General features: G+C 46.2%; 56 protein-coding genes and 1 tRNA gene (2 of these 57 only partly in view). 34 read left to right on the top strand and 23 right to left on the bottom strand.

Features of this window, described 5'->3' with window-relative positions; all coding sequences use genetic code 11:
- The 5 genes from rbsB to L4D79_RS06440 form a co-directional block, all read right to left on the bottom strand.
- Positions 1–446 carry the 5' portion of a ribose ABC transporter substrate-binding protein RbsB gene (gene rbsB, locus L4D79_RS06460; RefSeq protein ID WP_428648936.1) on the bottom strand. It extends 433 nt beyond the left edge of the window, so the window shows 446 of its 879 coding nt (coding positions 1–446); the start codon lies at positions 444–446; its stop codon lies off the left edge, out of view.
- A gap of 66 nt (positions 447–512) precedes the next feature.
- Positions 513–1,496, bottom strand: coding sequence for a ribose ABC transporter permease (gene rbsC / locus L4D79_RS06455; protein ID WP_255041864.1), 984 nt, complete (start codon positions 1,494–1,496; stop codon positions 513–515).
- Positions 1,493–2,998, bottom strand: a complete 1,506-nt coding sequence (rbsA, locus tag L4D79_RS06450) for a ribose ABC transporter ATP-binding protein RbsA (RefSeq protein WP_428648933.1) — start codon at positions 2,996–2,998, stop codon at positions 1,493–1,495. Before rbsA ends, rbsC begins: the two co-directional genes overlap by 4 nt.
- 40 nt (positions 2,999–3,038) lie before the next feature.
- Entirely contained in the window at positions 3,039–3,458 is a 420-nt protein-coding gene (rbsD, locus tag L4D79_RS06445) for a D-ribose pyranase (protein WP_428648930.1), read from the bottom strand.
- A gap of 637 nt (positions 3,459–4,095) precedes the next feature.
- On the bottom strand, positions 4,096–4,890 hold the full coding sequence (locus L4D79_RS06440) for a TOBE domain-containing protein (protein WP_428648927.1): 795 nt from the start codon (positions 4,888–4,890) through the stop codon (positions 4,096–4,098).
- A gap of 137 nt (positions 4,891–5,027) precedes the next feature.
- On the opposite strand from L4D79_RS06440, the gene L4D79_RS06435 reads away from it, so the two are divergent.
- Positions 5,028–5,393 (top strand): DsrE/DsrF/TusD sulfur relay family protein, encoded by a 366-nt coding sequence (locus L4D79_RS06435; protein WP_428648924.1) that lies wholly within the window; start codon positions 5,028–5,030, stop codon positions 5,391–5,393.
- 36 nt (positions 5,394–5,429) lie between these two features.
- On the opposite strand, the gene L4D79_RS06430 is transcribed toward L4D79_RS06435, so the two are convergent.
- Positions 5,430–6,467 carry a LacI family DNA-binding transcriptional regulator gene (locus L4D79_RS06430; RefSeq protein WP_428648921.1) on the bottom strand — a complete coding sequence of 346 codons (1,038 nt, stop codon included), beginning with the start codon at positions 6,465–6,467 and terminating at the stop codon, positions 5,430–5,432.
- A gap of 314 nt (positions 6,468–6,781) precedes the next feature.
- Here L4D79_RS06430 and L4D79_RS06425 point away from each other — a divergent pair, with 314 nt between their 5' ends.
- From L4D79_RS06425 to ulaA, 3 genes are all read left to right on the top strand, one after another.
- Positions 6,782–7,225, top strand: coding sequence for a PTS sugar transporter subunit IIA (locus L4D79_RS06425; protein ID WP_428648918.1), 444 nt, complete (start codon positions 6,782–6,784; stop codon positions 7,223–7,225).
- Positions 7,226–7,305: 80 nt separating this feature from the next.
- Positions 7,306–7,593, top strand: a complete 288-nt coding sequence (locus L4D79_RS06420; RefSeq protein ID WP_428648915.1) for a PTS sugar transporter subunit IIB — start codon at positions 7,306–7,308, stop codon at positions 7,591–7,593.
- Positions 7,594–7,602: 9 nt separating this feature from the next.
- Positions 7,603–8,859 carry a PTS ascorbate transporter subunit IIC gene (gene ulaA / locus L4D79_RS06415; protein ID WP_428648913.1) on the top strand — a complete coding sequence of 419 codons (1,257 nt, stop codon included), beginning with the start codon at positions 7,603–7,605 and terminating at the stop codon, positions 8,857–8,859.
- Positions 8,860–8,949: 90 nt separating this feature from the next.
- On the opposite strand, the gene L4D79_RS06410 is transcribed toward ulaA, so the two are convergent.
- A complete protein-coding gene (locus L4D79_RS06410; protein ID WP_428648911.1) occupies positions 8,950–9,849 on the bottom strand; it encodes a LysR family transcriptional regulator in 900 nt (299 codons plus the stop codon).
- A 137-nt stretch (positions 9,850–9,986) separates the two neighbouring features.
- Here L4D79_RS06410 and L4D79_RS06405 point away from each other — a divergent pair, with 137 nt between their 5' ends.
- Together L4D79_RS06405 and L4D79_RS06400 are read left to right on the top strand one after the other, a co-directional pair.
- A complete protein-coding gene (locus L4D79_RS06405; protein WP_428648908.1) occupies positions 9,987–10,352 on the top strand; it encodes a YybH family protein in 366 nt (121 codons plus the stop codon).
- 281 nt (positions 10,353–10,633) lie between these two features.
- Entirely contained in the window at positions 10,634–11,587 is a 954-nt protein-coding gene (locus L4D79_RS06400) for a DMT family transporter (RefSeq protein WP_428648905.1), read from the top strand.
- A gap of 90 nt (positions 11,588–11,677) precedes the next feature.
- Here the strand turns inward: L4D79_RS06400 and L4D79_RS06395 are convergent, their stop codons facing one another.
- On the bottom strand, positions 11,678–12,451 hold the full coding sequence (locus tag L4D79_RS06395; RefSeq protein WP_428648903.1) for a DeoR/GlpR family DNA-binding transcription regulator: 774 nt from the start codon (positions 12,449–12,451) through the stop codon (positions 11,678–11,680).
- A gap of 32 nt (positions 12,452–12,483) precedes the next feature.
- Positions 12,484–13,374, bottom strand: a complete 891-nt coding sequence (locus tag L4D79_RS06390; protein WP_428648900.1) for a PfkB family carbohydrate kinase — start codon at positions 13,372–13,374, stop codon at positions 12,484–12,486.
- Positions 13,375–13,597: 223 nt separating this feature from the next.
- Here L4D79_RS06390 and yihU point away from each other — a divergent pair, with 223 nt between their 5' ends.
- The 10 genes from yihU to L4D79_RS06340 all read left to right on the top strand — a co-directional run bounded on the left by yihU (position 13,598) and on the right by L4D79_RS06340 (position 22,639).
- The gene (gene yihU / locus L4D79_RS06385) at positions 13,598–14,491 is read left to right on the top strand and encodes a sulfolactaldehyde 3-reductase (RefSeq protein ID WP_428648898.1); all 894 of its coding nucleotides are present in this window, start codon (positions 13,598–13,600) and stop codon (positions 14,489–14,491) included.
- 17 nt (positions 14,492–14,508) lie between these two features.
- Positions 14,509–15,570: an aldose epimerase family protein gene (locus L4D79_RS06380; RefSeq protein WP_428648895.1), complete on the top strand. Its 1,062-nt coding sequence runs from the start codon at positions 14,509–14,511 to the stop codon at positions 15,568–15,570.
- 73 nt (positions 15,571–15,643) lie between these two features.
- Positions 15,644–16,384, top strand: coding sequence for a sulfite exporter TauE/SafE family protein (locus tag L4D79_RS06375; RefSeq protein ID WP_428648892.1), 741 nt, complete (start codon positions 15,644–15,646; stop codon positions 16,382–16,384).
- Positions 16,385–16,477: 93 nt separating this feature from the next.
- Complete coding sequence (locus L4D79_RS06370) at positions 16,478–17,728, top strand: AGE family epimerase/isomerase (protein ID WP_428648890.1); 1,251 nt, start codon at positions 16,478–16,480, stop codon at positions 17,726–17,728.
- A gap of 278 nt (positions 17,729–18,006) precedes the next feature.
- Positions 18,007–18,867: a class II fructose-bisphosphate aldolase gene (locus tag L4D79_RS06365; protein ID WP_428648887.1), complete on the top strand. Its 861-nt coding sequence runs from the start codon at positions 18,007–18,009 to the stop codon at positions 18,865–18,867.
- Between the two features lie 174 nt (positions 18,868–19,041).
- A complete protein-coding gene (locus L4D79_RS06360; protein ID WP_428648884.1) occupies positions 19,042–19,197 on the top strand; it encodes a hypothetical protein in 156 nt (51 codons plus the stop codon).
- A 72-nt stretch (positions 19,198–19,269) separates the two neighbouring features.
- Positions 19,270–19,878: a TRAP transporter small permease gene (locus L4D79_RS06355; protein ID WP_428648882.1), complete on the top strand. Its 609-nt coding sequence runs from the start codon at positions 19,270–19,272 to the stop codon at positions 19,876–19,878.
- Between the two features lie 10 nt (positions 19,879–19,888).
- Positions 19,889–21,178 carry a TRAP transporter large permease gene (locus tag L4D79_RS06350; protein WP_428648879.1) on the top strand — a complete coding sequence of 430 codons (1,290 nt, stop codon included), beginning with the start codon at positions 19,889–19,891 and terminating at the stop codon, positions 21,176–21,178.
- 61 nt (positions 21,179–21,239) lie between these two features.
- The gene (locus L4D79_RS06345) at positions 21,240–22,286 is read left to right on the top strand and encodes a TRAP transporter substrate-binding protein (RefSeq protein ID WP_428648876.1); all 1,047 of its coding nucleotides are present in this window, start codon (positions 21,240–21,242) and stop codon (positions 22,284–22,286) included.
- Positions 22,287–22,363: 77 nt separating this feature from the next.
- Complete coding sequence (locus L4D79_RS06340; RefSeq protein ID WP_428648873.1) at positions 22,364–22,639, top strand: PTS sugar transporter subunit IIB; 276 nt, start codon at positions 22,364–22,366, stop codon at positions 22,637–22,639.
- Between the two features lie 85 nt (positions 22,640–22,724).
- Here L4D79_RS06340 and L4D79_RS06335 read toward each other — a convergent pair whose 3' ends face one another.
- Positions 22,725–24,203, bottom strand: coding sequence for an oligopeptide:H+ symporter (locus L4D79_RS06335; protein ID WP_428648870.1), 1,479 nt, complete (start codon positions 24,201–24,203; stop codon positions 22,725–22,727).
- A 15-nt stretch (positions 24,204–24,218) separates the two neighbouring features.
- Complete coding sequence (locus tag L4D79_RS06330; protein WP_428648868.1) at positions 24,219–25,628, bottom strand: aminopeptidase; 1,410 nt, start codon at positions 25,626–25,628, stop codon at positions 24,219–24,221.
- Between the two features lie 902 nt (positions 25,629–26,530).
- Between L4D79_RS06330 and trxB the strand changes: the two genes are divergently transcribed.
- The 12 genes from trxB (at position 26,531) to L4D79_RS06270 (ending at position 38,891) form a co-directional block, all read left to right on the top strand.
- On the top strand, positions 26,531–27,742 hold the full coding sequence (trxB, locus tag L4D79_RS06325) for a thioredoxin-disulfide reductase (protein ID WP_428648865.1): 1,212 nt from the start codon (positions 26,531–26,533) through the stop codon (positions 27,740–27,742).
- A 10-nt stretch (positions 27,743–27,752) separates the two neighbouring features.
- Entirely contained in the window at positions 27,753–28,079 is a 327-nt protein-coding gene (trxA, locus tag L4D79_RS06320) for a thioredoxin TrxA (RefSeq protein WP_428648863.1), read from the top strand.
- A 124-nt stretch (positions 28,080–28,203) separates the two neighbouring features.
- Positions 28,204–28,671 carry a glycine/sarcosine/betaine reductase complex selenoprotein A gene (grdA, locus tag L4D79_RS06315; protein WP_428648860.1) on the top strand — a complete coding sequence of 156 codons (468 nt, stop codon included), beginning with the start codon at positions 28,204–28,206 and terminating at the stop codon, positions 28,669–28,671.
- A 14-nt stretch (positions 28,672–28,685) separates the two neighbouring features.
- Positions 28,686–29,150: a glycine/sarcosine/betaine reductase complex selenoprotein A gene (grdA, locus tag L4D79_RS06310; protein WP_428648858.1), complete on the top strand. Its 465-nt coding sequence runs from the start codon at positions 28,686–28,688 to the stop codon at positions 29,148–29,150.
- A gap of 80 nt (positions 29,151–29,230) precedes the next feature.
- Entirely contained in the window at positions 29,231–30,772 is a 1,542-nt protein-coding gene (gene grdC, locus L4D79_RS06305; protein ID WP_428648856.1) for a glycine/sarcosine/betaine reductase complex component C subunit beta, read from the top strand.
- A gap of 12 nt (positions 30,773–30,784) precedes the next feature.
- Positions 30,785–31,948, top strand: a complete 1,164-nt coding sequence (grdD, locus tag L4D79_RS06300) for a glycine/sarcosine/betaine reductase complex component C subunit alpha (protein WP_428648853.1) — start codon at positions 30,785–30,787, stop codon at positions 31,946–31,948.
- A gap of 132 nt (positions 31,949–32,080) precedes the next feature.
- A complete protein-coding gene (gene selD, locus L4D79_RS06295; protein ID WP_428648850.1) occupies positions 32,081–33,124 on the top strand; it encodes a selenide, water dikinase SelD in 1,044 nt (347 codons plus the stop codon).
- Positions 33,125–33,229: 105 nt separating this feature from the next.
- The gene (locus tag L4D79_RS06290) at positions 33,230–34,522 is read left to right on the top strand and encodes a glycine/sarcosine/betaine reductase component B subunit (protein ID WP_428648848.1); all 1,293 of its coding nucleotides are present in this window, start codon (positions 33,230–33,232) and stop codon (positions 34,520–34,522) included.
- A 14-nt stretch (positions 34,523–34,536) separates the two neighbouring features.
- Positions 34,537–35,835 carry a glycine reductase complex selenoprotein B gene (gene grdB / locus L4D79_RS06285; protein ID WP_428648846.1) on the top strand — a complete coding sequence of 433 codons (1,299 nt, stop codon included), beginning with the start codon at positions 34,537–34,539 and terminating at the stop codon, positions 35,833–35,835.
- 413 nt (positions 35,836–36,248) lie between these two features.
- Positions 36,249–36,656: a FixH family protein gene (locus L4D79_RS06280; RefSeq protein ID WP_428648843.1), complete on the top strand. Its 408-nt coding sequence runs from the start codon at positions 36,249–36,251 to the stop codon at positions 36,654–36,656.
- Entirely contained in the window at positions 36,628–37,917 is a 1,290-nt protein-coding gene (locus L4D79_RS06275; protein WP_428648840.1) for a cytochrome-c peroxidase, read from the top strand. The genes L4D79_RS06280 and L4D79_RS06275 overlap by 29 nt, the downstream gene beginning before the upstream one ends.
- Complete coding sequence (locus tag L4D79_RS06270) at positions 37,914–38,891, top strand: hypothetical protein (RefSeq protein ID WP_428648839.1); 978 nt, start codon at positions 37,914–37,916, stop codon at positions 38,889–38,891. Before L4D79_RS06275 ends, L4D79_RS06270 begins: the two co-directional genes overlap by 4 nt.
- A gap of 46 nt (positions 38,892–38,937) precedes the next feature.
- Here L4D79_RS06270 and L4D79_RS06265 read toward each other — a convergent pair whose 3' ends face one another.
- From L4D79_RS06265 to L4D79_RS06235, 7 genes are all read right to left on the bottom strand, one after another.
- Positions 38,938–39,423 carry a VOC family protein gene (locus L4D79_RS06265; RefSeq protein ID WP_428648837.1) on the bottom strand — a complete coding sequence of 162 codons (486 nt, stop codon included), beginning with the start codon at positions 39,421–39,423 and terminating at the stop codon, positions 38,938–38,940.
- A gap of 292 nt (positions 39,424–39,715) precedes the next feature.
- Positions 39,716–40,012 carry a hypothetical protein gene (locus L4D79_RS06260; RefSeq protein ID WP_428648835.1) on the bottom strand — a complete coding sequence of 99 codons (297 nt, stop codon included), beginning with the start codon at positions 40,010–40,012 and terminating at the stop codon, positions 39,716–39,718.
- A gap of 146 nt (positions 40,013–40,158) precedes the next feature.
- A complete protein-coding gene (locus L4D79_RS06255) occupies positions 40,159–41,079 on the bottom strand; it encodes a LysR family transcriptional regulator (protein WP_428648832.1) in 921 nt (306 codons plus the stop codon).
- A gap of 177 nt (positions 41,080–41,256) precedes the next feature.
- Positions 41,257–42,528 carry a guanitoxin biosynthesis MBL fold metallo-hydrolase GntH gene (gene gntH / locus L4D79_RS06250; protein ID WP_428648830.1) on the bottom strand — a complete coding sequence of 424 codons (1,272 nt, stop codon included), beginning with the start codon at positions 42,526–42,528 and terminating at the stop codon, positions 41,257–41,259.
- Positions 42,529–42,697: 169 nt separating this feature from the next.
- Positions 42,698–44,221: a hypothetical protein gene (locus L4D79_RS06245; protein WP_428648827.1), complete on the bottom strand. Its 1,524-nt coding sequence runs from the start codon at positions 44,219–44,221 to the stop codon at positions 42,698–42,700.
- A gap of 103 nt (positions 44,222–44,324) precedes the next feature.
- Positions 44,325–45,848 carry a bifunctional metallophosphatase/5'-nucleotidase gene (locus L4D79_RS06240; RefSeq protein WP_428651718.1) on the bottom strand — a complete coding sequence of 508 codons (1,524 nt, stop codon included), beginning with the start codon at positions 45,846–45,848 and terminating at the stop codon, positions 44,325–44,327.
- 300 nt (positions 45,849–46,148) lie between these two features.
- Complete coding sequence (locus L4D79_RS06235) at positions 46,149–46,592, bottom strand: GrdX family protein (protein WP_428648825.1); 444 nt, start codon at positions 46,590–46,592, stop codon at positions 46,149–46,151.
- Positions 46,593–46,937: 345 nt separating this feature from the next.
- On the opposite strand from L4D79_RS06235, the gene L4D79_RS06230 reads away from it, so the two are divergent.
- The 3 genes from L4D79_RS06230 (at position 46,938) to selB (ending at position 50,402) form a co-directional block, all read left to right on the top strand.
- Positions 46,938–47,029 (top strand) — tRNA-Sec (locus tag L4D79_RS06230).
- A 209-nt stretch (positions 47,030–47,238) separates the two neighbouring features.
- Positions 47,239–48,606 carry an L-seryl-tRNA(Sec) selenium transferase gene (gene selA / locus L4D79_RS06225; RefSeq protein ID WP_428648822.1) on the top strand — a complete coding sequence of 456 codons (1,368 nt, stop codon included), beginning with the start codon at positions 47,239–47,241 and terminating at the stop codon, positions 48,604–48,606.
- The gene (gene selB / locus L4D79_RS06220; protein ID WP_428648820.1) at positions 48,603–50,402 is read left to right on the top strand and encodes a selenocysteine-specific translation elongation factor; all 1,800 of its coding nucleotides are present in this window, start codon (positions 48,603–48,605) and stop codon (positions 50,400–50,402) included. The genes selA and selB overlap by 4 nt, the downstream gene beginning before the upstream one ends.
- A 114-nt stretch (positions 50,403–50,516) precedes the next feature.
- Here the strand turns inward: selB and L4D79_RS06215 are convergent, their stop codons facing one another.
- Genes L4D79_RS06215 through L4D79_RS06200 form a run of 4 tightly spaced genes read right to left on the bottom strand, consistent with a single transcriptional unit; the run spans position 50,517 to position 54,644 of the window.
- Positions 50,517–51,923, bottom strand: a complete 1,407-nt coding sequence (locus L4D79_RS06215) for a sodium:solute symporter family protein (protein ID WP_428648817.1) — start codon at positions 51,921–51,923, stop codon at positions 50,517–50,519.
- A 15-nt stretch (positions 51,924–51,938) separates the two neighbouring features.
- A complete protein-coding gene (locus L4D79_RS06210) occupies positions 51,939–53,285 on the bottom strand; it encodes an FAD-dependent oxidoreductase (protein ID WP_428648815.1) in 1,347 nt (448 codons plus the stop codon).
- The gene (locus L4D79_RS06205) at positions 53,272–53,562 is read right to left on the bottom strand and encodes a (2Fe-2S)-binding protein (protein WP_428648813.1); all 291 of its coding nucleotides are present in this window, start codon (positions 53,560–53,562) and stop codon (positions 53,272–53,274) included. Before L4D79_RS06205 ends, L4D79_RS06210 begins: the two co-directional genes overlap by 14 nt.
- Complete coding sequence (locus tag L4D79_RS06200) at positions 53,559–54,644, bottom strand: NAD(P)/FAD-dependent oxidoreductase (protein ID WP_428648810.1); 1,086 nt, start codon at positions 54,642–54,644, stop codon at positions 53,559–53,561. Before L4D79_RS06200 ends, L4D79_RS06205 begins: the two co-directional genes overlap by 4 nt.
- Before the next feature lie 103 nt (positions 54,645–54,747).
- Here L4D79_RS06200 and L4D79_RS06195 point away from each other — a divergent pair, with 103 nt between their 5' ends.
- Positions 54,748–55,626 carry a LysR family transcriptional regulator gene (locus tag L4D79_RS06195; protein WP_428648807.1) on the top strand — a complete coding sequence of 293 codons (879 nt, stop codon included), beginning with the start codon at positions 54,748–54,750 and terminating at the stop codon, positions 55,624–55,626.
- A 131-nt stretch (positions 55,627–55,757) separates the two neighbouring features.
- Here L4D79_RS06195 and L4D79_RS06190 read toward each other — a convergent pair whose 3' ends face one another.
- Entirely contained in the window at positions 55,758–56,303 is a 546-nt protein-coding gene (locus tag L4D79_RS06190; protein WP_428648804.1) for a TetR/AcrR family transcriptional regulator, read from the bottom strand.
- A gap of 139 nt (positions 56,304–56,442) precedes the next feature.
- On the opposite strand from L4D79_RS06190, the gene L4D79_RS06185 reads away from it, so the two are divergent.
- Positions 56,443–57,036 carry a hypothetical protein gene (locus tag L4D79_RS06185; protein ID WP_428648801.1) on the top strand — a complete coding sequence of 198 codons (594 nt, stop codon included), beginning with the start codon at positions 56,443–56,445 and terminating at the stop codon, positions 57,034–57,036.
- 43 nt (positions 57,037–57,079) lie between these two features.
- Positions 57,080–57,671 carry the 5' portion of an SDR family oxidoreductase gene (locus L4D79_RS06180; RefSeq protein ID WP_428648799.1) on the top strand. 275 nt of this gene lie beyond the right edge of the window, so 592 of the gene's 867 nt are visible here — the first part of the coding sequence; it begins with the start codon at positions 57,080–57,082; the stop codon falls past the right edge of the window.

The raw sequence follows: 57,671 nt of genomic DNA, 5'->3' as shown, positions 1-57,671 counted from the left end.
ACACGTGCTTTTTCACCGACTTTTTCCATAATGTATTTACCGGCCATCTCACCACCAGCAACGTTGTCAGAGGCGATGTGGCTGACGACTTCACCACGGCTTGCACCACGGTCTAGCGTCAGGACAGGGATCTTAGAGCGGTTTGCCATGCGGATAGCATTGGAAACGGCATCAGAATCGGTTGGGTTGATAAGAATTGCCTTCACACCACGAACCGTAAGATCTTCCACATTGGAGAGTTCTTTGCTTGGGTCGTTTTGTGAGTCAAGAACAATCAGGTTGTAGCCCAGTTCTTTTGCTTTGGCCTCAGCCCCTTCCTTCATGGTGACGAAGAATGGGTTGTTCAGCGTTGATACGACCATAGCCATAGTGTCCTGCGCGGCAGCCGTAGAGCTGAATGAAGCTGACAGTACAGCGGCAGAGATCAGGGTTGCTAACTTTTTCATTCTATTTTCCTTTCTACATATGTCGGGTAAAGGCGGGCAGGGGGCTACCCGCGCACAGAGGTTGTGTTACTTATTTTTGTTATCTACAAGGACTGCCAGCAAAATTACCACTGCTTTTGCAATCATTTGGTAGTAGGAGGAGACATCCAATAGGTTAAGGGCATTGTTCAAGAAGCCGATGATCAGTGCACCAATCAAGGTACCCATGATGCGGCCTTTACCACCGGCTAGGCTGGTACCGCCAAGAACAACAGCTGCGATAGCATCAAGCTCGTAGCCCATACCAGCTGTAGGTTGCGCTGAAGATAGGCGAGAAGTCACGATGATACCGGCAAGTGCGGCAAGCAGACCACAGATGGCGTAAACACCAATCTTGACGCGATCCACATTGATACCAGATAGGCGAGTTGCTGATTCGTTACCACCCAATGCATAGATGTAGCGACCGAAGCGGGTGTGATTAAGTAGGTACCAGATTGCAGCAAACACAATCACCATCAGCCAGATTGGCACAGGGATACCCATAGCATAACCCGTACCGAACCATGCAAAGCTGTCAGCAACATCAGTAAAGCCTGTTGAGATAGGTCGACCATCGGTGTACACCATGGTTACACCACGCAGCAGCGTCATGGTAACCAGCGTCGCGATGAAGGCTTGGACCTTACCTTTAGCGATAATCACGCCACTGATAGCACCCAGTGCGGCACCGGCTAGCAAGGCTGTCGGTACGGCGATCAGTACTGGCACTTCCATCCCAATTAGAGTAGCGGCGAAGGCACCACACAGGGCAAGAACGGAGCCAACACTCAGGTCAATACCTGCAGTCAGGATAACCAGAGTCATACCCACAGCAATAATGGCATTCACTGAGGTCTGGCGTAGAATATTTAGGATATTGTCGACAGTGAAAAAGTTCGGGTTCAGGAATGACACCACGACAATAAGGAACACGAGGGCAATCAGAGATTTCTGTTCGATTAGCCACTCTTTGCTAAATAGCTTGGTGCTACCGGTGTTTTGTTGTTTGGTCATAGCGTTGCTGCTCATGCTGCTACCTCGTTGATTTGTTTACCCACAGCGCAGGCGAGAAGTTTTTCTTGGTCGGCATCTTCAGCCATGAATTCGCCACTGATTTTACCTTCGTGCATGACCAAAATGCGGTCACTCATGCCGAGTACTTCCGGCATTTCAGAAGAAACCAGAATGATGCTCATTCCTTCTGACTTGAATTGGTTGATTAGCTGGTAGATTTCTTTCTTTGCGCCAACATCCACACCGCGAGTTGGTTCGTCCAGGATCAGAACTTTAGGTCTGGTCATCAAGCCCTTAGCGATAGCGACTTTCTGCTGGTTACCACCAGAAAGGTTACCGATGATCTGGTTGCGGGTCGGGGTCTTGATGTTGAACAGGCGAATGAAATCTTCTACTGCTGTCACTTCGTCGTAGTGTCGAAGCTGGACACCTTTCGACAATTGTTCCAGTGAACAAATCGACATATTTTCTTTGACAGATAAGCCGAGGATCAGGCCATCGCCCTTACGATCTTCAGAAATGTAAGCGATGCCATTTGCTAGGCCATCTTGCGGGCTTAACGGATTGATTGCTTTTCCATCAAGCACTACATCACCAGACTCACGCTTCAGTGCACCGTAAATGACTTTCATCAGTTCGGTACGGCCAGCACCCATCAGACCGGAGATCCCCAAGATCTCACCGCGATCCAAGGTAAAGCTGACATCTTTAACCCCAGCGCCATTTAGGTTTTTTACTTCAAGGCAGGTAGTGCCATGCTTTACATCGATACGCGGGTACTGTTCGTCGAGGCGGCGGCCAACCATCATCTCGATCATGGTGTCTTCATCGATATCAGCGACGGCGCGTTGACCAATGAATTTGCCGTCGCGAAGCACCGTGATGTCATCACAGATCTCAAAGATCTCTTTCAAACGGTGGGAGATATAGACAATGCCAGTGCCTTCTTCGCGCAGCTCATTGATTACCTTGAACAGGGATTCGGTTTCGGTGTCGGTGAGGGCGTCTGTCGGCTCATCCATAATGATAACTTGAGATTTGAAAGACAGGGCTTTGGCAATCTCTACCATTTGCTGTTCACCAAGGCTCAGCTCGCCAAGCAAGCTACGCGAGCTGTGCTTAACATTAAGGCGTGCCAGTAGGGCATCAGCTTCCTTGTACATCTGTGACCACTTGATACCACCAAACGAGTTGGTTTTTTCGCGGCCAAGATAGATATTCTCGGCAATGGTTAATTCAGGGATCAGGTTCAACTCTTGGTGAATGATGCTGATGCCCGCTTCTTGCGAATGGCGTGGGCCATTGAAGTTGACGGCTTCACCTTGATAGCGAATTTCACCAGCATCCATGTGATAGATGCCGGTCAACGCTTTCATTAGTGTTGACTTACCTGCGCCGTTTTCACCCATTAAGGCCATTACCTTACCTGGGTAGACATTCAGGCTGGCTTTATCCAACGCTTTGACGCCGGGAAATGCCTTTTCGATGTCTTTGAGTTCTAGAATTGGCTGAGTCATAGGGAGTCCTTGCACTAGGCCTTGCTATTACGGCTTGCGCTTAAAACACGACGCCGGCTTGGAAAATGACATTGGCATACGGGGTACATTCGCCCGTGCGGATCACCGCTTTACTGTTTTGGGTATGTACTTTAAATGCTTCGTGAGGCACATAAGCGATGTTGATGGTTTTTCCGCACATGGCTTCTTCTTCACGGAGTAGGGCTATAAGCGCATCGTGGTGCTCAGGGCTTACTTGCTTGAATTCTTCTGCCATCACCACACCTTCAATCTGCATTTCTCCCAACAAGGCTTTAACCGTTTGGATGAAAGTCGGGACACCAGGGATAAGGGCAAGGTCAATACGTTGGGTTTCATCTGGGATCGGTAAACCGGCGTCACACACAGTGACTTCATCGGTATGGCCAAGAGTGGCAACCAGATAGGACAATTCGGAGTTGATGAGTGCGCTTTTTTTCATGCTTGCACCTTAATTATTGATAGTGGTGATGCTTCTAACGTCGTTGCCAACCTTGGCAGTGTCATCCATGTCGTAAATTGGGCATCGAAACGATTACGCAAACGTTTCGATGGCTGTAAATGTAAAAGCAAACGTTTCGATGCGCACTAATTATGGTCGAAAAATGTGATTGGGCTCAGAAGAATTATGCTTTGGGTGAATGTTTTTTGTGCATCGTTAAGAAATCTATGCAGGGTTATGTGATTTTTATGTAAGGTTTTGCAAAGGTCGCGAGTTTGCTTTGATATAGGGTATGCTAAAAGCGTATTATTACACCGTGCTCGCTCTGTAACCACCTAAATGGACTGTTCGTGATGGTAACCGTACTTCAGCTTCAACCTGTTCTTCTCAGCATTGCTCCTGTTTCAGTGGCAGTTATGCTATATGCCATGAAGAGCAAGAAGTTGTGGCTTATGCGGATTTCACTGATCGGGATGGTGATATCTGTCTTTCTGTTGTTTGCTTTTCAGTATCTAGATTACCGTTATCTAGAAAACTGCTTGCTGCAAGGGGAAGTGTATAACCCTCTTCAGAACTCCTGCATCAAATTTAACTAGCTATTTGGACAGAATGACAGCCAAGGCCAACTGATTGCTTACTAGCTTAGGGTCGCCAGAATCACTTGCGCACTTGGAAAAGCAGCGTAAGCGTCATCTCCAATACAAAGTTTTTCAATGTCTTCGCTTCCCTTATCGATTAGGGCGCAAATCTCATCTTCTTGGTTGAGTGTCAGAGTAACTTCGACCGAGTGGTCATCACTAGCTATGTCTCGCACTTTCCCTTTTAGCCAATTCTGCTCTGGTGTGGGCTCAGCCAAAGACGAAGGGAGTTTGATATCAATGGCAGGCCCCTTGATCAGCGCGACGACTTCTTTGCCCGGATGTAGGTCCAATCGAATGGTACTGCCATGGGTGATAGTAGCCGTCAGCTTAATGCCTTCTTGCAAAACGACGGTGATCAGATCATGAAGGGCGTGGTTTTCTATTTTCTCTATGGTGCCGAAAAGCTGGTTTCTGGCGCTAGTTTGTAGCGACAGTTTACTCATGACGCCCAGCAGACTGTGCAGTGGTACAGACTCGTCATTCAGCGCTTCCAGTCCCATAGATTGGATTTGATCAAGCAGTTCATACATTTGTACCAGTCGTTGGCCATGATGGGTAAGCGAAGCTCCGCCACCGCCTTTTCCTCCTTTTTCACTCTCGATTAGTGGGTGCTCAGATTGGTTGTTCATTTCTTTGATCGCATCATAAGCGGCTTTGTAGCTGATCCCTGCCTGCTTAGCACCTTGGCTTATCGAGCCTGTTGACGTAATCGCTTTTAATAGCGCAATACGGCGGGGGTTGGCGAACATTTTACCTTGTTGTGACAAGGTAAGAATTGCGTCGAAATCCATAGTGTTATCCAATCCCCTTTAGCCAATGTGTGCCAGATCATAAATCGTTGTGATGCTTTGTCGTAGAGTATACCCGACTTTATGTAGTGATTGATTTATAAAACAAAAATAATCAATAGATTAAGGGATACGAAACGATGAAAGCCAAACAAACGTTACTGTTCATTCTCAACGATGCGCCCTACGGCTCTGAGCGTTCTTTTAACGGCTTGCGGTTAGCCATTAATCTCGGTGAGCAAAATGAAGCCGAAACTGAGATCAAAATTTTCCTGATGTCAGATGCCGTAAGCTGTGCGCTACCTGCTCAAGCACCGGGAGAAGGGTACAATGTGCAGCAAATGTTAGATATTTTACTGGCCCAAGGTGCTGAGGTAAAACTGTGCAAAACTTGCTGCAATGCCCGTGGGTTATCTGCGTTACCCCTTATCGAAGGTGCCCAAATAGGGACTTTGGATGATTTATCGCTATGGACATTACAAGCAGACAAGGTTGTGACGTTTTAACTGAAGAGGGCTGATATTAATCAGCCCTAAAATACGCTACAACTGGCTGCTGGCGCGAGGGGTCAGTTGGAAGCCGATGTTGATACTGCCGGCTGGGCCTGCCAGCGTTTCATTACCTTGGATTTTCCCAACCAGTAACTCTGATGCTTTGGTGGCCATACCATGATAATCAACGTGAATGGCCGTGATACCGGGGTAACTTTGCTGGCAGAAATCAGCACCATCAAGGCAGGTTATCGCCATGGAGGTTGGGACTTTGATCACCCTGCGTTGGCATTCGAACAGAGCACCCATGGCAATGTTTTCGTGAGTGCAAATCAGTGCATCCAAATCTCGCTCTCGTAACAGTAGCTTGGCGAGACCTTCTGCGCCCAACTCGATACTGGCTTGTTCATGAGAGGTCAGGAAATGATCGGGCGTTAAGTAACCTTCCAGCATACCAGCCTGCCAACCTCTTAGCTGTTTGTTGAGGATAGCTTGGTCACCATGGCCACCGATGAATCCGATATTCTTGAAACCTTGGCCGATCAGTTGCTGAGTCATGATCTTTGCCGCCTGGTAGTGATCGACACCGATATTGAGGTCGATAGCCAGTGGGGTGATTTCGTTCACCTCGAGCACCGGGATATTACAGGCTTCCAGTAACTTCCTGCCTTTTGCTGACCTTTCACTGCCAAACAACACGATAGCAGCAGGGCTGCTCGCCAAAATATTTGTCAGGATATTCTCTTCTTGGTCTAGAGCATTTCCGGTGTAGCTAATTTGCAGCTGGAAGCTACGTTTAGCCAATTGTGATTGAAATGGGCCGATGAATTGGCAACAGGCACTTTCCGTCATGGACGGAATTAACATAGCAATAGTGTCACTTTGGCCAGAAGCCAGCGCACCTGCTGCTTTATTGGGAATATAACCAAGCTCATCAACGGCTTGTTGGATCTTTTCGCGCAGCTTATCTGAAACTTGTTCTGGGGTACGCAGTGCCCGCGATACCGTCATCGAACCCACACCGGCGAGTTTGGCGACATCGGCGAGTGTTGCACGACCCGTACTTCGACGTTTTCGAGGCTCAGCCATCGAATCTCCCTACATCATAAAATAGCATTGCTAACTAGCTAGTATTAGCAATGATATTTTTAATTTAAAAATCAGCTGGTTAAGTTTATCACCTTAACCTATTTATTATGAAACATGCATTTTAACCTTGTTGATACCAAGGTTCCAACTGGTTTGCTAGCTCTGTGATATTAAAAATGGTAGCGCTATCACAAAATTTGGTAGCGCTATCAGGTAGCGCTACCAAATGTGATTTCGATCGCTTTATTTGTCCGTCTCGATCGTTAAAGTGGCCCCATCGACACAAGTTACCCCTTTAATTGACGAGAAGAGCGATGCTGAAAGAACTGCTTACCCCGGACGTGATTACCCTTCATGAATCGGCTGAGAACTGGCAACAGGCGATAGAGCTATCTTGTAAACCCCTGATTGACAATGGCGCTATCGAACCAAGCTATGTACAGGCGATTTTCAAATCTCATGAAGAAATGGGCCCTTATTACGTCATTGGCCCGGGTATGGCGATGCCGCATGCTCGTCCTGAAGACGGTGTAAACCGTTTAGCACTTGGCCTTACCGTGATCCGCAATGGCGTCAACTTTGATGCTGATGAAAATGACCCGGTAAAAATGCTGGTCACGCTTGCTGCGACAGATAGCAATAGCCATGTAGAAGCGATTGCTCAGCTTGCCGAACTCTTTATGAATGAAGAACATGTGGCCGAGATTTGTGCCGCACAAGATGTGGCCACTATCCGCCGCATTATCGAAACTTATTAATTCAAATGGCTTTGGCCAAACAAATAACAGCGAATAGTTCGCAAACTAATAACGCGTAAGAAGTAGAAAGGTAGAATATTATGAAAATTATGGTTGTATGTGGTCACGGTCTTGGTACTAGCCTAATGATGGAAATGAGCCTGAAAAGCATCGTTAAAGAACTAGAAGTGGCAGCAACCGTTGATCACTGTGACTTGGGGTCGGCGAAAGGCACAGCTTGTGACATCTTTATCGGTACCAAAGATATTACTGAGCAGCTGGTTGCTCAGGGCGTTGACGGTAAGATTGTTTCGCTAGATAACATGGTTGATAAGAACGCGATGAAAGAGCGCTTGTCAGCAGCCCTACAAGAACTTGGCGCTCTGTAAGAGGTAGCGATGGAATTCTTCAGCTTTTTAATGAATGACGTGCTGGCCGAGCCAGCCGTCCTTGTCGGTCTGATTGCTTTGATCGGTCTGATTGCCCAGAAAAAGCCTGTGACAGAGTGTATCAAGGGTACCGTCAAAACCATTATGGGTTTCGTCATCCTTGGTGCTGGTGCCGGCTTGGTCGTGACGTCACTTGGTGATTTTGCCACCATTTTCCAAGAAGCTTTTGGCATCACGGGTGTTGTTCCGAATAACGAAGCGATTGTGTCGATTGCGCAGGAAGCCTTCGGTAAAGAAATGGCGATGATCATGTTCTTTGCGATGGTCGTGAATATTGTGATTGCACGCCTGACGCCGTGGAAATTCATCTTCCTGACAGGTCACCATACCTTGTTCATGTCGATGATGGTGGCTGCGATCCTATCGTCTAGCGGCATGTCTGGTGTACCACTGATTGCAGTGGGCTCATTGGTTGTCGGTGTGGTGATGGTGTTCTTCCCTGCGATTGCGCACAAGTACATGAAGCAGGTAACGGGTTCGGATGATGTGGCAATCGGTCACTTCTCTACCATGTCTTATGTACTGGCTGGCTTCATCGGTAGCAAGTTCGGTAACAAAGAACACTCGACTGAAGATATGAACGTGCCTAAGAGCCTGTTGTTCTTACGCGATACACCGGTGGCGATTTCTTTCACCATGGGTATTATCTTCATCATTACTTGCCTGTTCGCCGGTGGTGACTTTGTACGTGAAGTTAGCGGTGGTAAGCACTGGTTTATGTTTGCCTTGATGCAGTCAATCGCATTTGCAGCGGGCGTATATGTCATCTTACAAGGTGTACGTATGGTTATCGCGGAAATCGTACCGGCGTTTAAGGGGATTTCTGACAAGCTAGTACCAAACGCTAAGCCTGCGCTAGATTGCCCGGTTGTATTCCCATATGCACCAAACGCGGTACTGGTAGGTTTCCTATCAAGCTTCGCTGCGGGTCTTATCGGTATGTTCCTGCTTTACATCATGGGTTTGACTGTCATTATCCCAGGTGTTGTTCCTCATTTCTTCGTCGGTGCTGCTGCTGGGGTATTCGGTAACGCAACAGGCGGTCGTCGCGGTGCAATGCTAGGTGCATTTGCCCAAGGCCTACTGATTACCTTCCTGCCTGTATTCTTGCTACCGGTACTGGGTGACCTTGGCTTTGCCAACACGACGTTCAGTGATGCTGACTTCGGTATCGTCGGTATCTTGTTAGGTCTGATTGTTCGTTAATTGCACTTAACTAACCAGCTCTAAATTAAAGCAATGAACCCGCGACCTTTTTAGGCCGCGGGTTCTTTTTTATCAGCGACACACCAAAAATTAATCAGGCTTGGACTTCAAAGCGGATAGTTGCTTCTCAATGGCGCTAATACAGGTGGTGACATTGATGGGCGGCTGTTTGGGGTAGGGGTGAAGGGCATACACCGGGTTTACGTCAAGTTGGTGGTTAGGAAACAAAGCGGCTAGGTGCGGTTTTTGGTTAAAGATGTAGTCGGGCGTAAGGCCAATGCCCGCACCGGCCTCGAGTAAACTCAGGCACGTGTGGAAAGAGTCGGCACGGCAGGCGATATCAGCAATAAAGTGATACTTTCCGTTTGTGGCTTCTGCCTTTTCCTGGCTATCTGCAAGCGCGGTAAAGTGATGCTGGATAGAGGCAGGCTGCCATTGGTTGGCAATGTATCCGGCTTGTTCTCCCTCATTGTCAATAACACGCCTTGTGCCGCAGAGTACATCCCTGAATTGGCCTATCCGTTTTTGCATCAATGCGTTTTCCGATGATGGGCCCACCCGGATCGCAAGGTCAATATGGTTCTCCATCAGGTTTAACGGTTGATCGCTACTTATCAGCTCTGGTCTGAGTTTTGGGTAGACTTTCATTAAACCACCGATAGCCGGTGCGACTAAGGTCGCCATCAGGGCATCCGATGAGGTAATGACTATCTTGCCTTGTGGCATTTGCTGGCTGTCTAACGCTTGTTGCCAGGCAAAGTCTGCCAAGTCATTGAGCTTTTTGCATTCAGCGTAGAATGTTTGGCCTGCATGGGTCAGGGTCTGCCGCCGAGTCGTACGTTTGAGCAGGCTGATCCCTAGCTCTGTTTCAAGCAGCTTCAGGTGTTGGCTGATCACAGATTTCGATAGCCCAAGATTATCGGCGGCGGTGGTGATTGAGCCGGACTCCACAATATGGGCAAACAATGACATCTGGCGTAGGCGGTTCATGGAATTTTCGCTTCTCACTTACCTGCATTTATTGTTAATAAAAACAGAACAGTCAATTCGTATAGGTTTGTTTTTCTATGTTAATAGAGGGCCTACACTTAGGGCAACTTGATTAGCAATAAGAATAAGGAATCGAAATGGACACATTAGCGCGTTGTAAAGCGGGTATCGCAGCATGGCAGCAGGCGTTCAACCAACAAGATGCCGCAGGGTGTGCTGCGCAATATACTGATGAGTGTGTGATGGAAGCCACGCCGTTTGGAGTGTTCGAAGGTCGCGAGGCTATTCAGGCTTTCTGGCAGAATATTATCGATCAGGGCTTTGCAGATGTTGATTACAGTGATGTCCGTTGGGAAGCCGAGGGGGATAACGGTTATATTTTGACGGCGTCATGGACCATGAACAAAGCCTTTGGTGTGGTTCACCGCGAGCATTGGATGGTGCAAGCCGATGGTAAGGCACGTCTGGTAAGCGATCACTTTGAGGTGCAGGGTGAGCGGTAAGTTTTTATAACGCTTCCGACGTAAAGGCAACGGGTGAGTGTAGCCGTACAGCGATTGTTGTGCGGCTTTTTTGATCATCAAACTTTGTTCATCAAACTATGATCTTGAGCTGAAACTGACAGTAAGTCTCACCGATTTACGTTGGCTTACGTTGCTAGACAGTGGTTTACCTATTTCGCATTAGATTAGGCACTTCAAAGGATGTGTTTTACCTAAGTGACTGAGTTAAAAGTTATTTGGCAAGTGAATGCCAGTGGCGCTCATAATTTCTAGGATTGATAATGAAAACGAAATATAGCGTACCCATGCTGTTTTTATCTGTGTGTTTAATCTGGGGGACAACCTGGTTTGCGATGGAGGTCGCAGTAAAAACGATTCCGCCGATCATGGCAACAGGGTTACGTTTTCTGATTGCGGCCCCATTGCTGGTCGTACTTGCCAAGTATTTCAAACAGCCGCTGTTATTTCCAAAGGGGCGTGGTCACTGGATGCCGGTTGTCGCTGTATTTTACTTTGCGCTTCCCTTTACCTTGATGATATTTGGTGAGCAATATATCTCATCTGGACTAGCAGCGATTATTTTTGCCAATATGCCTATCGCCGTTATGTTAGCCTCTTTTGTGTTCTTGCGACTCAAGTTAGCACCGCACCAGTTAGTGGGTTTGCTAGTGGCGGTCATGAGCTTGAGTTGGATTCTTCTCAATGAGATGGCAATAGGGGGAACAAGCTATGCCATTGGAATGGGCGCTTTGTCAGTCGCGGTGATTATCCATGCAATGATGTATGTCATGGTGCAGAAACACTGTAAAGATATTCCGGTATTGACCTACAATGCTATCCCTTGCTTATTGGCTTCTGTTCTTTTGCTACTCGTCTCAGGATCGGTTGAAATTGCCGATATGTCTGAGTTTGCCTTATCATCCTTGGTCGCTGTCGGCTTTTTGGGCGCTGTAGCCAGCGTAGGGGGGATTGTGGCTTACTTTAAATTGAATCAGGTGTCGACGCCATTCACTGCCTCATTATGTTTTTTGATTTTCCCAATCGTGGCCTTGTTGATTTCTGCTGTGGTCAATAACAGTGGTATTGCACTGCAGTCTATGCTCTTGTTGGTCCCATTGTTCATGGGAATCCTGCTGTCGAAAACAGAGCCTGCATTGTGGCGGAAAGGTTGGAGTAAGTTGACGGTTAGGCCGGTTAAAAAATGTCCGGCTTGCTTGGCCGAAGAGCTTGTTTAGCGCGGCACAATAGCTTTCGTAACGGTTGGGCTTAGGCCTAAAAAAGCGAGAGGTATACCTCTCGCTTGATCATATTCAATCTATTGAATCTTAGTGTGCTAAGGCCGGCTCACAGACTTTGATGTCTGTATCACCCTGTTTAGCCACATTTTCAAGGTTGGGCTCTAGGGGGTGATCGGTAAAGAGGTAGGTTGCCTCTTTAATATGGCCAAGCTCAATTGAACCTTTGGGAATGAATTTTGACGAGTCCAGTGCGATGATGACATGACGGGCTGATTTCATTACTGTCTGGGTGATCACCGTCTCGTTCAAATCGTATTCCAGCAATGTCCCGTCTACATCCATCGAAGCCGCACTGGTGATTAGATAATCGAAGCGGAAATGCGAGATGAAATCCAATGCTTCGGTACCTACGATACCACCGTTGAACGCTTTTATCTTGCCGCTTGGAATAAGCACATCAATGCTTTTGTTGTTATGCAAAACGTTGGCAACACGCAGGCTATTGGTAATGACCTGAAGATTTTTCTTATCCGCTAGGTGGCTGGCAATGACTTCGGCTGTGGTGCCGATAGTAATGAACACGGTGGAGCCATCAGGGATCATCTCAGCAATAGCTCTGCCGATGGCATGCTTTTGCTCTGTGGCTGATACCTTGCGGATTTCGTAATCCAGGTTGGTTTTGCTGGCCGGAGAGCTTGCTCCACCATGGTGACGGATCACTAGGCGCTCTTCGCTGAGCTTTTTGATATCCCTGCGAATAGTCTGTGTAGATACGTCAAGCTTTTCAGCAAGCTCTTCTACGGTGTAATAGCCCTTGTCAATTACGAGTTTTATCAGTTTATCTTGTCTTGGATTCGTCACTTTAAACCCTTTACCGCTTATGTTTACCGCTATTATTTATTATGTAGTTGGCTATCCACTTCCGATCTTGACGGAATGCCTTCACGACCACCGCGTTTTGTGCATTTTAACGCGGCGACAGTGTTGGAGAAGATAACCGATTCACGAGCAGGCCTCGCTTCAGCCACAGCCACTGCTAATGCGCCGTGAAAGACATCACCCGCACCGGTAGTATCAACAACGTCGACTTTGACACCGGGCTGATGGCAGAGTTCTTCGTTCTCGAACCAATAACAGCCTTTTGAGCCGACTGTCACATAAACTTTGCCTTTTGTCTGTTTCTGAGCGATTTTGAGCCCTTCTATTGGATCACGGCTTCCAGTGAATTTTTCAAGGCCCGGTTCAGAGAATGCCACATGGTCGGCCAGTTTGACCAGATCATCGATGGCCTCCGGGGTGAGATCAGCGTCCAATACTGAAGGTATGTTGTATTTTTTGGCCTGCTCTAGGGCGTATTTTGCCCCTTCTACCCATCTTACATCTGTGAGTACTGTCTTATAGATAGAAAAATCAATTAATTCAAGTGGTTTTGTATCACGTTTTAAAGACGTATCTTGATAGTTGATGATCATTCGCTCGCCTTCGTCATCGACAAGTACTGCAGAAAACGCGGATGAAGCGCCCGCAATCTTTACAACTTTATCAACATTAACACTGTAACCCGCTAGTTCGGTTAGCATAGTGTCAGCGATAGCATCTTGGCCAACACGGCCAATAAAATCAACGTCATGGCCAAGCTTTGCTACCGCAACAGCGGCTGTTGCGGCAGGACCTCCGCCTACCTCGAAGTAGTCTTTGGCGACATATTTCCCACCTTGGGTTGGCAGGCTGTCCACTCGCTGGATCCTATCAAGTACCGTAATTCCTAAACACGCAATAGTCATAGTTGTTCTCTTATTTGAATCAGTCGTCTGACGTTATTGGTGATGCGCTCACGAAGTGCATCCTTATATCTACAGTATATCCATTATTGACATAATGACTGGGATTGTAATCACAAAACAACTCAAATAGACAAAAAACAACAAAATGTGACATTTGTTGTGGTTGTTTTGTTTCTTAATGTTTATATTGATTGCAAATCAACAGCGAGAGTAAGGGTAAAAGATGGCAACAATTGGTTTTATCGGTTTAGGACAAATGGGCAGCCCGATGGCGCTGAATCTGATCAAGGGCGATCACTCGCTGCGTGTTTTCGACATCAACACATCAGCTGTAGAAGCACTTGTAGAGCAAGGTGCAACAGCCGCTTCATCTCCTGCTGAAGCGGCGCTTGATGCCGAGTTTGTTATTACCATGCTGCCAAATGGCGCATTGGTTAAAAACGTGCTGTTTGGTGAGTCTGGTATTACTGAGTCCCTAGACAAGAATGCTCTGCTTATTGATATGTCGACTATCCACCCATTTGAAACCGATGCGCTAATCAAACAGATGAGCGAGAAAGGCTTCTCGATGATGGAAGCGCCGGTAGGCCGTACGTCAGACCATGCAGTGAAAGGGGAGTTGCTTATCCTTGCAGGAGGTACCAAAGCACAAATTGAACGTGCTCAGCCGTTGTTTGACTGCATGGGGTCAGAGACCGTTGATGCAGGCGGCGCGGGTAAGGGAATCCGAGTCAAGATCATCAACAACTACATGAGTATTGCGCTGAACGCACTCTCTGCAGAAGCAGCGACTTTGTCTGAAGCGATTGGCCTTGAGTTTGAAACCGCGCTGGAAGTGATGAGTGGTACGCCTGCAGGCAAAGGTCACTTTACAACCACATGGCCGGGCAAAGTACTGGCAGGCGACTTATCACCTGCCTTTATGGTTGACCTTGCCCATAAAGACTTGGGGATTGCACTGGATTTGGCAAATCAAGTCAATGTGCCAATGCCATGTGGTGCGGCATCTCGCGAACTATACAGTATTACACGTGCTGCTGGCCGTGGACGCCAAGACTGGACTTCAGTGTTTGAGCAATTACGCGTGACATCGGGCTTGGAAGCAAAAATCAAATAATAACCAAGGACAATAACGTGAAACTATCCAGTGAAAACTGGGGTGAAGTTGAAGGTCAATCGCAACCCGTCAAGCTGTTCACCCTCGAAAATAACCAAGGCATGAAAGTCCAAGTGACCAACTACGGCTGTATTGTCACATCGTTAGAAACACCAGATCGTGACGGTCAGCTTGATGATGTGGTGTTGGGCTATGAGAGTCTTGATAGATATTTGGAGGGACATCCATTCTTCGGTGCTATCGCAGGGCGATTTGCCAATAGGATCAAAGATGGCCGCTACGAGTTGGACGGTGAGGTATTCCAATTGGATATCAATGAGTTGCCAACGGCACAGCACCTTCATGGCGGTAGCAGAGGATTTGACAAATATGTCTGGGACTTTGCAGTAGAAGAGCAAAAAGAAGCGATTTATCTTCACTTTAGTCGCGTTTCACCGGATGGTGAATCAGGGTACGGCGGTACATTGCAAGTGACGCATACCATAGGTTTGGATGAGCTAAACCAGCTGCATTTTAACTTCAAAGCGACCACGGATAAGCCGACGGTAGTTAACTTGGTTAACCATAGTTACTACAACCTTGGTGGGCATGATTCAGGTTTAGTCGATGGCCATGAGTTGACGCTCTACGCCGATTTCTATACGCCGGTAAACGAAAGTATGATCCCGACAGGCGAAATTCTTGCCGTTAAAGGAACGGGGCTTGATTTCACCTTGCCAAAGGAAATTCGCGGTAACAAAGAGAAAATGCCCGGTAGGGCTTTCGATCATAACCTTGTGATCAACCAAAAGCGCAAGCTCGGTGAATATGCCTATGCTGCAGAGCTCTATGAGCCACTCACTGGTCGTGTGATGACGGTGCTCACTACCCAACCGGGTGTGCAGTTCTACAACGGGGCCAAGTTATCGAATAAACCTTGGTTTGGCCGCAATGGCTACAAGTATGAGTCGTTCGACGGGATGTGTCTTGAAACTCAGCATTTCCCAGACAGCCCAAACCAACCGCATTTCCCTAATGTGCGTTTAAACCCTGGTGAAGTCTTTGAAGAGAAAACCGTTCACCGCTTCTCCGTGAAATAAAGTTTCTCCGTGAAGTAATACATCTGCCTACAACGTTGTAGGGGCGGAAGTCGCCCCTAATCAGGAATTAAATATGGATATGACCGTTGTTTTGGTCTCCCTGATCATTGCATTAGGAGGCTTTACGCAAGGCTTGACCGGGTTTGGTTTGGCCCTTGTGTCTGTCCCGCTGCTTTCTATGGTAGTGGATGCAAAAATGGCAGTGCCGATTGCCGGTATTTTTGGTTGGTTAGTGACCTTTCCGATTGTTTGGAAAATGCGCCATTCCATTCAATACAAAGCGGGCTTGATTTTGGTTGCTGGTTCATTACCCGCGTCTTTTATCGGTGCCAAGCTGCTAGCAAGTCTACCGTCGCAATACATTCTCATCACCATGGGGATCGTATTGATTGCATCGAGTATCCATTCGATGCGAAGTGCAAAACCTGCTTTTTCAAAGACTTCAGTACCTGTCACTGTTGGAACAGGGTTTGCCTCTGGCGTATTGGGGGCCAGTGTGGGCGAAGCTGGGCCGCCAGTGATTGCGTACACATCCATGCAGCCTTGGACGGCGGATCAGGCCAAATCAACGCTGGTGTTCTTTTTCATGCTGCAGATGATTGGTGCGATTGCGAGCTTTTGGAATGAAGGGCTCTTTACCCCAGATGTAAACAGCTTCGTCGTCTCTGCGATGCCGGCATTTTTAGTGGGAATGACCGGTGGCATGGTGGGTTACCACTTCCTACAGAAATATAAGATCAACTATCACCATATTGTACACGGCCTGCTTTTGGTCATCGGCTGTGTGCTAGTGCTCAAGAATGTCAGTTTTTGATTGTTTTTGTCGAAAATTGATAGATAACTAACAGAATTAAACGCTACTGCCTGATAACTTCAGTAGCAAAAGAAAATAACGAGGAAACACTTCATGAAATGGATTAATACCCGATCTCATAACGCTTGGCTAGAAACAGAAACCGATCGAATCTTTGAATTCGGCAGAAAATCGGTCGTACCAAACGGTTTTGGCTGGGTTGGTAACAACGGCAACATTCGTGAAGAGATGGGCACTCGCCTGTGGATCACAGCGCGCATGCTGCACTGCTACTCCCTGGCAGCTTTGATGGGCCGTCCTGGTGCTTACGATCTGGTTGAGCACGGTATCGCGGCATTGGAAGGTCCTCTGAAAGATAACGCTCACGGTGGTTGGTACGCGACTATCGATAATGAAGGTGAAGGTATTGTTGATGCATCCAAGCAGGGTTACCAGCACTGTTTCGTACTGCTTGGCGCAGCCAGTGCGGTGACAACAGGCCACCCGCGTGCTCAGGCGTTGTTAGATGAAGCGATCAATGTGTATGAAAACCATTTCTGGTGTGAAGAAAAGCAGATGTGTTTCGAGTCTTGGGATGAGACCTTCTCCGAGACGGAAGACTACCGTGGTGGTAATGCGGCGATGCACTCAGTTGAAGCATTCCTGATTGTTTACGATGTAACGAAAGACAAGAAATGGCTGGATCGTGCGCTACATATCACTGAGTTTATGATCAACAAGACGGCAAAATTACTGAACTACCGTGTCAACGAGCATTTTGACTCAAACTGGAACCCGCTACCAGACTACAACAAAGAAACGCCAGCCAGCCACTTCCGCGCTTACGGGGGTACGCCTGGTCACTGGATCGAATGGGGCCGTCTGATCTGTCACCTACGCGCGACATTGCTTGAAATCGGGGCAGAGTGTCCTGACTGGCTGCTGGAAGATGCTATCGGTCTGTTTGATGCCACTGTGCGTGATGCATGGTCAGTCGATGGTGCGCCGGGTTTTGTTTACTCTGTCGATTGGGACGGCAAACCGGTCGTTCGTGAACGTATTCGCTGGGCGCCAGTAGAAGCGATTGGCACGGCTTACGCGCTATACACGGTTACTGGTGACGAGAAGTACCAAGAGTACTACCGCACCTGGTGGGATTACTGCCGCACTTATCTGATTGATTACGAAGGTTGTTCTTGGTGGCAAGAGCTGGATACCAATAACCAGACAGGAACCAGCAAAGTATGGGATGGCAAGCAAGATATCTACCACCTCATGCATTGTCTGGTGATCCCTCGTCTACCTCTGACGCCAGGTTTGGCACCAGCTCTGGCTGATGGCTTGCTGGATCAGAACATGGACTAATGCCTTGAAACGATGACCCTCTGACTTATCGTTTTATGCATCAAGATGATGGCTTTCGGGCTGTCATCTTTTTTTTGTTTTAGCTTACTGCACCGTTGCCTAGCCTTTTCTCCCCCTGATTGAAAGAAGATGTGCTCTATCACTCATTTTTGTCTATTTATGTCTGTTTTTGTATCTTCTTGTTGGAAAGTGATACGTAACTAACAGAAATGAACCGAGCTGCCTGTTACTTTATTTACAACAACGAACAAACAAGTGAACAAAGAGGAACACTCAACATGGCTTACATGTCTGGTAAAACAATGATTCAGGAAGCGTGGAACAACGGATATGCGATCGGCGCTTTCACGGCACACAACCTAGAAACAATCAAAGCAGTACTGCTGGCTGCTGAAGAAGAACAGTCACCAATCATGATCCAGATTGGCCAGAAAGCGATTAACGAGATGGGCATGGAGCCACTGAAAAACGCTGTTGATTCACTGATGAAGCATCACAACATTACAGTGCCAGTTTGTATCCATTTAGACCACAGTCGCCAGTTCAAGCAGACCATGGAAGCTGCTCGCTGTCACTTCAACTCACTGATGTTTGATGGCTCTGCTCTGCCATTTGAAGAAAACGTACGTATTACCAAAGCCGTGGTTGACGTTGCTAATGCACTTGGCCTTGGCTCTGAGGGTGAGATTGGCAAAATCGGCGGTACTGAAGATGACATCACCGTTGATGAGAAAGATGCCATGATCACAACGGTTGAAGAAGCCCTAGACTTCTCTGAGCGTACTGGCGTTGATTATCTGGCTGTGTCTATTGGTACGGCCCATGGTGTCTATAAAACAACACCAGAGCTGAAATTTGAGCGTTTGTCTGAGATTAAAGAAGCCGTGAAGAAGCCGATTGTACTGCACGGTGGTTCGGGTGTGCCAGATGACCAGGTTATTGAAGCGGTTAAACGTGGTGTGGCAAAGATCAACGTTGATACTGAGCTGCGCCAAGGCTTTATTGACGGGGTTCAGGCTCACTGGCGTGCTAACGAGAAAGACTACATTCTTGCTGATGTTATGAACAGCGGTATCGCGGCCATGAAAGAAGTGGTACAGCACAAGATCCGTTTGTTTGGCTCAAATGGTAAAGCTTAAATCTTATAAAGTGTCCGTTTTTGGCACATAAGGTACATTAAAATGACATGTTTTGTCCGTATGTGAAAATCGTCACGGATTACTGCCACTAATTAAGTTATCAATATAGCGAATTTATCGGACTGCATGTCATTTGTGAAAAGCATGAATGGATTGGAAATAAAGGAATATACAATGTCTTCACTGAAACCAACAAACGTTACTTTGAGTCTTGCTCGCATCAGCCTGGGGCGTGACCTGAAGGGTTTGCTTCAAGGTTGTGGCGTTCAAGCTAGCAGTGAAATGGATAAAAGCGCATTGGTATTCCCTGCAACGCTATCGCTGACTTAACCCTACTTAAATCGGGTGCCTTTATTGGCACTCATTATAACTATGCCCTCATTCACATTGGATGGTGATTCTATGCTGCGTACTATTGAGAAAGCATTGAATGTTGTGACAACGCCGTTATCACGCCTGTTGCGTCATGTCGCTGGAATATTACTCTTATTAATGACAGCCATTGTTGTTGCCCAGGTTTTATTTCGCTACGTATTGAATATTCCACTAAGTTGGACGGATGAATCTTCCCGGTTCTTAATGATTTATATGACTTATCTGTGTTTACCGTTTGTATATTTAGCAGATAAAAATATAGCCATGACTTTCCTGACAGAAATATTAGAAAAAAAAGCACCCCGCGTTTATTCCTTTTTAATCTTATTAGGCCATATTGCAGCAATGCTGGTTTTCTCAGTATGGATTAACTTCGGTTGGAACTTCTTCAAAACGGGTTCTGTGATGGCTGATAGCCTGCCAATTCCGATGTATTACGTGTATATCCTGCCTCCCGTGATGATGGCGGTTACTATGCTCTATGCCGTACAGAAAAGCATTGCATCTATCCGAGGTATTTTCGGTGATTTTGAAGATATTTCTAAAACAAGCCAAACAGCCGAACAGCTGGAATCTGGTAAACCTACAGACGATTCAGATGCGACCGAGCAACTTGAATTGAAACCTGTGGCGTAAGGAGGCGAAAATGGTTTCTCCAATTTTCCTATTATATTTCTTAGTACTACTTATTATTGGTGTACCGGTATTATTTACCTTGGGCCTGTCACCTATTATTACCCTGTTCCAAAATGAACAGATGTTATTTGCCAATATGCTTTACCAACGCCTTTATTCTGGTTTGGATAGCTTCCTACTATTGGCCTTACCATTCTTTATGTTGGCTGGCGAATGTATGACCGCTGGTGGCATCACTCCGCGTATCATTGCTTTTGCCCAAACCATGGTGCAGCACCTGCGCGGTGGCCTAGGACACGTGGTCATTCTGGCGGCAACCATCTTTGGTGCTCTTACCGGTTCAGCTGTTGCAGCAACGTCCGCTATCGGTGGCATGCTGATCCCAGAAATGAAGAAGTACAAGTATGATGCGGGCTATTCGGCGGCCCTAACAGCGGCAGCGACGGTACTGGGTAATATTATTCCGCCGTCGGGCATCATGCTTATCTATGCCTTCGTCATGAATACCTCTGTTGCAGCCATGTTCTTGGCCGGTGTGACACCTGGGATCATCTTCTGTATCGGTTTGATGATCATGAACCGCTACCAGATCCGCAAGTACCCAGCGGTTCAACCAATGGAGCGAGCGCCGGCGATGGAGCGCCGTCAGGCATTTAAACTAGCGATTCTGCCATTGATGACGCCGGTGATTATCCTTGGTGGTATTTACGGCGGTATCTTTACGCCAACAGAAGCTGCAGCGGTTGCGGTTGCCTACGCCATTGTTGTTTCGCTATACATCATCCGCGCGACAAACGTTAAAGCGACCTATGCCTTGTTCGCCAAGGTTGCCGTCAACGCCGCTTCAATTCTGATTATCGTCGCAGCTGCGAGTGGCTTTGCTTCATTGATCAGCCTGTCTGGTGTGTCCAGCATGGTGGCTGAATTCATGAATGGCATTACGGACAACCCTTATATCTTGTTCGCCATTATCAATGTGCTGTTGTTCATTATCGGTATGTTCCTTGATGCGGGCCCGGCAATCCTGATCTTCGCGCCAATTTTCGCCCCAATCATGATCAGTGCGGGTATCGACCCTGTCCACTTCGGTGTAGTGATGTGTGCAAACTTATCGATTGGCTTGGCGACACCACCGATGGGGCTTGTACTGTTCGTGGCATCGGGCGTATCCAAAGTCTCGGTAGCTGAAATTTCCAAGAAAATTATTCCTTTCCTACTGGTTGAGGTGGCATTGATTTTCTTGGTCTCTTGCTTCCCGCAGTTGGTGATCGGATTACCGCAACTGTTCGGCATTATGTAGAAGAATTAAAACCTAACGTGTTTAGACACAACATCTAAAAATCCATAACGGTATAACTATTATGAAAAAAACAATTTTAACATTAGCTACCTCTGCAGCACTTATGGCATCTGGCACCGCGCTTGCGGCAACTGAATTCAATGTGGTACACCTGACTTCTCCAGACAGCTATAACCACCAATCTCTGTTGGTATTTAAGAACCACCTGGAAACTCGCTCGAACGGTGAGTTGACGGTCAAAATTTATGGTTCAGGCCAGCTTTGTGGCTCAGGTAAAGAGTGTATTGCCGGGGTTCAGGCGGGGATGTTTGATTACTTCCCGACAACAGTGTCTGAAATTGCTTATTACTGGAAGCCTGCTGAGTCATTCGACTTGCCATACCTACTGCCTAATGACCGGGTGGCAGAATGTGTTTACGGTAATGACCAGTTCATTTCTGATGTCCGTGGCAATGTATTGAAGAAAGCACCGAATGTTCGCCTGATGATGGTGGCCAACTCGGGGGGCTGGCGTAACTTCGCAACCACCAAAAAAGCGGTGAAAACACCTGAAGATGTCACCGGTATGAAGATCCGTACGGTACCGGCTAAGGTCCAGCAGGATTTGGTTAAAGAACTTGATGGTTCACCAACACCAATTGCTTGGCCTGAAGTGTATACCGCGCTATCAACCGGCGTTGTTGAAGGCACCAAGAACGGTATCGTCGATATTATCCAGAGCCGCTTCCACGAAAGCTTGGATTACCTAACTTTGGATGGCCATGCGTACATGGGTGGTGCTTGGCTGATGTCTGACATGAAGTTCAAGTCATTGTCGCCAGAGCTTAAGAAAGTGGTATTGGATGCTATTGACGCCCAGCAGCAATACTTGATGTCTTACCCGAAGCATAACGAATATGCCTCGTACGAAGAGTTTAAGAAAGCCAACGGCAAGATCTACAATCCATCTGCAGAAGAAAAAGAAGCATTCAAGAAAGCGACCCAGCCAGTGGTTGATAGCTGGGCGAAAAATGCCGATGCCGAAGGTAAGCAATGGCTAGAGCGTTTCCAAAATGAAATTAAGACCTGTCAGACGAAAATTGATGCTTCTTATCAGTTGTCTATGTAATTAGCTTTGGTAATTACGTGATCTTTTAGTGCCAGCTAAATTCGGCTGGCCTTTTTTTGATGGGAGAGAAATAGAGCATGATTAATGACAAAGGCAATTTAACGGCCAAAGCGCATAAGATCCTGCACGGGCTTGGTGGGCTCGACAACCTTGTTGAGGGGCAGATTGATAACTGTGCCACTCGCCTGCGTATCCAAGTGATTGATATTGAATCGGTTGACGAGAATGTATTGCGCCGCCAAGGGGCACTCGGGTTTATCAAGTTGCCAGATAATCAAGTTCAGGTCGTGTTTTTCGATGTTCATGCAATTACTGAAGCATTGAGAACCGTGATTACAGCAGAGCTGGCGTAAAATACTGGCTATAGGCTTTGAAACAACAAACTCAGGATCAACAAAGCGAGGGATGAACCCTCGCTTTTTTCATCGTATTAAAGGATTACGCAGTTTGCGTGTCTTTCGTTGCTGTTTCTTCGCTAACATCAGTCTCAATAAGTTTGTTGAGTCGAGGTGCAAGGTAGACACAGACCAACCCAATAACCGTAGAGGCGATAGCCAAGGCGTAGAAGTAGTTACCGTAAGACGCTAAGCTCTCGACCGGCGTCATTTCTACTTCACCGGTTGACGACAACCCGGCCACCCAAGCGCCAGCGACGGAGGCCAGTGCTAAGGTCATGTTCCACGCGCCATAGATAAAGCCACGGATACGGCTTGGGAACAATTTGGCAATGGCGGATAGACCAAGGGCTGAAATCAACAGTTCACCAATCGCGAATAGGAAGTGAGGGGCGGCAATCCAGAATGGATTGAGCATGCCTTTTTCATCACCGAAGTATTGCGAGAATCCTGCCAAGCCAAAGGCGGCAGCACAGATCAGCATTCCCAATGCAAATTTGCCCGGCATGGATAAGTCTTTGCCTTTCTCGCCCAGTGTGGTGTAGATATGGGCCAGGACAGGGCTGAGGAAAATGATCCATAGTGGGTTGAATGACTGGTAGGAAACCGGATTGATGGCAATACCGAAGATCTCTGCCTCAACATTGTTGATAGCAAAGAAGTTCAGTGAGGTTGGCATTTGGTTGTATAACACGAAGAACGCCAAGGCTTGCCCCATTAATACCAAGCCCACGATCATTCGTTTACGACTGGTTGGCTGCTCTTTTTTCATTTCCTTGGTGATTAAGAACAAAATGACCAGTGCAGCAAGCGCTAACATAAACTGTGCCAATGGCAGATTGGTTAGTAAGTAGCTGGCGGTTGCAACGGCGATTAGTGCACCTGATAGGAACAAAGAGTTCGTCTTGAACGGAATTGCTCGCTTGTCGGCTTCGGTTGCCTGCTTGATTTTCTTGTGAAGCAACAAGTAAGTGATCACATTCACAGCCATACCGACGCCCGACAAGATAAACGCCGATGTCCAACCAATGCTATATGCCATAATCGGCGCGCCAAGTTGAGCGACAAAGGCACCGATGTTGTTGACCATGTAGAACAAGGTGTAGGCACCATCTAGGCGTGGGTCATTTTTGTCATAGGCAGAGGCAATGATCGTCGGAGGCGCAACACTACCGATACCGCGGCCGACAGCCACCGTACCCAAACCGACAAACACAAAGTGCGGTTGGGCTGTAATTGCTGAGTAAGCAATGATGAAATAACCGAGGCCCTGGAAGAAGAAGCCCCAGACCAAAGTACGCTTCGCCCCAAGGATTTTATCGGCTAGCCAACCACCGACAAACAGCATCGCAGCCCCGAGGGCTGCAAAAGCGCCGAAGGTGGCGAATGAGGTTTTCTGATCAATCCCCAACTCTTCACCTAAGAACACTGGCAAAATTGCCCATAGGCTATAGAAAGATAGCGCCCACCAGAATTGGCATGAACACAGGATGTAAAACGTTAACGGGTGGCGTTTTTTCATGGTACTGCTCTCCGGTTAGCTGCCTGTATTAAGTGACTGGGTATAGAAGGTCTTATAAGCTCGGTACAATTCGAAAATGTCGAACTTGGATGACAACTCGAAGGGAGAGTGCATGGAGAGCAACGCTGCCCCGGCATCAATGGTGTTGATGCCATAGTGAGCAAGGTATTTAGCCACAGTACCACCGCCCCCCTCATCGACTTTGCCCAACAGGCCGGTTTGCCAGGTGATTTCATGCTCATCGAAGATACGGCGCAGGGCTGCGACGTACTCGGCATCGGCATCATTGGAAGCGACTTTACCGCCATGGCCGGTGTACTTGGTCAGTACCAAGCCGTAACCCAACTTGGAGGCATTTTGAGCGTCGTGTACCGATTCAAACAGCGGGTTAAGTCCTGCATTTACATCAGAAGATAGCGCGTAGGATCGCCATAAACAGCGGCGTAGTAATTGGTCGTTATAGTTGTTGCCTGCTTGACGGAGTAGTAACTCACCGACAAAGAATTCCAAGTAGCGAGATTCTAATCCCGTTGCGCCGGATGAGCCGATTTCTTCTTTATCTACCAAGAAGCACACTGCTGTTTGCTCTGGGGTAGGGATATCAAAAATGGCTTCTAGTGAGGTATAGGCGCAGATGCGGTCATCCTGGCCATAGGCACCGACTAAACCTTGATCGATGCCCACATCACGGGCATTGCCTGCTGGTACCAACATCAGTTCTGCAGAAATGAAATCAGTCTCGCTGATCTCATATTTTTCAAACAGCTTGGTCAGGATATGGTGCTTCACTTTGTCTTTGACTTTTTCATCGTCAAAGGCCATTGGTACAGAGCCGACAATGATCTGAAGCTCTTCACCCTTGAGGACTTCATCTGCTTTGCGCTCGCGCTGGACTTTGCGATCGAGGTGAGGAAGTAGATCGGGGATAGTGAATACAGGATCGGACTCTTCTTCTCCAATCACAATATCAACACTGCGGCCTGACTTGGTCACCACAATACCGTGGAGGGCGAGGGGACGTGATGCCCATTGATACTTTTTAATGCCACCATAATAATGGGTACGCATCAGCGCCAACTCATTTTTTTCATGCATCGGATTGGGCTTCAAATCCAGCCGTGGTGAGTCGATGTGCGAAACAACAAAACGGATCCCATCCTGAATGGCTTGGTGACCAATAATCGCCAGTACAACGTTTTTATTTCGATTAATGAAGTAGGCTTTATCTCCAGGCTGTAATTGTTCGTATTCTTCTATTGGACGGAACCCGTGTTGCTTGGCTTGCTCGATAGCGACATTGACGCATTGGCGCTCTGTTTTGCCTTTATTGAGGAAGTGCTTGTAGTCTTCGCAGAAATGATTGATGTCATTAATTTGTGTGTTGTCGAGATTTAACCAACCATTTGTATATTGCAGCGTTTCCATTGCTTATCTCCAAAAGGGGGGATGTATTTTCACTGCGAAGACTATCATTCTGTATTTGCGGCTTAATGTGAGTTCGATCTGCTTGTAAAGATAAAATTAATAGAATTTGACGCTGATTTATTGACTGTTTTGTAATTAATTATTCTATAGGTGTTGTTTTTGAGTGGTTTGCGGAAAAATGCTTTCATACGCCAGAGATAGAGATATCTCATCTGTTTAAAAGCCTATTGTTAGCGCAAAGTCTCACCATGAAAATTAAAAAAATAGGAAATGAAAATGGTGCTATTTCGAAAAGATAACCGGTAGAAAACGATGGTTTGTATTTGATAAGAAATGAGTAATCTACCGTTTAATAAAGCCCAATACTTTTATTGATTCAAATGATTAGTTTTTCTAATCCATGGTTTAGGTTGGCCAAAATTGATGCATTTATAAAATTTTGTTGAATCATGATCACGTTTGTTTCCATATCGAGTATAAATTCACTATAAGTAGAATAATTACGTAAAAATTCACTATATGAACATTTTTAGCATCTATCTGATAACAACCCATTCACCAAAAGGCTGTTTTTGTAAGTATTAATATGACTTGGGTATCATAATGGTACGTAGTGTAGAGTTTTATACTGGAATTGGGCTTTGCTCACAAAAAATATGACATTACTAATTATAATCAACCATAAGTTTTACGAACAAGAAGCTAACACTGGGTAAGACTTGAAATATAAAATAAAAATCTACCCGATAGAGATACGGCAGTCCTTTTGGTGACTAAAAGTGGCAAATATTGATATTTGGTTCTCGTCAAAACTCGGGGCTGCACAAACTGATTTGTTCTAAATGCACTCTTTATACCTATTTATATAAGAGTGTGGTGTGAAATAGTAATCGGTGAATAATATGTCAGAACTTTACGATGTCATTATTATCGGTGGCGGTGCAGGTGGAATGTCTGCTGGTGTTTATGCCGCGCGCGGTAAAATGAAAACCCTGATCATTGAAGATAAAAGGAATACGGGTGGTCAGGCTGCAACAACAAGCGAAATGGAAAACTATCCTGGTATTCTGGAGGCTACAGGCCCGCAGTTGATGGATATGTTCCGTGAGCACTGTAATAAATTTGGTGTGGATTTTGTCCGTGGTTTGGTTACTGGTATTTCTATTGCTGAAGACGGCTTTATTAAGACCCTAACCACAAATAAAGGTGAAAAGTACCAGACCAAAAGCATTATTGTCGCTACGGGGGCTACCCCCCGCATCCTAGGCATTAAAGGAGAGTCGGAGTTCCGTGGTAAAGGGGTCTCTTACTGCGCCACGTGTGATGCTGACTTTTATGAAGAGTTAGATGTGGTGGTGGTTGGTTCGGGTAATACCGCGGTTGAAGAGTCCGTTTTCCTGACCAAGTTTGTCAATAAAGTCACCATGGTTGTACTGCACGATCAAGGTATCCTTGATGCGGATCGTACGGCACAGGAGCAGGCTTTCGCCAACGATAAAATTGAGTTTGTCTGGAACTCTGTGGTGGAAGAAATTACCGGTGATGAGTTGGTTAACGGCGTTAAGCTAAAAAGCCTTAAAACAGGTGAGATCACTGAAATCGCAACAGACGGTGTCTTCATGTTTGTCGGTACAGTGCCAAAAACGGATTTCATTAAAGAACAAGTGGCGTTAACCCCGCAAGGTTATGTCATGACTAATGAAAAACAAGAAACAAACGTACCGGGTATTTTTGCGGTTGGTGATGTAACTGACAAATTCCTTCGTCAGGTGGTTACCGCAGCGGGTGATGGTGCTGTAGCAGCCGTGGCTGCTGACCGTTATATCGAAGAAGAAGAAAACTGGCGTAAATCAGTCTCTGAATTCGGTGGTACTGCAATGGTGGCATTTTGGAATCCGCTAAGCAAAGAAAGTTTAGATGTGATTAACCAGCTTGAATTAAATTGCAAAGATAACCCCGATCAGCGTGTTGTGACTATCGATACTTATAAGAGCCAGAATATTGCGAGTCGATTCTCGGTATCTGAAGTGCCTGTTGTGATCCGATTTGACGCTGGGCAGGAAGCCAAGCGAGTAGATGTTAAGGATATTACTGAGTTAGAAACTCTGTATTAAGGGAAACGCAATGATAGAACTAACCAAAGAAAACTTTGATGCTGAAGTCAAAACTGATGGCATCGTATTGGTGGATTTCTGGAGCGAAAACTGTGGCCGCTGCATCGAACTGATGCCAGAAGTTATGGAACTTGCTGAGAAATACGGCAATGAAATCAAATTCTGCAAGCTAAATATTCAGGGCAACCGTCGCTTGGCGATGGCGCAGAAAGTGATGGGTCTTCCGTCTTTTGTTTTCTACCGTAACGGTGAGAAAGCTGAGCACCTATCTGGTGAAGAATTAGAAATCGAACATGTTGAAAGCATGATCGAAAGCTTTGTGGCCGAAACAGCCTAAGGCAGCAACGAATTTGTATTGAATGGGTGAACAGCCCGTTGGCACAAATAAACCGGTGAGCAATCACCACACAGTAAATACAATGTTATCAAAAACTAAGTAACCCGTACCCTTGGAGTGAACAATGCTCAAAGATAAGAAAGTTATTATCTTGGGAGACAGAGACGGTGTACCAGGACAAGCAATTGAAGCTTGTATCAAATCAGCTGGTGCGCATGTTCTTTTCTCTACAACTGAGTGTTTCGTCTGAACCAGCGCAGGTGCTATGGATCTGGAAAACCAAAAGCGGATCAAAGGTTTTGCTGACGAGTTCGGCCCAGAAAATCTGGTTGTCGTCCTTGGCGGTGCAGAAGCGGAAGCTTCTGGCCTAGCATGTGAAACCGTAACAAACGGCGATCCTACTTTTGCCGGACCATTAGCCGGAGTCCAGTTGGGACTCTCTTGTTATCATGTGGTTGAGCCGGAAATAAAAGACAATGTCGACGCTGCTATCTATGACGAGCAGGTCAGCATGATGGAAATGGTACTTGATGTCGATGCCATCGTGGCAGAGGTCAAAGAGTATCGTGAGCAATTTGGAATGTATGTTTAATCGGGAGAAAGATTGTGTTCGCTAATAAAACAGTGATCATTCTTGGAGACCGCGATGGCGTACCTGGGCAGGCAATCGAAGCTTGCATGAAAACCACAGGTGCTCACGTTGCTTTCTCTACTACAGAATGTTTCGTCTGAACAAGCGCTGGCGCAATGGATCTTGAGAACCAAAAGCGGATTAAAAACCTTGCTGAGGAAAAAGGCGCAGAGAATCTAGTTGTGATTCTTGGCGGCGCAGAAGCAGAAGCTTCTGGCCTAGCATGTGAAACCGTCACCACCGGCGATCCGACTTTTGCAGGACCATTGGCGGGAGTCCAGTTAGGACTTTCTTGTTATCACGTGGTTGAAGACGAAGTTAAAAATGCCGTCGATCCGGCTGTTTATGAAGAACAAGTTGGAATGATGGAAATGGTACTTGATGTCGATGCTATCAAAGCGGAAATGCAACAATACCGCAGCGAAACTGCATTAGCATAAGTATATCTCAATGCTGGTTCGGGCCTGTTTACAAATAGGCAGGTTCGAACCTCTTATCCGGCTCGGATGCAGGAGTAACAATGGGATACGCAGTAATAAAAGGCGTGAGCTATATGCTTGCCCATACCCCAGATGTGTTGATCCAACACGGTTCGGTGCAAGTTCAGACGAGGGCGAAAGATCCGTCAGATGCCTACTTGCAGCAGTTGAAAGACCACCTTCGCCCATTCGAAGAAGTGGTATCTTACCCCGCGAACCAGTGCTACATCGGAAACTTGACCCCAGAGCAGCTGGCAGATATTCCCCTTCCTTGGTTTGAGAATAAAGAACATACCTCTCAGCAAGGTAAGTTTGGTGAAATCTATAGTCAGCCACAATTTTATGCCATGTTGAATCACGTCGATGTGTTCAACTTGGTCCATCTAACCCAAGACTTCATTGATACCTACCAGTCCAGTGTTGGTCAACACCCGCTATACGGCGAGGTGGATTTATTGGCTGGCCACCTGGTGATCAGCAAAGATGAGATCTTGGCGTTGGTTGAGCATCATCAGGCCGAAGTGCTGATGATGAACGGCGAGTTGGTCGGCTGTGTGAAAGCCGCTCACGACGAAGACGAAAACCTATCCGCCCACATCATGCTGGAAAATCTATGCACCAAGGCATCGGGCGTGATGGCGGCAATGCATCTCAAGCAGCAGGGCATTGATCTAGATAATGTTGATTACATTATCGAATGTTCAGAAGAAGCCTGTGGCGATGTTAACCAGCGCGGCGGCGGTAACTTCGCGAAAGCGATCGGTGAAATTATTGGTTGTAACCGCGCAACAGGCTCAGATGTCCGTGGTTTCTGTGCCGCACCGGCCCATGCCATGACCTTGGCGGCAGCATTGGTTAAATCCGGCGTGTTCAAGAACGTGATGGTCGTTGCAGGCGGCGCGGTTGCCAAATTGGGCATGAATGGCCGTGACCATGTGAAGCAAAACATGCCGGTATTGGAAGATTGCTTGGCTGGCTTTGCCTGCATGGTGACCGAAAACGATGGTGTGAGTCCTGAAATCAATACGGACATTATCGGTCGTCACCAGATCGGTACAGGGTCATCGCCTCAGGCTGTTATGACAGCGTTGATTGCTAGCCCGCTCAAAGCCGCAGGCATGAAAATGACCGACATCGATAAGTATTCGGTCGAAATGCAAAACCCAGAAATCACCAAACCTGCCGGTGCCGGTAATGTGCCTGAATCAAACTACAAGATGATTGCGGCATTGGCGGTGAAGGAAGGCCAGATGGAGCGTACTCAACTCCCTGCTTTTGTCCAGCAGCATGGCATGACAGGTTTCGCGCCTACCCAAGGCCACATCCCATCAGGGGTCCCTTTCCTTGGCTTTGGCCGTGAAATGATCGTCAATGGTGAAATCAATAATTTCATGATGGTCGGTAAAGGCAGCTTGTTCCTGGGCCGTATGACTAACCTGTTCGATGGCCTCAGCTTTGTGGTGCAGAAGAACAGCGGCAAGCAGGCTGAAGCCTTTGACGAAAATCAGGTTAAACAAGTCGTTGCGCAGGCAATGCGCGATGTGGCTGAGAACCTACTGACCCCTAAACAGGGCGAGCAGTGATCGGAGGCTGAGATGGCGAATATGAATCAACAACTGGCCGATACCTTCAATGCCATGGCTGATGGCTTGATGAGTGGTCAGTTTGGCAAAAAACGTCGCATCGGCCTGACTCTGGTTGGCAGTGAGCACGGTTGTGAAGAACTGCTGCGCGGGGCGCACATGGTTGCCCGTCAGTACAGTGATATTGAACCTGTCTTGATTGGTTGTGATGGTGCTGATTGTGGCTTTGAATGTTATCCGGCAGCGGATTTGCATGAATGCCACAAGGTGATGGAAAGCCTGTTTGCCGAGCAGCAGCTCGACGGCTGTGTCACCCTCCATTATGCCTTCCCTCTAGGGGTGAGCACTATGGGTAAGGTGGTGACACCGGCAACGGGGCGCGAGATGATCATCGCCTCAACGACGGGCACGACCGATACCCAGCGTCAGGCGGCAATGCTGAAAAATGCGATTTATGGTATCGCGCTGGCGAAATCAACAGGGATCGAAAAACCGACTGTTGGTGTGCTCAATGTTGATGGTGCGGCAGTGTGCGAACGGGCACTGCGTGAGCTCCAGCAGGGTGGTTATGACATTCAGTTTGCTGAATCAGGACGGGCCGATGGTGGTATTGCCATGCGTGGCAACGATCTGCTTCAAGGCACGCCGGATGTGATGATAACGGATAGCCTGACAGGCAACCTGCTGATGAAGATGTTCTCGTCATTTACGACTGGTGGTAGTTATGAAGCTTCTGGCTTTGGCTATGGACCGGGCTTAGGTGAGGGCGCGACGAAACAACCTGTGAATATCATCTCACGGGCGTCAGGCGCACCGGTTGTGGCAGGTGCCATGAGGTTGTGTGCTGACGCTGCGAGAGGAGAGGTTATGAAGCGCGTTGAAGAGGAATGGGAAGCCGCGACTCTATCAGGGTTAAACAGTGTACTGACCAAGTATTGTACGGCGAAGCCGACTGCTGAAGTGAAAGACGCGGTGGTCGCCCCACCAGAGAAAGTCACTGATGCAGAGATAGGTGGGATTGATATCCTCACTATTGAAGATGCCTGCCAGGCACTGTGGAAAGCGAAGATTTTTGCCCGTACCGGGATGGGGTGTACTGGCCCTATCGTGCTAGTGGCAAAAGATGATTTGGAACAAGCAAAAGCCAAGTTAGTTGAGGCAGACTATATCAGCTAACATGGATTTTTGCTTTAAATCCAGACAATTACACTATTCTGCTTTATTGGAATAGATCATTGGGTGCTCAGGTGCTGATATGTAGATATCAAATTGTGGGTACCCTTACCGTCCACTTTAAAGGAAATAGAGATGACAGAGAAAGTACGTCTGACGCAGATGACCAAGAAAGCCGGGTGAGCCGCTAAAATAGGCCCCAAGGCCATGGCGCAGGTTCTGCAGTCCATTTCACCCCTTTTTCCCGAACAAGCGTACCCCAATCTTATGGTTGGGCTGACGGTAAGTGATGATGCTGCCGTCTACAAAATCAACGACGATGTTGCCGTTATCCAAACATTGGATTTCTTTACTCCAATTGTGGATGACCCCTATGACTTTGGTGCTATTGCGGCGGCAAATGCCCTCAGCGATGTCTATGCCATGGGCGGACAGGTAACACTGGCGATGAATATCTTTTGTGTGCCAACCGACCTTCCACAAGAGGTTGTCGGCCAAATCCTCAAAGGCGGGGCGGAGAAAGTCCGTGAAGCTGGCGCGGTACTGGTTGGCGGTCATACCGTGGAAGACAGCGAGCCGAAGTTTGGCTTGTCTGTGATGGGCACCATCCACCCGTCTAAAGTGCAAACCAAGGCGGCGGTGGAAAGTGGCGATGTACTGGTACTGACCAAACCGATTGGTACCGGACTGATCTCAACAGCGGCGAAACGCGGTAAAGCCAGTCAGGCGGCGATCCAAGCCTCTACTGACAATATGAAAAAGCTAAACCGCAAGGCGGCTGAGATTTTTGCCAACTACCCCGTCAAAGCTTGTACCGATGTTACTGGATACTCCCTGCTGGGTCATGCCCATGAAATGGCAGAGAAAAGTGATATCTGTATGCACTTCAAGGCGGAGCAGGTGCCGTTCTTACCAGAAGCTGAAGACTATGCCGCCCAAGGGTTATTCCCTGGCGGGGCGAAACGCAATCTCGATGCGTATCGTGAAGACATAGCTTTCAACGATGGTCTAGATGAAAGTTGGCATCGCAAGCTGTGCTGCCCGGAAACATCCGGTGGCCTGCTGGCAGCTGTACCGAAAGATTGTCTGGATGCGTTATTAACTGAATTTAGCAGTCAAGATGAACCCTGTTGGGTTGTCGGGTTTGCCGAGGATGGTTCTGGCCTCAAGGTCAGCTAACCCCGGTATCTAATCAGGTTGTCCGGCTTCAGCCGAGGCCGGCACCTTGCTAAATCAATTCTATCTTGGGATCTCCTCCCATTTGACGCTTGTTTGGAGAAACACATGAAACTCGAACTAGGCAATATCCATGTTCGTGATCTGGCCTTTGGTCCAGTAAGCGAAGTCAAAGAAAATACCGTGGTCATTGATCAGCAGGCATTAATTGCCCACCTGACTGAGTTGGATCACCGCATCACCGCGTTAACACTTTCTATCGCCAAACCTGGCGACAGCGTTCGTATTATGCCGGTTAAAGATGTTATCGAGCCGCGAGTCAAAGTTGGCTGCGATGGCAGCATCTTCCCTGGCCGCCACCTTGGTGAAGAGGCCATGGTCGGTGAAGGCCGCACTCACGTGCTGAAAGGCATGGCGGTAGTCACTACCGGTGAGATCGTTGGTTTCCAAGAAGGGATCATCGACATGAGCGGTCCGGGTGCGGATTACACGCCGTTCTCATCAACACTGAACTTGGTTATTCAGTGCGAAGTTGATGAAAGTTGCAACCAATATGATCACGAAGGCGTTGTTCGCTTGGTTGGTTTGGAAGCGGCGCGTTGGATTGGCCGCTTCGCTGAGCATGTTGAGCCGGACGAAATCCAGACTTACGAAACGAAGCCTCTGCTTGAGCAAGCTGCAGAATTCCCGCATCTACCGAAAGTAGGGTACGTTTACATGCTGCAAAGCCAAGGCTTGCTGCACGATACATACTACTACGGTGTCGACGTGAAAGGCATTCTGCCAACACTGATGTATCCAACGGAAGTCATGGACGGTGCCATTATCAGTGGTAACTGCGTATCTGCCTGTGACAAGAATACCAGCCTTGTTCACCAGAACAGTCCGGTGATTTACGACTTGTATCGTCATCACGGTACCAAGTACAACTTCATGGGCGTTATCGTGACTAACGAAAACGTCACTTTGAAAGATAAAGAGCGCTCTTCGAACTTTACCGTCAAGCTTGCTAAGCAAATGGGCTGGGATGCAGCAATTGTCAGTGAAGAAGGCTTTGGTAACCCAGATGCTGACCTCATGATGAACTGCGCCAAGTTGGAAGCCGCAGGCATCAAGACTGTACTTCTGACCGACGAATACGCTGGCCAGAACGGTGAAAGCCAGTCACTGGCCGACTCACACAAGAGTGCGGACGCGGTGATCACCAACGGTAACGCCAACCAGCTTGTCACGCTACCAGCAATGGACACAGTGATTGGTTATGACCGTTACGCAGATGTGGTTGCCGGGGGCTTCAATGGCAGCTTGCATGAAGACGGCTCGATCACTGTAGAACTACAGGCGATTATCGGTGCGACCAGTGAGCTTGGTTTCCATACCCTCACCACCAAAGCTAGCTAAGCGAGGACACTCAAATGACAATTAAAGTCGTATATTACTTAAACCAGTTCTTCGCCCAGAAAGGCGGTGAAGAGATGGCCCACATTCCTATGGAAGTGGTTGAAGGTACTGTTGGTGTGGGCACGCAAGTGAACACCATGCTGCAGGACAAAGCGGAAGTGACTCATACCATTATCTGTGGTGACTCTTACTTCAATGAAAATGAAAGCCTATGTTGCCATGGCCTGCAGGAAATTCTGGCTCAGCTAAAGCCTGATCTTGTGGTTGCGGGCCCAGCCTTCAACGCCGGCCGTTATGGTATGGCTTGTGGTACGGTGGCAAAAGTGGCGCACGAGATGGGTATTACCACCATTTCTGGCATGTACATCGAAAACCCAGGCTACGAGCTTTTCCGCCAGTATGCTTACATGGTCGAAACGGGCAATAGCGCAGCAAGTATGCGTAAAGCTATTCCTGCTATGGTTAAAATGATTAACCGTTTCATCGACACTGAAGGTGAAATGGGCTCCCCTGAAGAAGCAGGCTACATGCCGCGCGGTATCCGTGTTAACTTCTTTGCAGAAAAGCGTGGTTCAGAGCGTGCAGTCGATTTGCTTATCAATAAGCTTTCGGGCGATGGGTTTACGACAGAATACCCAATGCCGGTATTTGACCGTGTTGAGCCTCAGCCGCCGGTTGAAATGCTGAGCACCGCAAAATTCGCGCTAGTGACATCGGGTGGTGTTGTGCCTAAGGGCAACCCAGATCATATCGAATCCTCTAGTGCGTCTAAGTACGGTGAGTACAGTATCCAAGGGTTGGAAGAGGTGAGTGAAGATACTCACGAAACCGCTCACGGTGGTTATGACCCAGTGGCATGTAACCAAAACCCTAATCGCGTATTGCCTGTCGATGTATTGCGTGACATGGAACGTGAAGGCGTTATCGGTAGTCTGCATGATATTTTCTACACCACGGTAGGTAACGGTACTGCGGTAGCGAAAGCCAAAGAATATGGCGCAGAGATCGCGATGAAACTGCAGAAGGCCGGGGTGACCGCCGCTATCTTTACCTCCACTTGAGGCACTTGCACACGTTGCGGCGCAACGATGGTCAAAGAAATCGAGAAAGTTATGCCTGTAGTTCACATTGCAACTGTTGTTCCTATTTCGAAAACAGTCGGTGCGAACCGTATTATTCCTGCTGTCGCTATTCCTCACCCGCTGGGTGATCCGAAAATGCAGCCGAAGGAAGAAAAATACATGCGTCGTCAATTAGTTGAAAAGGCACTGAGTGCACTTCAAACTAAGATTGATGACCAAACGGTATTTTAAGTCGAGCCTTGTGTAATTGCCCAATTACATGAGACCAAGCCAGCCGGAAACGGCTGGCTTTTTTTATTTTTCAGTAAATCCGAAATGTAATAAAGAAAATCATTTGTGAACTTGGTTATATAACCGCTTTTAGATTATGGTTATTAAGGGGCTTTTGACTAAAAGGCTATGCATGTGTGATTGACTTTCTTTATTTTGTGATGCCGGTTCATAAAGAATAAATTGCAGCGAAAATGAGATAATTCTCAATGGCAAATTTTTCCACTTATAGATTAAAAATATCATGAGCCAACCTTAAATATTTAATTGTGTGTTGTTTGTTTTATTAATCATTTAGTCAATATCTAGGGTTGGAAAATCATAGGAAAAGATAAGTTTTAACAACAAGATTATTTTATAAGGTCAATATATTTATGGTTAGGTCTCAATGGCTCATGATTGTCCTTGGTTTATTTTTGCATAATGCGTTTGCGGCACCACTAATGAAAATTGAAGCGGTGAGTGAGTTCGGTTGGTTGGCGCAGAGTGTACAGCCAACGACAGAATTGGAGCTTCCAATAAACCAGATACATAGTTGGCACTTGATAATAACAGATGGCAACGGTATCGCAGCAGATTGCAGTCCACAGCAGGTGAGTGGAGGAATGCCTGCCCATAGGCACGGCTTACCCACTCAACCGCAATGGCATCGAGATACAGAGGCGGGGCGGTATCGAGTGGATGGGTTGAAATTTCAAATGCCAGGGTTATGGCAAGTGATCGTATCATGTAAGGACGATAGAGAGCGTAACCATGAATTTATCTTTGAGTTTATGCTTTAAGGCGGTCACTTTTTTATCACTGTGCGCGGTAGTTATTGGGTGCCTTGATGAAGAGCTTACTTCCCGCCATCAATGGAGCCCGGCAGAATTAAAGCAATTACAGTCACTGCATTTAGCCAGTCTCCCTAAAGTGACTGATCCCGGTAATATGTATGTAGACAATGACGCTGCCGCAGAGCTGGGGAAAAAATTGTTCTTCTCCCCTCTGCTTAGCCAAAACGGGGATACCTCTTGCGCCCACTGCCATCAACCTAAGCACTATTTCACCTCCGGTAAGCCTGTTGATGGAAAGCGTAATACACCGACTGTCGTTGGTGCCGCAGCCTTTACTTGGCAGTTCTGGGATGGCCGGGCTGATAGCCTATGGTCTCAGGCACTATTTCCGCTAGAAGACCCAACAGAACATGCGCTGACCCGACTTGAGGCGGTTAATATTGTTCTTAACCATTTTTTAGAAGACTTTATTAGCGTGTTTGGAGAAACATCCGCACTAACATGGTTCCTCCAGCAGCGAATAGAACGGCCAGAGCAAGGCTCTACGATACAAACACCCTCTGCGGATAGTCACGGAGATTGGGAGGCGTTAAGTGAAGAGCAACGAACGAAGGTAAACCAGCTTTTTACCTCCATCGGAAAAGCGCTCGCCGCTTATCAGGCTCGCCTTATGCCTGAGATCTCTCGGTTTGATCGGTATGTTGATGCGGTCGTGGAGGAGGATTTTGAATCGGCAAGCCAATACTTAAGCGCTGCCGAAGAGGCGGGTCTCCGCATTTTTATTAGTGAACGGGGGGGGTGCGTACGTTGTCACAATGGCCCGATGTTTTCCAATGGTGATTTTACAGCAACCGCCGTTCCTAAGAGTATTGATGATGAAGGACGACTCGCTGCTATTGCACAAATAACGTCCGGAGAGTTTAACTGTTTAAGCCAGTATGCCGATAGGCAGGGTAGAAATTGTGATGAGCTAACCTATTTAAAAACAAAGGGAGAAGAGTTACGCCATGCCTTTAAAGTGCCATCATTAAGGAATATCACTTTGACCGCTCCCTACATGCACAATGGCTCATTTACTCATCTCAGCGAGGTACTGGATTATTATAATCGTTCGCCTCGTAATGGATTAAACCATACGGAACTAGAGCCGCTTTACCTTTTCCCATTTCAACTTGAACAACTCGAACAATTTTTGTCATCACTTGAAAGTGGAATAGCCCCTTCATCTGTGTGGGGGCTAGCTCACAACAAGGAGAAAATAGAATGAAATTGATCTTACTCTTATTTTTTGGCTTATTTTCGTTACCAACGTGGGCCCATGTACGATGGTTTGTCAACTCGTCGGAGTATAAGGATGCCACTTTACCTGTTGATGTGTTGTTCGCCTCTATCTTAACGTTTGTTCTTGGATTTTGTATTATTGCATCCATTGTCACTCGAAGAGGCTTGTTAGGACCGGTCACATCAAACCCTGTAATGACAGATTCTTTTTTTTTCTGGCGTATATTAACCGTTGTGATGGCGTTATTTTTCATTCTTAATGTTGTACTTGGTGAATTTATTGCACCGAATCTGCAATTAAATACTGGCCAAGAAATGATTGGTATCTGTCTGCAAATTGCAGTGGCAACGGTTATGGTCTTTTCTGTCACAATAAGTGGCATTATAATACTGCTTATCGCGTTAGTATCGAGCATATTATTGCCATTTTCGGCTGCTGTTGATTATTTACCTGAACTGGTGGGAATTGGTGGCGCATTGGTACTTATAGGCCCCTATGTTTCACCGTTCGATAAAAAAATGTTCTCTGGTGTTGTGCAACAGCTGGGTGGAAGGCAATCTGCGGTGAATGTGTTGCGTATGATGCTGGGTTTACAGTTGCTGATATTGGGGCTTCACAATAAATTAATGCTGCCCGGCTTATCGCTTACTTTCCTCGATATGTACCCTTATTATAATTTTTTCCAATTATTCGGGTGGGAGAGTTTCACCAACCATCATTTTGTTTGGTTCGTGGGATTAAGTGAAGCGCTGCTTGGCTTGATGTTGATATTGGGGTTGGCCAACCGGTTAGTGGTGGGATTACTAGCAACGATTTTTCTTATCACAACCTATGTTGCAGGACCAAAAGATGTGATGGGCCACCTGCCTATCTTTGCAATTGCGTTCATTTTGCTGTGTGAGTCGGTGAATAGTACAGCTGGCGCGCAATCATCAAGAGTGAAAGATTGTAATGCCTAAACAAGTTGCGAGTAAGCCAGCCGGAAGCGGCTGGCTTTGATTAATATTACTCGTAATCAGACGCGTAGGTTTCTTCGTATGTGTGAGAGTAAAGCTCAAACAAGTTACCGAACGGGTCTTCTAGGTAAACCATTTTGGCTGGTTTGTTATCATCTTCTGGGTGGTAGCGCATGATATCCATACGTACTTTACCGCCGAACTTTTCTACTTTTTCGATAGTAGCCGCGAAGTCATCGGTCTGAAGACAGAAGTGGAAAATACCGAGGCGTGAGAAATCGACTTCGTGACGCTCTTGGCGTTCTTTCATTTCAAACAGCTCAACTCCGATGCCATCTGTTGTTACTAGGTGAGCAATGTTAAAGCCTTTGAAGCCTTCGCCGAAAACAGCGATACACATTCTACCAATAGCAGTTTCACGCTCTTCAACAACTTTGGTGTTACCCATAACGATTTTTAGGCCTAGAGCATTGGTATAAAACTCAACTGCTTTATCCATATCGCCGACCATGATACCTACGTGATTCATTTTCATAATTTGCTCCAGACTCTGATGATTGTTGCGTGATTCGTTTTGATGGGATGAGTATATGTAATAATTACTATCAATTTAAATTATCAAAAATTATAAATATGATAATTTATATTTATCAGAATGAAGGGGGAGGGAGATGATGGTTAATGGACAGGAGGCACGGCAATGGCGACAATCGGAAGGTGTATCAAGGAAAAGCAAAGCGCTGAGTTATCATGACTCACGCTAGGAAGCACCCATTTACCGGGCGCTTTCTAAATAAATTTAACCGAGTAGGTTGAATGGTACTCCGCTAAGTTCTTCGGTACTTAGCTTTTCGTAGCAAGATCTTTTCTAAATCTTGAATGGCGGTAGATAGCTTGATACCACTGGCTATTAACCCGTGTTCGTGGAATAGAACAGAAGGGATCCGCTTCAAGTTATACTTGTAACAATCCGCTGCCGTTGTGATGACGACCTCTACACCGGCGATCTCAATATCATGCATCCAGTTCAGTTGATGCTCTGAACAAACAACAGTCACTCGGCCTACTTGCTCCGCCAGGCAAGTACTGTCATAGATCGAGTGTTGAGGCTGTATATTAGACATGCCATCCCTTTAAAATCGTGTACTTGGGTATCATTATTCTACTGTCTTTTTAATAAGTTAAAGTTAGAGTTCTGTCATTTGATGACGTGTTGGTTGCAAGTGTGCATAAACGTAGCCGACGACTCTGAGTCACTGCTTCCTATTACCTATGTACTAAAAATGGTTGCGATAGCTTGTTGAATTTCTTGGCATAGCGGGTTTTCCCGGTGTATGCGTAAGCATACTCCACGTATTTCAATATACTTGAGGTCGCGTCGAACCGTTGGCAGTGGCGCAGTTATTAGAAACGGGTAGGATTGCTCTATTACTGAACTACCGACCATGATGGCATTTGATTGTTGTAGTAAATAGCATGCCGTTTTTAGGTTGTCGGTACGAAGTAGTATTTTGGGTGTGAAGCCCCTTCGAGTGAATTCTTTCGATGCGTTATCTGAGGTTTCATTTATACCTTCAAGCAGAAGTTGAATTAAGGGATATCGATTTACATGCTCCCAATGAATCGTACCTTCTATGCGGCTAAGAGGGTGTTCTTTTCTGAACATGAGCATGTTTTTTACTTGATGTAGAAGCGGAGTATGACATTCTGATGGGAAAGGGTATCCACTAAATTGGAGCCCATAGTTTATATCGCCGCTGAAAAACTGTTCGATACTATTCACATTCCATGCGTGGAGTGTGATTTTTGCAAATGGAAAAGCGTTAAACAGCACTTTAACCAATTTGTCGCCATAAAGTTCAAGCAGGTAAGGGTTAAAGGCAATTCGGATAGCGCCTCTATAGGACTCTCGGTCAAAAGAGGAGTGTTTGGTAATCACCTCTTCGATTGGTGTTAGCATATGTTGGCTTGCCATTGCTAATTCATAAGCTAGCTCAGATGGCTGGATTCCATGAGGTTGACGGATAAATAAACTATCGCCAAACAGCTCTTTGAGTTTACTCAACGCGCGGCTGACGCTTGTCGGCGATATTCCTAAATACTGGGCAGAACGTTGAACGCTTTTAGTTTCAACCAACACCGATAAAATACGTAACAGGTTAAGATCTAGTTTATTGAGATCAATCTCCATGAATACATACCTCATTGCTCGCGTGTCATTAGGGGCTGTTGACCCTAGGGCAGCGTTTGTTGGTTTTTTCTACTGCGTGATCGGCTTCTCATACAGGCCCGTCATTACTACTGTAGCAAGAATAAGTGAAACCGTTGGCAGTAACTGCCAACGGTTAGTTGGGTTTAAGCGTCGAAATTAATGATGTTCTGAGTGATTTCTATCTAACCTGGTATCAGAAATCCATGAAGGGGTTAGCCCTTCTGTGGGTTTAGGAGCGTAGGTAAGTTGAGCATCACTTTCTGGAGAAGGCTCTGCCCATGCTAATTGGTCGGTTCTTGCCATTCGAGTGACGATTTGTTCTTTAGTTACGTTAATAACCATCAAATCTTGAGCAATGGCGACGGGACCTGAGTAGGTTTGACTTAATCCTTTAAAAGCGCCATCAATCGTATCTTCATTTGTAAAGAAGTGAGTTCCAACGCCTAATACGGGTTCGGCAAGGGTAAATATTTTGCCAAGTTCTTCTGGGGAGGTGTGCTTATGTACGATATTCTCAGCAACCTCCAGTGGCATTGCATTTTTTTCAGAGAATGTGGGCGCATCAATAAACAATTCGTGGATGAATACGTCTACGCCTTTTGCCATTTCAGCTTCATGTGTTGTTGGTTCACTATCACCGGTGAAGGCCATTGAAAGTCCGTTCCACTCTAAGCGATAGCCTACAGCACCTTCTAAGATATGATCGACTGGGAACGCATAGATATCGACGTCGTTTTCTGAATAGACTAATTGCTTAGGTTGAGCCGGACTGAATTTCGAATAATCGAATTCATGTGCTTTGAGCTGCATACCTTCTTGTGCGGCGATGCCTGTTTTACTGAGAATATGCCAAGCAGCAGCACTTTCGACATGTTTAACGAACGACTTAATACCCAGTTCGGGTTTATGACCTGAAGATCCCCAGACATGCAATGGTGTATTTCGCCCCCATCCCATGGAGTCCCACAAGTTAAAGATCCCGCCAACATGATCTAAATGAAGGTGGGTAATAAAGACTTTATCTAATGATGAGTGAGGCAGTCCAAGGCTCCATAACGCAGGTACTGTGCCGCCTCCAATATCAAAAATGAAGTTGTCACCATTTCCGAGCTCGACTAGCCAACTTGTTGAGGCCTGCCCAAGTCGAACGGGTGGGTTACCAGAACCAATTGTCGTGATTCGCATTTCATCAGGATGGATAGGCTCGTGTCCTGCAATATAATGCTCTGAATATTCGCGATGGTCACCTGGTTGTTTCTTCACTATGTTATGTTTAGTCAGAGGTTTACCACACAGTGGAACAGGATAGCCAGCTTCGGTGTAACTACATTCTCTCGGAAATCTAAAGTCGAGAGGAGATTCAGCAAGTACTGGTGCCGTAATGATTGAAGTAAATGCAAGAGTGACGAATTTAGATGTGTATTTCATGGTTTGTTCCTAGTACAAAGAATGAAGAGCCATCCTTGATGTGACTTAACTCTGCCATAAGTAACTGGGAACATTATTCCGGTTATCGAAGTGCTTTAATATGAAATCCAGATATCCATATTTGCTAGAACAACTAAGAGGCATACGTCGGCAAGCGGACTAACCCTGTTTACTTCTGGATACTCAAGGTATATACCTCAATCCAGTGAACGAGTTGTTTAACGGAATGCCATTCTAGGTATTCTTTCTCGTTTAGTTTGGCTTGATTCTCTTTATTTTCCAGATAAGCACCTGAAAAATTATACAGATACCTGAAAATACTGATCCACAGTATAAGCTGGCCGTGGCTGATTTTCTGGCGGTGTGAAGACGGTAGCCAAGCATCAAAGTGATGCCAGAAATGAGAGTGCCAGTCGGGGCGGGTTGGCACAGTACTCTGTAATGTTGTTTTCTTCGCTGAACTGGTTTGGGTTAGCACTCCTAGCCCTAACAGCCAATTTTCGTTTTGGTAACGATGAGGAAACTGATACCACTTTTCATGCCACCAACTTAGGGTTCGCTTACTGCTTGGTGTTGCAGGCTGTGATGAGGGTGGCTCATTGCAACGAAAAGCGTGCAGGTAATATAGATTCACTTTTCCATCAGTATGGTTTTGTTTAACTTGCTCGGAAAAAGCGGTGATAGCTGCACCTCGAATAAAACTTTCATGCTCCAAGACTAAATCGATATCAATGCTATCAGGTAAACGCAGTCTAAGGTTTTGCATATGGGCATGGGCGGCATATACAGGGCGCAATAGTGTCCCTTCATTTGATTTGGCGTGCTCTTTTGTGCAGTAAGCAAGTTTGTCAAACTGCTGGCGTGACATGATTTTCTGATACGTGTGTTTTGCTGTCGTTAAGACATCCAACGACGGTGATATAGGCTGCTCAACCTCATCTAAAGTGTATTCACCATTGTGGTTGTTGCTGGATGTATTCGGTAACAGGTTATCGCTGATCAAAAACTGGTAACCCGTTTGGCTATCATTGGTGGTTAGCAGCCAGCAATCAAGGCCGTGATGTTTTGAACGAGTTAAACCAGAACGGCACCTGACTATGTGGCTATGGGTATGTAATGACAGTGAGTTTTGCCGTGTTAACCAATGTTGCTCATAGGTATGGCTTGCAACTTCAAGTAACTGGCTGAGAGTGTTTAACCGTTGATAGAACAACTTTTTGTTCCAGCCAGAACGAGGCAATAATTCGCTGGGTGGGCATCCCGATACCAGTAAGTCCAATAGTGGCTGAAGGCTGCTGGCAAGCTTGTTGGGATTAGTCAGGCTAGCAACAGTATGGCATTGGCTGCATTTCAGTCGTTGAGTACCAATGCGGGTTTTATCATAGCGTTTCCATTGGGCTTTTATTCGGGGTTGATCTTGTGTTCTGCTTTGGCTTTGGCTTTGGCTTTGGCTTTGGCCAGGACAGCGGCATTGTAGTGTAAACTTGGAGGTAGCCGTAGATCTTTGCTGGTGGATATAGCGGGTAAGCGCGCAGATAGGTTGATTGAGCAGTTTGGGCGGGTAAGCGCCACACTTCGGGCAGTAATATGCCGGATAACCTAAGCGTGTAGAAGGCGTGTAAAGGTTAAGATCAGGATTACCTAGGTTGTCGCAGCCAGAGGTTTTACAGCCGTTGTATTCGGTTCGAAACACACATCACCCGTGAATATGAAAAGAAATATAGGACGATGACTATCGCCCTATATACCCAAGCATCCTGACGATACTTGGGTATATTTCTATTTTAAAGCTTAAATTACTGGCTTACATCAATTTGACGGCCAAGCTCTGGCACCGATACGGTTTTTTGCTGTTTGAACGCGTCGATCAATACCTGCATGACCAAGTCACCATTTGATTCTTTTTTGCCTTCGGCGAAAACATGGTAGCCATCGCCGCCGCTTGCTGCATAGGAGTATGTCGCCACACGGTAGTTTTGGGCTGGGTCAACGGCTTCACCATTAATGGCAAGGCTTAACAAGCGTTGGTTTTCTGGCTTGGTGCTATCGTAGGTCGCCTCAATTCCTGCAAACTGAGCGAGACCATATGGTAGCGTATAGCTGTATTCAAGCAGCTCTTTTACCTGTGCGCCGGTCAAAGAGACAACGGTCAGAGTATCGGTGAACGGAAAGACGTTCATTACGTTTTCCATCGTTACCGGACCTTGATTGAGGTCAACACGAATACTGCCTGAGCTGATCATCGCGATATCGGCCTTGCCGGCGTCTTTCATCATGTCTGCAACCAGGTTACCGATATTGGATTCACGGTAATAACGACGGAAAGCGGTAGCATCGATAGTGGCCAGTTCTTCTGCAAGCTGTGGATACTGCTGGCGTGCGTTATCAATAAGCTGGCTTGTTTTTGGGTCTCGCGCTAACTTGTCAGATTCAACCGGGATCAGCTTGCCATCGAGTAACTTGACTGCATTCTTTTCAGTATCGATTTCAAACTTGGTGTAACCAAGGTATTTACCCTGACCGAAAGTTAGACCGATAACGGTACCCGTTTCAGGGTGAACAACAGGCTCCCATAAGCCGTGATCAGAGTGGCCGCCGAAGATAACATCAACCCCTTTTAGTTTGCCTGCCATCTCATAGTCTTCTTCGAAGCCGCGCTGAACCTCTGGATCGGCTTCTTTATCGGTTTGCATTGGGGCGGTTTTGTTCTGGTGAGTCAGGACTACAACCATATCGACTTCATCACGGATTTCATCAACCCAGTGTTGCGCGGTTTCTATTGGATCTTTAATGGTCAGGCCTTTGCGGTTGCCTTTCCACATAGTGTTGTAGAAGGCATCGATACCCATGACACCGACAACGCCGATTCGAACACCATCACGCTCCAAAATCGTGTAAGGCTGGGCAAATTGAACATCGCCATTTTCGTAAACAATGTTGGCATTCAGTACTGGGAAACGTGCGCGCGGCATGGTGTCACGTAGTGACTCCCAACCATATTCGAATTCGTGGTTGCCCAAGGTGATTACGTCGTAACCCATCGCGCTATAAAGGTCGAAAGAAAGTTTGCCGAGGGTTTTCTTAGACAGGGAGCCAGTATAAATATCACCAGCATCTAATAAGAAACTTGTACCTTCCTCTGCTTGGACTTGCTTGATAAGCGTTGCAAGGTAGGGGATGCCGCCAATTCGGCTTATGTCGTCATTCCAGAAGGCGTCGACGGGTTCATAGACACTTTCAATATCGTTAGTGTGAAGTAGCGTCACTTCTTTAATTTCGGCCAATGAAAGTGAAGAAAAACCAGCTAGAGATAGCATCATCGCCACCGCTAATGGCTTACGAGGGATCAGTGTCATAGTGTTGTGCTCGCAGTAGTTAATCGTTTGCTTGTTGGAGATGCTGCGACTTTAGTGATAATAACGGGCTATAAAGTTGATGAGTATCACACTGTGGAAGCCGGTATGAACGACCAACTAGAGAAGTTACCTTTTGAGTGGAGATGAGCAGCTAGGGTAATATGAAACGGAAGGAAGTCGTGAATGATGAAAGAGGCTGTTTTTCCGTCAGCCTCTTACCGAGTCATGGATGATGTTAGATCTGCTTTATTAAACTCTTTTCTATTAAACAACGGCAGCATGATACTCGGCAAATCGGATACCTAATGCGCTAAGGCTGGACTTGATCAGTTGTAGATCAATGAACTGGAAGTCGCTGTTTTGTTTCTCGGGAAACACCCGGTGAATATCGGCAGCGGTTAATGTCATGTGGTTTGGGTTAGGTTTGCACAAAATTTGGTAGCGCTCAATGGCTTGCTCTATGGTGTTGAGTGATTCCATGTCTAGGCCGTCTCGCTGGTTAAGCAATACAATACTCCGGTAAGGCGTTTCGTGGGGCTTAACGCTACCCGCTAAAGGATGGGAAACTAATCTTGCGCCGAGGTGAATTTTGTCACGGGCCAGAGTTAAGACATCCAGGATATGATCCCGGTGTGTGATGGTGACGTGGGGGGATAGGGCTGCAAGGCTCAAGTTGTTGCTGATAATTTCTAATCTGTCGTATCTCACGTTTAATCCATTATTTTTTGTTATATGACGCTGTATTATAATTTCATTCGCAATGCACAAATTTGATCTTGTTGGTTATTTTATCAAAAAATTAAACATTAAAATAAAGCTAATGCTTCAGATAAGATAATTTATAGGTAATGTTAATTGTCTGTAATTACTCTGTATTAAAAAGTGATAAAAGAGACAAAGTGAAAATAATAGAGAAAAGAGATAATGTTAACTGACGCACAGTTAAATACATTGTGTTGCATAATGTTTTCACTTTGCTCGCAAGCTCACACAACGACTACTTTAGGCTTTAACTAGATGATTAATATGGGTATATTAGACCCATCAAAACGCGGAAGTGGATGGGGTCTGGTGGCCCTCCCGGTCTTCAAAACCGACGTGAGCTGAATAGGCTTTGGCAGGTTCGATTCCTGCTCCTTCCGCCAACTCATTTCTAATAATTCGGAAATTATAAAACATCGAAAATTCGCATGTTTTATTCAGGGGTGAAAAATGACGGCGGCATTTTAGTACCACTGATTCTTTTATAAGTCTTCATTTATTATTGTCCCTGACTTTTTCAATGCCCTACTTAATTCATAACTGTTAGATTCTTTATTCTGGCAGTCTTATTTTTAACTTATGGGGCTTTATCATGGCAGTAAGCACCTTATCGTCAATTCCACAAATTGAAAAAATCCTCCAGCAATCTTTTTTGGCGCCTTTCATTGAACGCTTGAGCCGACCTGTGGTGGCTGACGCTGTCCGAGAGCAAGTTGCTCGTTATAAGAAGCAGCATTTGCAGGATCCTGAGACTCATCCATTTTCCCTTGAGCAGCTATACCACCTAATTGAGAGGGCATGTTGGCTGTTGAACCAACAGCGCTTGCAGCGAGTGGTTAATGGCACAGGGGTTATTGTTCATACCAACCTAGGACGCTCACCAATTAATGCTGAACTCTGGCAGCAGGTTACCGAAGTTAATACCCACTACAGTAATCTAGAAATTGATTTGAGTACCGGCAAGAGAGGCAAGCGCAAAGGGCTTCTCCAGCAACTGATGAAATATCTCGTCAAAGGCGAGAATACCTTAGTTGTGAATAATAATGCCTCATCAATTTACTTGTTGCTGCATGAATTAGCCAAAGGTAAAGAAGTGATTGTGTCTCGTGGTGAGCAAATCCAGATAGGTGGTGGGTTTAGGATCCCGGATATCCTTGCTTTGTCGGGTGCCAAGCTCGTGGAAGTCGGTACCACCAACATCACGACCACGCAGGATTACCTCGATGCCATCACCGATGAAACGGCCATGGTGCTGATTGTGCATACTTCAAACTTTAAGATCCGTGGCTTTACAGAATCGGCGGATGTCAAAGAGCTGGCAAATGCACTACCGGATCATGTTGTTCTCGCTGTCGATCAAGGATCGGGTACAACGACCGAGCAGATGCCAGAAGAGCCAACCGTCGCTAGTTATATCGATGCTGGGGCGGACTTGGTGTGTTACTCAGGGGATAAGATCCTCGGTGGTCCCCAGGCTGGCATGATTTCAGGGAATGATGTGCTCATCAAGCAGCTTGAGAAGAATCCGATGATGCGAGCTTTCCGCCCGAGCCGAATTGTTTATTCATTGCTCGAAGAATTGGTTGTGCGAAAGCTGAACCAACAGCAAGAAGGAAAAGGGGTTGCTGAAACAAAAAGCCTTGCAGAGCTCAACCATCTTGAGCAAAGGGCCCAAGCGCTTGTGACTGGATTTAATGATTTAATCTCGGTTGTTCAATCTGAGATGACTGTGGGCGGGGGATCGCTACCGGATCAGTCTGATCCATCTTGGTCAGTACAGATCAATCCAAGCCAGCCTGCATTCCAGCGGTCTCCAGAGAAGTTACTTGCCGTTATGAGGCAATGGCCACTGCCTGTGATCGGTGTGATCAAGCATGACAGGGTGCAGCTCAATATGGCGACAATCGAGCCCTCAGAGATCCCATATCTACGAAGCCAACTGGCGGAGGTACTGCAATGAGTTATGTTGTTGGCACGGCAGGACACGTTGATCACGGTAAATCGGCGTTGATCAAAGCCCTGACCGGGATAGATACCGCGCATCTACCACAGGAAAAGAAGCGGGGCATGACCATTGATTTAGGCTTTGCTTACTTCAAGCATCAGAACGGTGAGCCTGTGGGGGTGATTGACGTGCCCGGCCACGAGCGTTTTATCCGTAACATGGTGGCTGGGGTATGGAGCCTCGACATGGTGTTGTTTGTGGTCGCGGCCGATGAGGGCTGGATGCAAATGTCCACTGATCACCTTAAAGTTATCGCGTCGATGGGGATTGAAAATGTCACTTTGGTGATCACCAAGTCGGATCTGGTTGATGATGATATGCTGGCTTTGGTCGAAGAGGAATCCCTTGAGCAGTTTCTCGATATCGCCGGTTTTATTCCTGATTCGGTGACGGTATCAGCCCACCAAGCCAAAGGTATCGATGGTCTGCGGCAGCACATCTGTCACAAGCTTGATAAAGAGATTGATACCGAGCGTGTAGACAATGAACGCCATGCTCACCTATACATTGACCGCGTGTTTACTGTTAATGGCGTGGGTACGACAGTAACAGGAAGCCTATGTGGGGGGGAATTTGCGGTTGGGCAGAAGCTCTACATGCAGCCGGGCGGACGAGAAGTGCAGGTTAAAAGCTTGCAGTCCTATCACCAGAATATAGAGTTGGCCAAGCCGGTATCGCGTGTGGCGATTGGCCTAAAAGGCATCAAGAAAAAAGAGGTTGAGCGCGGCTTCTGTTTGACCGACCGTAAAGAAACGTCATTTGTTACTGATGAATTGATTATTCGTCTAGATAGTCAGCTTTTTGAAAACAAGTGTAAAAATAACAGCGAAGTCGAAGTGGCCTTTGGTACGTTCAATACGCTCGCCAAGATATTTGTCTTCAAAGGCACCAATCTCGCTAGGCTGCGCTTGAAAGAGCCTGCAAGCTGCTTTTGGAATCAGCGAGCGTTGCTTATTCAACATGGTGGAAGCCGAATCCTGAATTGTGGTTCCATCGTCTGGTCTGGTGTAGTAGCTAAGAGTTACCGCAATAAACTCTATGATTTGCTAATGGCGATGCCTGAGCACCCTGCTTGGGAAGACTATGTCACTATCAATATGGCCTTGTACGGGTTTGCTAAACGCGGTGAACAAGCACTTGATGAATCAGGTTATAAGATTTGTGGTGATTGGCTGTTCACTGAAGAATGTTTCAACCAGACTCACCAGCATGTCGAAGATATCCTCAAGCAAGGCCAGATCGACCTCTCAGTGAATGAGTTAAGCGGTAAGTGCCAGATGGCTGTGGCACCATTGGCCGCGGCGCTCGACGCGTTGGTCGAAGAGGGTAAATTACGCCGCTCAAATGAGCTTTACTCGCTTGGCAGCGGCCAGAACGAAGCACAGCTATCGCCGACCGCGAAGAAGATCCTAGAGCATATGGAGCAGGCTGGGAAGCAAGGCTACGAGGCAGACAAAGAGAAAATCCCTGGTGCGCAGAAGGAGCTGAGAAACCTTGTCCGACTTGGTTTTGCGGTGCCGATGGAAGGGAAAATTTACTATTTGGCTCCTGTTTACCAAGATTTAGTCCACGACTTGCTCCAAGGTCAATCAGTCGGTGATCGCTTTGCCATCTCTGAAGCCAGAGAGCGAACCGGACTATCTCGTAAATATATGATCCCATTGCTAAACCGGATGGAAGTAGAGGGGTGGATCAAGCGGGTTGATAATGATCGGGAAGTGTTGAAAGCGCTTGAGACTGAGTGTGTTTAAGCGCTACTGTCTTTTTTAACTCCCAGTAAAAGAAAAGCCGATGCTCATTTAGATCATCGGCTTTTGGATTTCTCATTTTTCGCGTGGTTTGATAGCGATTTTTATTACCCGTTTTTATCCAACCTCAACTTCATTTGCTTCTGGCTGCCTTGTCACAAGACTAACTACGAAATAGGCAATCGCTGATGCGAAAATCCCCCACGCAATTCCGGGTAGTTGAGTGAGTAGATCAAAGTATCGACAAGAGCCTGAGACGACAACACCAGCAACCATACTCGCGATAGCGCCTTGTTGCGTTCCACCTTTCCAAAACTTGCCTACGTAAAGAGGAATTAATAACCCTGATGCTGTAAGCATTGAGCCCATAAGTAGGATGGTGAAAATTGAAGGTGCGAACAAGCCGATTGCAAGACCTAGTACGCCTACACAAATAACAGCTTTGCGTGTGAATTTAATAACTTCTTTATCATCAGCTTCAGGCTTATAAATTTTTTGGTAGATATCGCGTGTAAGTGAAGAGACGGTACTGTGCAAAGCAGAGTCTGCCGTTGAAATAATGGCAGCAGTGATTGCACCGAGCATGATTACGGAGAGCCATTCAGGTAACAACTCGACAATAGCCCATGTCATGGCTGCTTCTTTGTCGCCAAGATCTGGGTTCATAGTGTAAATGCTCATTCCAAGTAACGCTGCCCATACCCCCATAAGTACAGATGCAATAGACTTTAGGATCATGCTATTTCGAGCAATCTTATCTGTTTTGGAGGCATAAATACGCTGGTGATAAATTTGAGATACAAGTTGTCCTGGAATAAGGGTTAGTATCCACCCCCAAACAACAACAGAACCGGGAGCCATTACGCCTAGGTTTTCTGCTGGAACTGTTGCGAAAACGGTGTCTAGACCACCAGCTGCAAATATAGCCATGGGTAATACAACAACGACAGCAAGAAGCATTAATAAAAGTTGTGCAACGTCAGTGTATGCAACAGCTAAGATGCCGCCGCCCATGGTGTAGACAATCACGACAGCGGCGCAAATTACGATACCAATTTCGGTTGGAATACCTGTAAGTACATTCAGTAATTTTCCCGCGGCAACAGGCTGTGCGACCCACCAGCTCATTGTTAACATCATTGACACGCTGGAGCCGATAGCGCGAAGAGCCTTTGACTCTCCATATTGGTGGGCTAACCAGTCTGTTGTTGTATAAAAGTCCTGTTGGCGTAGCCATCTTGCAACAAAGACAGCTAGCATTACTCCGCCAATGAATATCCCTGTCATATAGGATAACTCAGCAAATCCAAACTTATATCCAATCCCTACGTGAGCCAGCATCATTCCTCCTCCAAAGGCAGAGGCACATTGAGTGGCGGTTACTGTTAATAGACCGAAATTTCGACCTCCTACGAGGAAATCTTTGCTTGATTTGAGTTTTTTTGACGACAAATAGCCGATATATAGCATCCCGATCAAAAATAACCCAATGACTATTAACGGTTTATAGTTGATAGCGTCCATTATTAATTCCTTTTATTATTTGTTGTCTGACATTTCAGCAAATGTGATTGGTACGTAGGGTGACCGAGTTTTGTAATACTCGATATTTCTTGCTGATACTTTATGTTTACCCGCTGAAATCATCGCAATAATGTTTCCACACTGCCGCCCTTGGCAGGGCCCCATTCCGCTTCGAGTAAAGCTTTTAATTTCGTTTAAAGATTGAGCTCCGACTTCGATTGCTTTTTCTATTTCTGCTAGGGTAATTGATTCGCACTTACAAATAATGGTATCTGGTGTGAGTTGCAAATCATCAACTGATGGTATTCGAAATAGTTGCTCTAAAAACGGGCGAATAGCAGCATCTTTTCTAGACTCTTTTTTAAGTATGGCTTTCGCCTTTTCATTGTTTGCAATGTCATATGCAGCGATTTGACCATTAATAGAAGCTGATTTGGCACCTAAAATACCAATAGCGTCACCTACCATGTAAGTGTTTTCGCGATTTGTTCTAAAGCTCTCATCAACCACTGGACGGTAGCATTGCTGGTTTTCATCCCAGTAAATATCTACGCCCAATGCACGAGTTATGTTGATGTTGGGGATGACACCAAAATGAATCATTAGACTGTCTGTCGGTATGACAACATCTTTTCCAAATTGACTAAATTGAATGTTTTCAATCTGCTGGGCACCAGTGGCACGTATATTCTTGCAATTTGTGTAAACCTTAACTCCATGCATTTTTATTGAGGCTTTTAGGCTTAACCCTTTCTTTAAGTACCCTGCACCTTTTATGGCATTGGTCAGCTTTTTACATGCTTTAAAGTGATTTGAGTATGGGGTTGTATCTACTATCGCTTTAGGCGGGTGCCCCGCTTTGATGTATTGGTGAGCAAGAACATCAATGAGTGGCCCTGAACCGACAAGCACTGTGTCTTTTACAATTGCACCAGAGTCTTTTAGCAATACTTGTCCGGCACCAGCGGTAAATATTCCGCCTAAGTCCCATCCTTCAAAGGGAATTGAGCGCTCTAAGGCCCCTGTTGCAAGAATAAGGTGCTTGCAACAAACTTGCTTGGAAGAACCTTTGGTTCTGTATGAAATGATGTTGTCTTCACTGATGTCCCAAACTGTGCAACCACCAAAAAAATGCGCATCGGAAGAGTTAAATTTTTCTATTAAATCTTCGCCATCCCAATAATCCTTCCCTAGCATAGTTCGATCTTTAATTGGCGTTTTTTCTAGGGCGCGATAAATTTGCCCTCCAACTTGGTGTTGTTCATCAAACACAGCAGTCTTTAATCCAGACTCCGAAGCGACGATTGCAGCTGAAATACCTGCGGGACCAGAACCAATAATGGCTATATCATAATGTCTCATTTTCAGCTTCCCCTGTGACAACTGCCATTCCTTCTTTAATGCGAGTCATACAAGCCCTTTGATTATGTTTTCCATCAACTTCAACGAGGCATCCATGGCATACACCCATTAAGCAGTAAGGAGAAAGCTTCTTATCTGTGCGTGTATCTGCGCTTGATGTGAAAACTCCAGCCTCTAGTAGAGCAGAGGCGAGGCTTTGCTCTTCTTGTGTAAGGCGTGTCACTCCGTTGACTTTTATTTTCACGTTTTTTGCGCTTGCTAATTTTATTAAATTCAAAATCTACCTCCGCTAAAAGCCGAGAGGTTGTCAGGTAGCTCACCATTGATTATGTGAGAGGCTAGTTCATTTGTATGAAAAGCTGCCAAAGTTACCCCGCTGTGGCATGAGACATTAAAAACGCCTTTAACTTGCTCAGACTGCTCATAGATAGGAATAGTGTCAGGGGTCATTACTCGAAGGGCCCCCCAGACTCTATTGACGTTTTTATTCGCCAAACTAGGCAGGATTTTAATAGCCCTTTTTGAAATTTTCTGCATGATATCCGTCGTTGTGCTGGTATTTAGACCAACATCTTCATGCGAATCGCCACAAATCACCGTACCTTCACTGGTTTGTCTTACTTGCAGGCTAGGTATTGGTAAGCATTCAGGTAACCTTTGTGACACGATGATCTGCCCTTTAATTGCCTTAAGGGGAGTATCAATGCCAACGCATTTAGATAAGTCAGAGTTCCCTAGTCCAGCTGCAATAACAACTTTGCTCGCTGATAAACTGATGTTTGTTGTTGTAACTTTGGTCAATCCACCTGCTGAAATGATATTGTTGACCTTACCAGTTACAATTTTACCACCGAGCTTGATGACAGCGGCTTGCAAGGCATACACGAGTTTCAGTGGGTCGCATGTTCCATCATGCTTGCAATATGACGCTGAATAAACCTCACTTCCAAGAGCGGGGTAAGCCTGTTTAAGCTCTTGATGGTCTAGCATTTGGTATGTAATTTTCCCTTCAGAGGCTTCTTTTATTGATTGAAGCCTTTGAATTCGATCTAGATGACTCTTCTCGTCAAAAAGGAAATACAGGCCGCCTTTGTTTTCGTAATCAACCGGTAGCCCACTATCTGCCTCAAGTTGTTGGGAAAAGCCCTCCCAATCCTGACAAGATTGAAAGGTTATTCTGGAGTATTCCTTGTTGTTAAACCCCTTTCCTTGACACCAAACAAGGCCGAAGTTCCCTTTAGAAGCTTTGAATCCAGATGTTCCTTCGTCAATCATGGTGACCGGAATGCCTTTTTTCAGCAATCCATAAGCAATAGAGGCACCTACTACTCCACAGCCAATAACAATTATATCTTCCATAACGAACCACTGTTGTTAACCACTTGTTGCAAACTATACAAATGCATCTCATAACGGTAAAATATGAAGTTGTTATTATTCAATAACCATAAGGAATGGGTTCTTGATAAAGTCAGAGTTGCTAAGGGTTTACTGTTCTGTAATGGAAACGCGTAACGTTACAAAATCTGCAAAAATGTTAAGCGTGTCACAGCCAGCCGCAAGCAAAATGCTCAATCAACTAGAGGAAAGGGTTGGCTTTCAGCTATTTACAAAAGTTAGAGGTAGGCTGAAACCGACACAGGACGGACTGAATTTTTACAGGCATGCCAAGCACACAGTGACTTCGTTCGAGCAGCTTGAAGGATTTGCCAAAAGAATAAAGAGAGGGGAAGGGGAGCGGTTAAATATTTCTGCGTTGCCAGCCATGTGCAATGGAGCGTTGATCAATGCTATATCGCATTACAAAGAAAGCCACCCTACAGTGAATGTACAGCTGAAAATGGAGCCATCACCTGATGTTATTTCTTCAGTTTTAAAGGGGAAGTCAGATGTCGGAATCGCTATGAGGGTCGAAGGTGCTTCGCAGCTTTCTATTTGTGATATGGTCAAATCAAAAGTAGCCATTGTTCCCAATGAACACCCCCTTTCAGCTTTTGATGAGATTAGTTGCAATGATCTCGCTGAATATGACTTTATCTATATAGGTGTTAGAACTGGTGATGAAATTTATCAAGATAGCTTGTTTGATAATTTTGATGTTGTGCCAAAAGCGACTTATATCACAACCACGTATTCTGTGGGGTGTCATTTTGTTGCTCAAGGCTTAGCTTGTGCGATTGTCGATCCTTATACCGCCGAGTCTAATTCGAATTTAGGTTACAAGATAGTTCAACTCAAAGAGTTCTTACCGTTTAACTTTTCAATCCTTAGCTCCTCCCTGAGTTCAAATCACGAAAATGCAACAGATTTTATAGATAATCTAATCGAGCTGTTGAAATAATTAGGACCGCTATCGAATAACCATTCTGAGTAAACTCGCTGATGAGGGTTCGATAGAAGCTCAAACCCTAATCCTTTTAGACTTTAGATGCTCACCGTATTTTTGAAATCCATCAGGTTAGTGCTTGTAATCTAATTGATGTAGCTCTTGATCATCGATGAAATATACTCTTCTGTTAGTGGCTTACCTGTCATGATTTGGTGGTTCAGTAACCCTAGCATGATGGTGTAGAGCTCCATGCTGTGTTCAGTTGAAACATACTTTGACAGCAGATCAATATACTTCTGGTTGGCCAAGATCATGCATGGATCCGTGGCTGTGTTGTCTTGGCCGATCACCTCGATATAATCCGCAACGAGCTGCATTTCCTGAAAATAGCGGGGAGCCATTTGTTGGTATATCAAGATAAAGTTTTCAACGTGTTGTGCGGGCGAGGCTTCTAATCTTGTGGGCCTATGAGCAAGTACAGCAGCGTCAAAATTGACTATTGCTTCGGTAGCAGCACGGAAGAGTTCATCTTTACTTTTGTAGTAATAGTAAACAGCACTTTTACTCATGCCTAATTGCTCGCACAGCTGCCGCATTCCAATGTTTTTATAGCCATGTTCGAGGAAGATCGTTGTTGCTTTTAGTGCGATCTCTTCACGTCTTTTGTCATGGTCAACGATCTTTGGCATTTTCATTCTCTAGATGGCGTTTTAGGTCAGTCATTCTATCAGACAAACTCTTTTTAGACCACTTGGACAAAAAAGATCTTTACCCGCCGAAGAGAACGTATTACCTTAAAAAGACCGAGTGGTCTAAAAAGAGGTTTTTATGAAAATTAATTGGAATGTGCCTAGTGCAAGAGCGGGTTTTTGGGGTGGAATTGATAAATTGATTGGCCCTGGTGCAACGAGGGCGGAAAAGAACCTTCAGCTGTATGTGCCGTTTATCGCAAGTATTGTTTTACTCGCTTGTGCATATTTCTGGCAGTTAGGGTGGGGCTGGTCACAGTACTTGATTGCAGGTCTACTTGCCGTAGATATTGTTGGAGGCATCATTACCAATGCGACGTCTAGTGCTAAACGCTGGTTTCATCGTGACGGGGAAGGGTTCAGGCAACATATGGCGTTTATCGGCTTGCACTTTGTGCAACTGTCACTGTTTAGTTGGGCGTTTCTCGGCTTCGACTTGATGTGGATTGTGCTGGTTGGGGGTTACATGATTCTGGCATGTGCCCTGATCCTGAAAACACCGCTTTACCTGCAGCGTCCGGTTGCTTTGGCCATGTATTCATTAAGTATCGTGTTGGTGACCTATCTTTGGCAGCCACCACAAGGGCTAGAATGGTTCTTGCCTTTGTTCTATTTGAAATTACTCATTAGCCACATTTTACGAGAAGAGCCATATCGACCAGAGTACGAATAAGTCCGTGTACATGAGGTGATGGTAACGATTAGGCAAGGTGAATATGACTGCTATAAAACAACGTATTTTGGTTGCAGGCTCAACGGGATATTTGGGGTCTCACTTGGTTCAGCAATTGTTGTTGACTAACTCAAGCTTCAAAGCACTAGCAAGGAACAAGGCTAAGTTGCTCGCCCAAGGCGTGGCAGAAGCGCAAATCATTGAAGCACAGGTCACTTCCCCTGAAGAGCTGCGTGGCTGCTGTGATGAAATCGATATCGTTATCTCGTGTATTGGTATTACAAAACAACACGATAGGTTGGGATATATGGATGTTGATTATCAGGGCAACCTTAATTTGTTACATGAAGCAGAGCGGGCAGGGGGCAGTAAATTTATATATGTTTCTGCCTACAATGCCGATAAACATCCAGATGTTAGGTTGTTGAAGGCTAAAGAGCGGTTTGCAAAACGATTGTTGATCTCCAATGAGCTGACCCCCTGCGTGATCAGGCCAAATGGTTTCTTCTCGGATATGGAAGAAGTCTACAAAATGGCTGCACAAGGACGTGTTTACTTATTGGGTGACGGTGATATTAAGGTCAATCCAATCCATGGGGAAGATCTGGCTCAATTTTGTTTAGAAGCTATCGATA

The sequence above is a fragment of the Photobacterium satsumensis genome, assembly GCF_050336935.1.
GTDB classification, from domain to species: domain Bacteria; phylum Pseudomonadota; class Gammaproteobacteria; order Enterobacterales; family Vibrionaceae; genus Photobacterium; species Photobacterium satsumensis.
This window is presented reverse-complemented; position numbering and strand designations above follow the sequence as displayed.

What these genes read in the sequence shown, in the direction of transcription:
- gntH (WP_428648830.1), bottom strand. Translation starts at nt 42,528, where the DNA reads ATGAAATACACATCTAAATTCGTCACTCTTGCATTTACTTCAATCATT.
- rbsC (WP_255041864.1), bottom strand. Translation starts at nt 1,496, where the DNA reads ATGAGCAGCAACGCTATGACCAAACAACAAAACACCGGTAGCACCAAG.
- L4D79_RS06210 (WP_428648815.1), bottom strand. Translation starts at nt 53,285, where the DNA reads ATGAGACATTATGATATAGCCATTATTGGTTCTGGTCCCGCAGGTATT.
- L4D79_RS06185 (WP_428648801.1), top strand. Translation starts at nt 56,443, where the DNA reads ATGAAAATTAATTGGAATGTGCCTAGTGCAAGAGCGGGTTTTTGGGGT.
- selB (WP_428648820.1), top strand. Translation starts at nt 48,603, where the DNA reads ATGAGTTATGTTGTTGGCACGGCAGGACACGTTGATCACGGTAAATCG.
- L4D79_RS06255 (WP_428648832.1), bottom strand. Translation starts at nt 41,079, where the DNA reads ATGGAGATTGATCTCAATAAACTAGATCTTAACCTGTTACGTATTTTA.
- L4D79_RS06430 (WP_428648921.1), bottom strand. Translation starts at nt 6,467, where the DNA reads ATGGCTGAGCCTCGAAAACGTCGAAGTACGGGTCGTGCAACACTCGCC.
- rbsA (WP_428648933.1), bottom strand. Translation starts at nt 2,998, where the DNA reads ATGACTCAGCCAATTCTAGAACTCAAAGACATCGAAAAGGCATTTCCC.
- yihU (WP_428648898.1), top strand. Translation starts at nt 13,598, where the DNA reads ATGGCAACAATTGGTTTTATCGGTTTAGGACAAATGGGCAGCCCGATG.
- L4D79_RS06370 (WP_428648890.1), top strand. Translation starts at nt 16,478, where the DNA reads ATGAAATGGATTAATACCCGATCTCATAACGCTTGGCTAGAAACAGAA.
- L4D79_RS06240 (WP_428651718.1), bottom strand. Translation starts at nt 45,848, where the DNA reads ATGATGCTATCTCTAGCTGGTTTTTCTTCACTTTCATTGGCCGAAATT.
- trxB (WP_428648865.1), top strand. Translation starts at nt 26,531, where the DNA reads ATGTCAGAACTTTACGATGTCATTATTATCGGTGGCGGTGCAGGTGGA.
- L4D79_RS06200 (WP_428648810.1), bottom strand. Translation starts at nt 54,644, where the DNA reads ATGGAAGATATAATTGTTATTGGCTGTGGAGTAGTAGGTGCCTCTATT.
- L4D79_RS06365 (WP_428648887.1), top strand. Translation starts at nt 18,007, where the DNA reads ATGGCTTACATGTCTGGTAAAACAATGATTCAGGAAGCGTGGAACAAC.
- L4D79_RS06425 (WP_428648918.1), top strand. Translation starts at nt 6,782, where the DNA reads ATGCTGAAAGAACTGCTTACCCCGGACGTGATTACCCTTCATGAATCG.
- L4D79_RS06330 (WP_428648868.1), bottom strand. Translation starts at nt 25,628, where the DNA reads ATGGAAACGCTGCAATATACAAATGGTTGGTTAAATCTCGACAACACA.
- L4D79_RS06265 (WP_428648837.1), bottom strand. Translation starts at nt 39,423, where the DNA reads ATGAAAATGAATCACGTAGGTATCATGGTCGGCGATATGGATAAAGCA.
- L4D79_RS06435 (WP_428648924.1), top strand. Translation starts at nt 5,028, where the DNA reads ATGAAAGCCAAACAAACGTTACTGTTCATTCTCAACGATGCGCCCTAC.
- L4D79_RS06340 (WP_428648873.1), top strand. Translation starts at nt 22,364, where the DNA reads ATGATTAATGACAAAGGCAATTTAACGGCCAAAGCGCATAAGATCCTG.
- grdC (WP_428648856.1), top strand. Translation starts at nt 29,231, where the DNA reads ATGGGATACGCAGTAATAAAAGGCGTGAGCTATATGCTTGCCCATACC.
- L4D79_RS06400 (WP_428648905.1), top strand. Translation starts at nt 10,634, where the DNA reads ATGAAAACGAAATATAGCGTACCCATGCTGTTTTTATCTGTGTGTTTA.
- trxA (WP_428648863.1), top strand. Translation starts at nt 27,753, where the DNA reads ATGATAGAACTAACCAAAGAAAACTTTGATGCTGAAGTCAAAACTGAT.
- L4D79_RS06280 (WP_428648843.1), top strand. Translation starts at nt 36,249, where the DNA reads ATGGTTAGGTCTCAATGGCTCATGATTGTCCTTGGTTTATTTTTGCAT.
- L4D79_RS06350 (WP_428648879.1), top strand. Translation starts at nt 19,889, where the DNA reads ATGGTTTCTCCAATTTTCCTATTATATTTCTTAGTACTACTTATTATT.
- selA (WP_428648822.1), top strand. Translation starts at nt 47,239, where the DNA reads ATGGCAGTAAGCACCTTATCGTCAATTCCACAAATTGAAAAAATCCTC.
- rbsD (WP_428648930.1), bottom strand. Translation starts at nt 3,458, where the DNA reads ATGAAAAAAAGCGCACTCATCAACTCCGAATTGTCCTATCTGGTTGCC.
- L4D79_RS06260 (WP_428648835.1), bottom strand. Translation starts at nt 40,012, where the DNA reads ATGTCTAATATACAGCCTCAACACTCGATCTATGACAGTACTTGCCTG.
- L4D79_RS06190 (WP_428648804.1), bottom strand. Translation starts at nt 56,303, where the DNA reads ATGCCAAAGATCGTTGACCATGACAAAAGACGTGAAGAGATCGCACTA.
- ulaA (WP_428648913.1), top strand. Translation starts at nt 7,603, where the DNA reads ATGGAATTCTTCAGCTTTTTAATGAATGACGTGCTGGCCGAGCCAGCC.
- L4D79_RS06440 (WP_428648927.1), bottom strand. Translation starts at nt 4,890, where the DNA reads ATGGATTTCGACGCAATTCTTACCTTGTCACAACAAGGTAAAATGTTC.
- L4D79_RS06270 (WP_428648839.1), top strand. Translation starts at nt 37,914, where the DNA reads ATGAAATTGATCTTACTCTTATTTTTTGGCTTATTTTCGTTACCAACG.
- L4D79_RS06390 (WP_428648900.1), bottom strand. Translation starts at nt 13,374, where the DNA reads ATGACTATTGCGTGTTTAGGAATTACGGTACTTGATAGGATCCAGCGA.
- grdD (WP_428648853.1), top strand. Translation starts at nt 30,785, where the DNA reads ATGGCGAATATGAATCAACAACTGGCCGATACCTTCAATGCCATGGCT.
- L4D79_RS06275 (WP_428648840.1), top strand. Translation starts at nt 36,628, where the DNA reads ATGAATTTATCTTTGAGTTTATGCTTTAAGGCGGTCACTTTTTTATCA.
- L4D79_RS06410 (WP_428648911.1), bottom strand. Translation starts at nt 9,849, where the DNA reads ATGAACCGCCTACGCCAGATGTCATTGTTTGCCCATATTGTGGAGTCC.
- L4D79_RS06345 (WP_428648876.1), top strand. Translation starts at nt 21,240, where the DNA reads ATGAAAAAAACAATTTTAACATTAGCTACCTCTGCAGCACTTATGGCA.
- L4D79_RS06355 (WP_428648882.1), top strand. Translation starts at nt 19,270, where the DNA reads ATGCTGCGTACTATTGAGAAAGCATTGAATGTTGTGACAACGCCGTTA.
- L4D79_RS06405 (WP_428648908.1), top strand. Translation starts at nt 9,987, where the DNA reads ATGGACACATTAGCGCGTTGTAAAGCGGGTATCGCAGCATGGCAGCAG.
- L4D79_RS06360 (WP_428648884.1), top strand. Translation starts at nt 19,042, where the DNA reads ATGTCTTCACTGAAACCAACAAACGTTACTTTGAGTCTTGCTCGCATC.
- L4D79_RS06215 (WP_428648817.1), bottom strand. Translation starts at nt 51,923, where the DNA reads ATGGACGCTATCAACTATAAACCGTTAATAGTCATTGGGTTATTTTTG.
- L4D79_RS06420 (WP_428648915.1), top strand. Translation starts at nt 7,306, where the DNA reads ATGAAAATTATGGTTGTATGTGGTCACGGTCTTGGTACTAGCCTAATG.
- L4D79_RS06290 (WP_428648848.1), top strand. Translation starts at nt 33,230, where the DNA reads ATGAAACTCGAACTAGGCAATATCCATGTTCGTGATCTGGCCTTTGGT.
- L4D79_RS06335 (WP_428648870.1), bottom strand. Translation starts at nt 24,203, where the DNA reads ATGAAAAAACGCCACCCGTTAACGTTTTACATCCTGTGTTCATGCCAA.
- L4D79_RS06375 (WP_428648892.1), top strand. Translation starts at nt 15,644, where the DNA reads ATGGATATGACCGTTGTTTTGGTCTCCCTGATCATTGCATTAGGAGGC.